A 57,671-nucleotide genomic window follows, 5' to 3' on the forward strand; every position below is an offset into this window, starting at 1 on the left:
GTTTTTTTGCCATCAGCTTCCGGTCGTTAAAGATGGGATTCGCGACGAAGATGATGCAACAGCCAAGATGATTAGTGAGTACATTTTTACGGTGTACAGAGATTTAAATTACGATCTAATAGAATTACCCCCGGTATCCATTGAGGAACGCCTGCAGATTATACTGACTCATGTTGAAGGTTACTAATTTAAACAAGGACTTACGAATCACTTCAAATTCGAGGCAAAAAACGTTTGCAATGGGAGAGTTTAGATTTACTCAATGGCCGAATTCAAACCATTTTTTAACGAAGAGATTGGCGTTTTACTGAAGTCCTTTGTACATTGAAATAGCCGCAGCAATAACTGCAGCCTTATGCTGAGGCAGTGATTTATTGGAGTACATTAACCACTCAGGATGTTCTTCAACGAAATTGGTTGTAAACAATCCCTGTTGAAATTCTTCTGATTTAATCATTTCTAGATAATACGGAATGGTAGTTTTAACCCCAAACATACGCATTTCCTCAAGTGCTCTACGTGCTCTATGTAAAACAGAGGGCCAATCAAGAGCCCAAACGGTTAATTTGGCGCATAAGGAATCGTAATCCGGTGGAATCTGATAACCAGTATAGATAGCACTGTCTGTGCGAACTCCTGGTCCTCCAGGAGCATAGTAACGAGTAACCCTACCAAAACTGGGTAAAAAATCATTTTGTGGATCTTCGGCATTGATGCGGAATTCTATGGCAAAACCTCGTTGAGTGATTTCCTCTTGCGTTCTACTGAGTGGCTCACCTGCAGCAATTCGGATTTGTTCTTGAACAATATCGATACCTGTGATTTGTTCAGTAACTGGGTGCTCAACTTGTAAACGAGTGTTCATCTCCATAAAATAAGCATTATCGTCCTTATCCAAAATAAATTCGACCGTGCCCGCATTGGTGTATCCTACTTCCCTAGCCGCTTTTACCGCATAATCTAATAGAAGCTGGCGCTTATTTGCATTGAGCAATGGAGAAGGGGCTATTTCAACTAATTTTTGGTGCCGCCTCTGAATAGAACAATCACGCTCAAAAAGATGGATGACCTCTCCATAATTGTCGGCTAAGATTTGCACCTCAATATGACGGGGATTTTCAATGTATTTTTCCATATAGACATGAGCATCCCCAAAGGATTTTTCAGCCTCAGATTGAACCCGAGCGTATTGTTGCCTTATTTGCTCTGCATGATGACAAAGCCTAATCCCGCGTCCACCCCCACCAAAAGTGGCTTTGAGCATCACGGGGTAACCTAATTGTTCGGCACATTGTACTGCTTCATCAACGCTTTCTAAGTTACCTATGCTTCCCGGAATAGTTGGAATCCTCGCATTTGCCATGGCTTGTCTTGCTGCAATTTTAGAGCCCATCATCTCAATAATTGGTGCCGAAGGGCCTATAAATACAATCCCTGCTTTCTTGCATTCCGCAGCAAACGCTGCATTTTCAGATAAAAATCCATAACCAGGATGAATGGCTTCACAGCCAGCAGCCTTGGCACATTCGATAATTTTAGAGGAATTTAAATAAGCATCTAGAGGCTTTTTACTCAAACAATGGGAATGGGAGGCTCGCTTAACATGCAAAGCAAAGCGATCCACTTCACTATGTATGGTAACAGGCGCAATGCCCATCTCTCGACATGCTCTTACTATTCGTAAAGCGATTTCACCTCGATTTGCGACTAATATCTTTGTAAACATGCAGGAGTAACCTCTGTCAACGTGATTTTTTAAACCCAGCTCTATTAAACCGTAAAAATTTCCTGCAGGAAGTTTGCCGTTGCTTGCCATGAGCGTTTTGCAGCGACCTCATTGTAAATTAATCCTAATTGCTCATCATGAGCGAGTGGGTTGGTAAAAGCGTGTTTAATGTTTCCATACATATGAACTTGCCAATCCACTTTGGCTTCCGTCATCTCCTGACAAAAGAGACGAACTTGCTCTGGTTGCACCATTGGATCTTCATAGCCATGAAGCACCAGAATTTTTGCTTTAATAGGTTCCGCTTTAAGTCCTTCTGGCTTGTTCAACACACCATGAAAACTAATCGCTCCTTGGATATTCACCCCACTTCTAGCCAAATCAAGTGCGCACAATCCCCCGAAGCAAAAACCCAATATTGCTATTCGATCACCGTCAACGTTTGGCATCCGTTTCACATGCTCATAAGCCGCTAATACTCTAGCTCTTAAAAATGCACGATCACTGACCAGTGGCTGCATCAAAGTTGATTTTTCTTCATTGTTAGATCCGATTCGACCTTGACCATACATATCCAAAGCAAAACCTACATAGCCCATCTCAGCAAGTATTTGCGCCTTTTGACAGGCAAATTCATTTCTACCTGTCCAATCATGAACTACGATGACAGCAGGTCTTTTACCTTGCACTTTATCATCATAAGCAACATACCCGTAAAGCTCTTGCTTGTCATGATGATAATTGTGATTCGATGAATGCATGAAGGCTCTCCATAACTGAGTAATATTAGAGGTGTATGTTAATCATGAATTAGTCTAGGACAATCTAAGGCCTTTTGGCAATTGCTTTGTCACCACATCACCATTGGAGAATGATCTAAAAATAGCCAAATCATCTAATTTAGACTATCATGAGCAGGCTGTAATCAATTCAAGGAATTCATGGACATGTGGAATTGGCTAAAAAATCGGTTTTCTAAGCAAGATCAACCTAAAGAGCAAGACATCGAGATGGCCGTAATTGCCGAACCGGTTAATAAAGACATCATCGTCCGAGACGAGCCTTCAGAAGAAGTTGATACCCCACCCGTAAACAGTGATAAACCTCCTGTAAAAGCCAGAAAACGCAAATCATCAACAAAAACGAAAAATGACTTACGGTTGCAGAAAAAACAAGAAGAAAAAAAACTCAGAGCAGTATTTGCCAATGACGCATCCATGACCAATGAATACACCACATTAGCTCAAACTTATGGTGGTCTTTTCTCACTGTCAACCACCACTCAATCCGTTAACAAAACGATTGGGAGTTTAAATTATGGTTGGGTTTTCTTTCTTGGAGGTCTAGTGAAGGGCTTTGGTGGCCTTGTTAATATTTTCAAAGGAGATAGATCCATCGCTAGCCCCATGGGTTTAGTTGAATCTCCTATCGAAATGACTTTAGGTGCGGCAATGGCTGCGGTAAGCGCCACCATGTTAACCATGGACCCCAGTGATTCCGCGTACATAAAACTGCAAATTACCAATGGGATATTGGCAGGAATGATGTCTGGTCTTTTAACCGTTGAACAAGGATACCATCGCATTCGTTCTTTAATGATTCAAAAATCCCTTGCACCTGCAGAGACTACTGATGAAGAACCCCAACGAACTATAGCCCGTCGTGCAACCTATGCCAGACAATCCCATCTCGTCAACGAGCTTACCAATTTTGCCCAAACTTCAGCTGGTTTGCTTTCCCTGTCTGTGGCGACCAGTACCGATAACCCAATAATGGGAAGTGAAAACTTTGGGTGGATTCTCTTTTTGGGCGGCTTAATTAAAGGCTTTGGTAGTGGAGTCAATATTCTCCGAGGAGATCGCTCTATCGCTGGGCCATTAGGTTTGCTTGAGTCTCCCATTGAAATGACTCTGGGACTAGCTCTACTTGCTATCAGTTCTGTCTTGTTAACCATCAATAATGATGACTCTGCTTATTCTGCTTTACAGATCACTAATGGTATTTTACTCGCCATTGCTTGTGGACTACTCGCTATGGAGCAAGGCTATCACAAAATAAGAAATAACGCTCCAGATCCACAACCAAATACTCCAGTATTAACAAGAGGATAAATAAATCACACCGTCAAAAAATAGTCTAAACTTAAAGTAAAATCCATAAGGACTCTTGCCATGATAAACAATTCACTGATCTACTTTAGGGATTTGTTGCATGCTCAATTCTGTTATCAAATGTTTATCACTCCGATCCATTTTCCTATCGATAAAAAATACAGAGAGTTTGCCAAAATGGCCTGTGATTATATTGAGAGTAGACGTGACGAGGTTATTCACCAAGAGTCTCCCCGACACTATGTGCTTCACCGTTTTATTCCTTCTCAGCAAGAAAATACAAAAAAAGTGCTCATCACTCATGGGTGGATGTCTCGCGCTGCCTACATGGTTCGTCTAATTCGCCATCTTCATCACCAGGGCTACGACGTCTATGCTCTCGATTTTCCTGCTCATGGTGAGGCAAGAGGTGTTCAATTACCGTGGGCTGATGCCATTACCATCATTAAAGACATCATTAATCAACATGGACCATTTCATGGCCTAATTGGCCATTCATTTGGTGGATCGATGATATTAAACACTTTGAATTTAGCTGGCCAGCTCCCTGAGTGGCAATTAAATAGCAAGCCTCATAAAGCTGTGCTAATCGCATCCCCAACTCAAATGCGAACTCCTGTGAGTAAAATTGCTAGAAAGTTTAAGTTAAGCGGACATGGTTATTTGCAACTTAGGCAATTGATAAAACAACAAGCACCACTAGATACTAACTTAATTCGCTTGCGACACTTTACGGAACAATCACCTGATACTCAATTTTTATGCGTTCATGGCGAATTGGATTGCACCATACCTCCAAAAGAATCCATTAATTTTTGCAACCATTACCAAAACTCAAATCTATTTCTTTTGCCCGATGCTGACCACGTGACTGTGCTCATGGATGAGCGAGTAGAAAATAAGGTCTATGATTTTTTAGAAAATTAACCGATCACGCTTCTATGTATTGACGAAGTTTCTTCATCGCATTTTTTTCAAGCTGCCTTATTCGCTCAGCAGAAACACCGTATTTTTCAGCAAGCTCATGTAAAGTTAGCTTGTTCTCGGCCAACCAGCGATGCTGTAAAATATCCTGACTGCGTTCGTCGAGTTGCTCGAAAGCCAACATGAGTTTTTCGCGTCCCTGATCACCAGAATCTTCTTTTTCCAGCATTACGGCAGGATCATCATTCGGATTAAATAAATAGCGCTCTGGTGCCTTGTGCACCTCATCATAGTCATCAACATCAGGGGCATCATAAGGCGTGTCATGGGCATTTAAACGAGCTTCCATAACCAACACCTCTTCGGGACTCACTCCTAAGTCTTCAGCAATCTTCTCCACTTCCTCACTACTGGACCAACCTAAACGGTTTTTCATTTGGCGTAAATTAAAAAATAATTTACGTTGTGCTTTTGTTGTTGCCACTTTAACAATACGCCAGTTGCGCAATACGAATTCGTGTATTTCTGCCTTAATCCAGTGTACTGCAAAAGATACAAGCCTTACGCCCATTTTAGGATCGAAGCGCTTAACTGCCTTCATCAATCCCACATTACCTTCTTGAATTAAATCGTTTAAAGGCAAGCCATATCCCATGTAGCCACGAGCCACTCTCACCACATAACGCAAATGAGCTAGAACTAAACGGCGCGCTGCCTCAATATCTCCTTCCGCATGAAAACGTTCAGCGCAAGCAATTTCCTCTTCCAAGGTCAACATTGGAATTTGATTTACTCGATGAATATAAGAATCAAGACTACCAACCGGTAGACTCATTGCAATAAGCTGCAATTGCTGATTCATACTTCTTCCTCCAAGTATTCACACGTGAGTTTGCAAGTCGATCCTAGTTCTATCGCCAGGATCTATTATACATTAATTGTAGGGTTCTATTAAAGTCAGCTGTCGTTTGACGGACAATAAGGCCCCAAGCCACCCAAGTATAGTAGCAAAAACAACAAGAATCAAGATTTGTCGTAATGACAAACATGTTAACGGATAGTGCATTTGATACACAACAGCCAGCTGATTTACAGCGACCCCTAGACTTAAGATAAAAATATTAACAAAGAAAACAGCCAAAACGGCTCCCGACAGCCCATACCAAACCCCTGAGTACAAAAACGGTCTTAAAATAAAAGGGTCTGTAGCGCCGATCAGTTTTAAAATTTGAATTTCCTCTTGTCTGCTATGAATGGATAAGCGCAGGGTGTTTCCTATGATAAATACGACAGCCAACGCCAATAAAAGCATCACCGCATTGGCTAATTTTCCTGAAACCCCCAAAATAGCATGTAAGCGATTTATCCACTCCACATCCAATTTGATCGTTTCTACTTGTTGAAAAGTCTGTAATTTTCGCGATAACAAATCAACTTTTGCTGGAGAATCCACACTTGTATCAGGAACAACTTCAATCACTGCAGGCAATGGATTTTCAGGCAAGTACCGCATAATATCCTGCATCCCTTCTTGTTGAGTGAGCTCCTTTAATCCATCAGCGGCCGATCGTAATTTTGCTTCCGCAACTCCTTCAGTATGCGTCACTTTTTCCAATAAGGTTTTTTGCTCTGACTCCGGTAAAGCCGTTTTTAAAAACAACGAAATGTGGCCTACTCGCTTCCAACCAGGCGTGATGTCACTTAAATTGTCAGTAAACACCCAAAATAAAGTGGGTAAAGCCAAAGCAATAGCAATGACCATAACAGTCATGGTAGTCGCTAACGGTTTTCTGCACAGTAAATTAAAGCTATTGCTTGCTGCCTGCAAATGATAAGCAAGGAGAGATTGTGAACGCTTTAACACAGCCTTCCTCCTTTGAGCATCATAATGCGGTGTCTCATTCCAGCAATCAAAGCCAGGTCATGCGTGGCGATCAAAATACTCACTCCAACTTGATTAAACTGTTCAAAAATTTTCATAATTTCCGTCGAAAGCTTAGGATCTAGGTTACCAGTAGGCTCATCTGCTAACAACAATGAAGGCTTGTGCACCACAGCACGAGCAATGCCTACACGTTGTTGCTCTCCAGCGGACAAGTGTGCAGGCAATACTTTTTCCTTTGTTAACAAACCAACCATATCTAATGCAGCATGTACTCGCTTTGCAATCATGGGATAAGGAACACCTTGAATCTGTAAGGGCAAAGCCACATTATCGAATACAGTTCTATCATTCAACAAACTTGGGGATTGGAACGTAATCCCTAAACGACTTCTGTGAGCAGCCACGTCTTTCTTTTTTAAATGATTCAGCTTTAAGCCATTTACACTAAGCTGTCCCGAGGTAGGCCATTCCAACAAGGCAATTAACTTCAGCAAAGTACTTTTCCCAGCTCCAGAATGGCCAGTCAAAAATGCCATTTCTCCCTTTTGCATGGAAAAATTAACTTGGCTTAATGCTTCAAAGCCTCCGGGATAACGCTTACTAACTTGGTCAAATATGATCATCATCGAATATTGCACTAACAAATTGCGCTGCTTCAAAGGGCCTTAAATCCTCTATGCCCTCACCCACACCTAAATAACGAAACGGTATTTTTAGTTCATTTGCTATTGCAAATAATATCCCGCCTTTGGCTGTTCCATCAAGCTTCGTCATGGTGATTCCTGACAATTGTACTGCTTCATTAAACTGTCTTGCTTGAGACAAAGCATTCTGACCAATACTGGCATCAAGCACAAGCATTGTTTCATGAGGTGCCTTGGGATCAAGTTTTTGAATAACTCGTTTAACCTTTTTCAACTCTTCCATTAAATTGTTTTGGGTATGCAATCGCCCAGCAGTGTCGGCTATCAATACATCGATTTTCCGTGCTTTTGCTGCTTGTAACGCATCAAAAATCACCGAAGCACTATCCGCGCCAGTATGCTGAGCCACTACTGGGATCTGGTTGCGCTCACCCCAAACTTGCAATTGTTCCACCGCAGCCGCCCGGAAAGTATCTCCAGCAGCCAACATCACTTTTTTTCCTTGCTGTTGAAACTGTTTAGCCAGTTTTCCAATGGTAGTGGTTTTTCCAGCACCATTGACCCCAACCATTAAAATGACAAAGGGAGAACCGTCTTCCGTTTCAATGGCTAACGGCTTTTCCGCGTTTTTTAAAACCTCAAATAAATTAGTCCTCAAGGCGTTATAGAGCGCCTCGCCATCCGCCAATTGCTTTCTTTCCAGCTCTTCGTTGAGTTGTTTTAACAGAGCCTGGCTAGTGTCTAACCCAACATCAGCGCTGATCAGCATTGTTTCAAGCTCATCAAGCAAAGCTGGGTTTATCTCCTTTTTACCTAAAAGCAAACGCCCAATTCCCTCACCCAACTGATGGCGGGTTTTACTTAATCCCTTTTTAAATCGAGCAAAAAGGCCTTCTTTGGTTTTAATCTCAGTACTCGGGATGTCTTCAACACTGAATGATGAGTGATCATTTGCTAGATCTGGGCTGGCATTTTTCGATGCATCTACGGAATTTTCATCGGAATTTTGATTTCGTTTAAACCATTTGATCATTTTCGTGTACAATATACGGGAAATATAAAATTTTAACAGGACTTGTGCAAAACCCCAAGGTCGAGGCAAAAATAGATTTCAAAAAGGACCTTAATTGACCTCAATGACCAAACAAAGAGCCATTTATTGTGTTAAAATCGGGACTTTGCGACTGAACAGGATATTTTTTAGCTAGAGGTTACTATATGGTGCGTAAATTAATCATGACTATGATGATGCTTTTGAGTCTAAAAGCATTCAGCCAAGTTCAAGAATACACTTTGAGCAATGGCTTAAAGGTCCTTGTAAAGGAAGATCACCGAGCTCCAATAGCTGTATCAATGATTTGGTACAATGTTGGATCCGCTGATGAACCGACAGGACTAACTGGTGTGTCGCATGCCATTGAGCACATGATGTTTAAAGGTACTCCTAAGTATCCTCTTGGTGTATTTTCAAAAACAATTGCGGGGCTTGGTGGTCAAGAAAATGCATTCACCAACAACGACTACACGGCTTATTTTGAAAAAATCGATGCAGCACACATAGCAACTAGTTTTGAATTAGAAGCTGATCGCATGAACAATTTACTCCTAGACAGCGAAGAATTCTCGAAGGAAATCAAAGTCATTCAAGAAGAACGACGCATGAGAACTGATAACAACCCTCAAGCATTGACCTTCGAACGGTATTTAGCTGCCGCACATTTATCGACACCCTACCAACACCCCGTGATTGGATGGATGACTGACTTACAACAAATGCAAGTGAGTGATCTAAAAAAATGGTACAAAAAATATTACGCCCCCAACAATGCTACCTTGGTTGTTGTTGGTGATGTTAACCCTGAAAAAATCCATCAGTTAGCAGAGCAGTATTTTGGATCGATTGCCAAACAAACCATCCAAGAAAGAAAACCTCAAAAGGAACCTAAAGGATTAGGAAAGAAAACAGTGACTATTCAAGCTCCAGCAAAATTACCCATGTTGATGCTAGGTTATACTGTACCTAGTGTAAAGACGGCTAAAAAAGCTTGGGAACCTTATGCCCTAGAACTCATTGCAGGGCTATTGGATGCTGGTGAAAGTGCTCGCTTTACAAAGAATTTAATTCGAAAAAACAATGTCGCAGCTGGTGCCGAGACTTACTACAATCTGTATGCGAGATATCAAACACAATTCATAGTGTATGGCACTCCTTCCCAAAAACATTCAATGCATGACCTTGAGAAAGCATTAATGGCAGAATTAAATGCATTAAAAGCCAAAAAGGTGAGTAACAAGGAACTTCAACGCATTAAAAACCAAATTATAGCCCAAAAAACGTTTGAGAAAGACTCCATTTTTGGGCAGGCGATGGAAATGGGCTTGTTAGAAACAACAGGATTAGGCTGGAAAAAATCAGACGATTATACAAACGCCATTAATGCTGTTACCCCAGAACAAATTCAACAAACGGCACAACACTATTTTCAAGAACAGAATAGTACTGTTGCAGAATTAAAACCAATCTCGCAAGAAGAGGTTCATCAATGAATAAGTTAAAACTAACGATAGCCTGTGTGGCTTTGTTTTTTTCACAAACTATTTTGGCCAACACATTTAAAACAGAAAAGTGGACGACCAAAAATGGAATGCCCGTGGTGTTTTATCAAGCCATGGAAGTGCCCATGCTAGATATCAGTTTGGCATTTGCTGCCGGCTCAGCCTATGATCAGAATCAATACGGACTCAGCGCCTTAACAACAAACCTTATAAACCAAGGAAATGCGGGGAAAGATGCAAATGCCATAGCCGAGTCATTGGCAGATGTTGGCTCTCAATTCAGCGCCGAAACCAACCGAGACATGGTGGTTCTGAACTTAAGGACTCTTACCAGTAAAGACGCATTAACACGCTCTATGAGTACTTTCGCTCAAATTATTAATCAACCTGATTTCCCCATGGGGTCATTTGTTACAGAAAAAAAGCAAATGCTTATGGGAGTGGAACAGCGAGATGAATCTCCAGACGATGTCGCCATTCTCAATTTTTTTAAAACATTGTATCAAGATCATCCCTATGCGCATCCAGTAACAGGTACCCAAAAAAGTCTTACCTCCATCAATAGAAATCAAGTTGTTCAATTTTACAAAAAGTACTTTGTTGCAAAAAATGGGGTATTGGTCATTGTTGGTGCGATTGATAGCTCACAGGCCCATCAGTTATCGGACCAATTAACAAAGGGTCTATCTAAAGGCAAGCCTGCAGCTGCCATTCCTAAAGCGCCTCCAATGAGTAACTCTGCTCAACTCGAAGTGCCTTTCCCGTCTTCTCAAACTACAGTCCGTATAGGGCAAATTGGAATCGATCATCAAAATCCAAACTATTTCCCTCTCATGGTAGGAAACTACATACTGGGCGGAGGCAATTTAGTTTCTCGATTATCCACTGAGGTTAGAGAAAAAAGAGGACTAACTTATGGAATAGACAGTCAGTTTGTTCCCATGTTTGGTGAAGGGCCGTTTATCATTAGTTTGTCTACCCGTAATGAGGAAGCCGAAACGGCACTCAATGTCACTCATGATACGTTAATACGCTTTATAGCGAATGGACCAGATCAACAAGAGCTAAACTCAGCAAAACAATACTTAACAGGAAGCTTTCCTTTGTCTTTAGGCAGCAATCGCAACATCGGAAGTTTACTGCTTCGTATGGCATTCTATCATCTACCTGATGACTATCTGGACAATTATATTGCGAACATTAATGCCGTTACCAATGATCAAATCAAGCAAGCCTTCCAGCAACAGGTAAACCCTGAAAAATTATTACTGGTGAAAGTGGGGCAATCTTGAAACAAACCGTTCGCATCATTGGTGGTCTATATCGAGGGAAAAAAATTCACTTCCCTGAACTCGAAGGATTAAGACCAACACCAGACAGAGTTAAAGAAACTCTATTTAACTGGTTAATGAACGATATAAAAAATGCTCGCTGCCTTGATGCTTTTGCTGGCAGCGGAGCTCTAGGAATAGAAGCTTTTTCAAGAGGAGCTGCCAAGGTAACCTTTATTGAACAATCACCACTTGCTTTCGCCAATTTAAAGAAATCACTGCAACAATTTAATCATCCTAGCCTTAACTTAATACAAACTAATGCCATTGAGTATCTAAAGAAGGGTTCAGAAACCTTCGATATCATTTTTTTAGATCCACCCTATTCACTCAATTACCTACCCTCTTGTTTAGACCTCATTGTTCAAAGTCAAATTTTAGCGTCAGGTGGTCTCGTATTTGCTGAGTCGTCATCCCCATTTGACATAAACCCTGAACATTGGAAACAACTAAAACTCAAACAGGCAGGGCAAGTTATTTTTGGATTATTTGAGAAAGTCTAAGCAAGTATCTTGACATTCAACCTCCCTCCTGTTTCAATCAGATTAATATTTCTAAATAGTTAAGAACATTCAATGAATAATAATAAGATTGTCTTAATATTTTTATGTTCACTGCTCCTATCCAGTTGCGTTACGACGTTTAAAAAGCCACCGGTTAACAATGCCAGTGATGATGCGACAATTAAACTAGCAGAAGCAGCCGTTTCAGTGAGTGATTCTATGCTTGAGATGGCAAAAGTTGAGAAGGTGATTACACCACCAAGCAAAGACAACACCTTAACAATACCCAATGCCTTCAATCTCCAAGCAAGAGCAAGTGTGGATTGGTCTGGCCCTATCGAAGAACTAACCGCGCGAGTAGCCAAAGCCGCACACTATAAAATAAGAGTACTTGGAAAAGCGCCGTCAATCCCTGTATTAATAAGCTTGAGCACAAAAGATGAAAGCTTAGCGGAAATATTAAGAGACATTGATTATCAAGCCGGTAAAAAGGCCGATATTCATGTATACCCTAACAGTCAAGTTGTAGAATTACGCTATGCAAAAATTTATTCTTAGTGCCATTATCACACTATCGGTTTTACTGGTAGATTGTACCTCTTCTCGCAAAAATTATGGCGACACGAGTACACTAGCGGGTCTCCAAGCTATGGCGGACTCTAAGTACATGAAAGCCAAGAAAAAGCAGAAAATGGGCAAAATTCGAGAAATGGCTCTTAAAGAAACTGCTCTAAGCTTAGGTGCACAAGCTGGATTGGCATGGCGAGCCAAAATTATAGACGAGCAGCTCACCAAACAAACGAGAAACCTTGATAAGGTATACGATTTCAACTCATTGGTGTTGGAGCATAATATACTACCTCCGGTACTCCTCGAGGGTAGAAACACACTAAATCTGGCAGATGCTCAAAGTATACGTATTTCTGATCGCACGTATAAAGTGGCTAAACAAGCCCACTTCGTCACTACTCCGCCTACTTGGAGGCAATATTTGTGGATGGACTATAACAAGCCAGAAGCCCCTGATGTAACCCTATTGCCTAAAACTAAAGCTGAAAAGGAGCTGTGGTGTATTTTTATTGAAAAAGGCTGGAGAAATGGTATCGATCAGGCAAACATCATTCTTGAAGAAAATATTGCCCGTGTTAAAGAGGATTTTGGCGGCATGATTCTTTATAGAAAATTATTAGCAATGAACATGGTTACAGCACCCTATGTATCGCATACTGATCTTGGGGTTACAGGCGATGGCAATGAAATTCGAATTGATGATCGAGTATTGCGAATAACAGCCCTACCAGAACTTAATATGAACAGCAATGAGTGGAGAGCAGCTATTGCTAAAGATGAAAATGCTTTGGAACGCTTCGAAACCATGGAAAAATTGGCGAACCAAACTAAAATTACTATTACAAATAAAGCCTGGCAGCCTATAATTGCCCCAGTAAGTTGACAGTGATTTATGACGACTAATCATTTGATGCCTGATGAGCCCACGCGATTTACTCCACTGTTCATGGATAGAATGCTGGAGCATGCTGAAAGCCTGAATGCTTCAGACATCACGATTCAAACAGGTGAGCCCATTTTTGCTGAAGTGTATGGAAAGCTGTTGAAAATCACAAACAGACGCTTATCCAATACAGAGCTGGGTGATCTCATAAACGCTGTCTATGGGCCTAATGCCACTACCCAATTATTATCCGGAAAAGACATTGATACGCATTATGAATTCCGCCCCAATCGCGGTGTTAGATACCGCTATAGGGTCAATGCTACCGCGTGTCTAGTCGAAGGTCATGATGGCATTCAAGTCACCCTAAGAACTATTCCTACGACACCGCCAAGGCTTAGCTCAATGCACTTGCCTGACAACGTTTTAGAGGCCATTGCACCCCAAGAAGGAATTGTCTTTATCACTGGAGCTACAGGATCAGGAAAATCGACATTATTGGCTTCGATTATTCGTGAACTCATAGAAAACGAAGACTCGCACCGTAAAGTATTGACCTATGAATCTCCAATCGAATTTGTGTACGATGAAATTGAAACCATTTCTGCCGTTGTCAGTCAATCTGAAATTCCAAGACATCTACCAAGTTTTGCTGATGGTGTAAGAAATGCTCTGCGTAGAAAGCCCCGATTAATCATGGTGGGAGAGTGTCGAGATGCTGAAACCATCAGTGCTGCTTTAGAAGCCGCACTTACAGGACACCCTGTCTACACGACACTGCATACCTCTGGTGTTGCAGAAACCATGCGCAGACTTGTTACTTCTTTCTCAGGCGAAGAGCGCCTGGGTAGGACTATTGATATCCTGGAAACGATTAGGTTGTGTATTTGGCAAAAATTAGTTCCTACTGTGGATGATAAACGGGTAGCATTAAGAGAATATCTAGTATTCGACGAAGAAGTTAGGGATATCTTGCTGGAAAGTGATCCGAATGACGTCACTGCTGCAACTCGTAAATTGGTCAGACAAAAGGGCCAGTTGATGACGTGGGATGCGAAAGCCAAATTTGAGCAAGGAATGATTAGCGAACGAGTTTACAAATTAATTATCGCTGGAAGTAAAGACTATCAGAAGTAACTCAATCTAACCACATCAAGGATGCGATGATGTTTTTTGCAATCAAAAGGTTTTTTCTTTTTTTTATTTTTTTTAGTACAACACCATTTCTAATACCTTCCCCCATTTCTTTTGCCAGTATCACTTCTCAAAACGGCGAAAAAGCAATCGTTCAAATCAAATTGCTTGGGATTAATGATTTTCATGGCCAAATCAGTGCAGGAAAATTTGTCAACAATGAGCCTGTTGGAGGTGCAGCTGTTCTAGCTGCTTATTTACATGAAGCACAATATGGAATGAATGAGAGCACGGTAATTACGTTAATGGGTGATGTGGTAGGCGCCTCTCCCCCTACCTCTGCTCTGCTAAATGATGAACCAAGTATCTTGTTTATCAACAGCTTAGGAAATCAACACTGTAAACCAGAGTCCCGCTTAGATCCGCTTTGCAATGTCGTTGCAACAGTAGGCAATCATGAGTTCGATAGAGGACAAAAGGCCATGTTTGAACTCATGTATGGTAGTCATAAACCTCCTAAAGATGAATGGGTGCCACTTCCATTCTATCCCGGAGCAGCTTATCCCTATATTTCGGCCAATATCGTAGATGCCAATACCCATAAACCTCTATTCCCGCCTTACGTCATTAAATCAGTCAATTCTATCCCTGTCGCTTTTATCGGTGCTGTATTAAAGAAAGCGGCTGACTCCATGTTTCCAGCGAACGCAGAAGGAGTTTCCTTTTTGGATGAAGCTAAATCCATTAATCACTACATTCCGGAAATCAAAGCCCAAGGGGTACAGATTATCGTTGTTTTATTGCATGAGGGAGGGAATCAAATACCGTATGAGGGAGAAACAAAAAAAGGCAGTCCTGTGAATGGAGATATCCAAAAGATAGTTTGGGAAATTGATGATGGGGTAGATGTGATTATGGGAGGTCATACGCATCAATTTCTAAATGCCTACTTACCGAATAAAAACGGTAAAGAAATCTTAGTCACTCAAGCGAATAGTTACAGCGCTGCCTTTGCTGAAGTCACCCTGCAAGTTAATCTAAAAACCAAATCAGTCGTTGAAAAATACGCCCGAATTATTACAACGTACGCTAAACAATGGCCAGGGACGAATCATGACGAAAAAGTGTTAAACTTAGTCCGCTTGGCTGAAGATAAAGTAGAGCCCGTTGTAAACAGTTACATTGGAACAACTCAAATCGACTTACTGAAAAAGCAAAATGAGGATGGAGAGTCAAACCTTGGGAATTTAGTGACCGATGCCTTTAAACACATGATGGGTGCAGAAATTGGTCTTACTAACCCAAGCGGGATGCGTGACGACATTCAAGCAGGAGAGATTAAATGGGGGCAGATTTTCTCCACACTCCCTTTTAATAATCATACCGTAACAGTAACACTAACTGGTCAGGACTTGTATGACCTGTTTGAGCAACAATGGATGGGTTCTTACATCAATATGCTTCAAATCTCAGGCATTAATTACGACTACGACCCCACTAAACCCCTGGGACATAAAATTATTTCAATCCATTCTCAGAATAAGCCTATCGATAAAAACAAAGTCTATACCATTGCCACGAATGATTTCTTAGCAAGCGGCAACGGAGTTTTTTCCGTTATGAAACGAGCCAAGATGGTTAAAGTTGGAGATATCGATCATGAAACGGTGATTGCTTACATTAAGCAATTACCTCAGCCGTTTAAAGTTGGGATTGAAGGGAGAATTAAAAAAGTGATGAACACTCCTTATCCGCTCCCTCACGGCTGAGGGAGCGACTCATTTTTTAAATGGGGTATTTATACCCAAAATCGGGTTCTTCGCCTAATGGTGCTGCCTCAAGCGGTTTCATTAGGTTCTTCTATACGCCCCGAATCGCTCCGCTTGCTGACGCGCGCGGCTCGGTTTCTTCTTTGCTGTCTGAATCAAATCCTAGTCACAGCAGGGAGTGAACCGAGCCGCGCGCGTCAGCAAGCGGATATGGAACTATCCGCTTTCACGAATAACGCTGCTTAAGGCAGCGCTATTGGGCGAAGCGCCGGACCTAAGCTTACTGACCATCAGAGAAGAGATTAGCCGAGGGACTATAAAATGAGTCGATACCTCAGCCCTCACGGTCGCGGCTCGGTTGCTAGCGATTAAAGCTGCGTACGAGTCTTTATCTTAGCTACCAACCAAAATCTGATTCAACTGATCCGCCTGCAACCGAAACATTGCCTGTAAATTTTCATGCGTAGAACTCCCCATGTGTGGGGATAGAACTACATTATCAAGTGACCGTAATGTTTCAGGAACCTCCGGCTCATTTTGATAGACATCCAAACCTGCACCAGCAATCTCATGATTTTTCAGAGCATGGATTAAGGCTTGTTGATCAACAACACTCCCCCGCGCCACGTTAATGAGAAATCCATTAGGCCCTAAACACTCTAATACCTGTTTATTGATTAAATGTTTCGTTTCCGGCCCCCCTGAACAACAAACCATTAAAAAGTCACTGTCTAAGGCAAGCCTGTCAATCGAAGGGTAATACTCATAGGCGTTATTTTTATTCGAGAGAGCTGTGTAAGCTATACGCATTCCAAGTGGTTCTGCAAATTTAGCCATCATGGAACCAATTTGCCCCAAACCAACTAATCCTAATCGCTTAGCAAACAAGTGATTTCCCAACATTTTTGGTCTTTTTTCTGCCCAAGCATTATTGCGAGTGAATCGGTCATTTAAAACGATTTTTCGAGCCAAGGATAACATCAAAGCCAAACCCAACTCCGCCGTGTCATGAACTCCAGCATGGGGCTGAGACATTAGAGTAATTCCTTTCTTTTCTAAATAGAGCTTATCAATATTGTCGGTACCAAGTCCTAAATGACAGATGTATTTTAACTTAGGAAATTGGCTCATAAACTCCTCATCGATGAGGTCCCATACCGTTGTACCAAGAGCAAGCACTTCAACTAAATCTCTGTTTTCTGTATTCTCCCAACCTTCAATCACATGCCAATCTGTACTAAGCATGGATGGGAGTGACTTTAAAAAGGGATTAGTAAGATAGACTAGTGGTTGCATTTGTTTTCCTTTAAATGAAGTTCAACCTATTTCAGTGATGTAACCTGGACGTCATTATTCACCATCAGCGTGCTTGGAGTATGCCGTGTCCGAGCTGGTATCTTAAATTGAATCCCTAACAAGGATCAAGCATGGTGAATTCAAGCCCCAAGAGAGATTGGACGTTTTTTGCAAGTCAGGGTAGAAGCATTATACTTATAGTAATAATGGAATGATTCTTTGAGGTACTTCATGACCCTGATTAAACTACTCGATGCCTCTTTGCGTGATGGCGGACATCGTACGAACTTTCATTTTAAAGACGAGGACCTCAAACAAATACTTCCACCCCTTGATGCTTCTGGGGTGGATTACATTGAAATTGGTTATCGTGGTGGATCCTTGCAACCTATCGATAATGTTGGAGTTGCAGGAGTTTGTCCTAAAGAATATCTTGAACTTTGCCAATCGTTGGTTAAACAAGCAAAAATGGCAGTGATGGTCATTCCTGGTAAGGTCAATGCCGATGATCTTGCTGAGCTTAAGGACTATAACACACAACTACTTCGAATTTGTGTGGCTAAAAATAATGTTGAAGGGGGTATAGACTTATTGGAAAAAGCAAAATCCATGGGTTTTGAAACTGCAATTAACTTAATACACATCACGAATTACACGATAGAAGAGCTGGATAAATCAGTGATGATGGTTAGTCGTCATAAACCCGACATGATTTACTTCGCTGACTCAAACGGCAGTATATTCCCTAATAAAATAACTGATTTGTATTCCAGATATACCCATCAATACGACATTCCTTTTGGGTTTCATGCCCATGATAATTTGGGATTAGCGCAAGCGAATGCAATAGCAGCTATCGAAGCTGGCGCACGCTTTATTGACGCGTCCTTAGCTGGAATGGGAAAAGGGACTGGGAATTTAAAAACCGAGTTTTTTATCGCTTATTTACAAGCCAATCAAGTGGATAAATACAACCTGAAGCATGTCCTTACCGCGGCGAATTATGTGCGAGAGGCACTAAAAATTGGTCATGAACCCGTCTCTATGGACGAGTTCATGAGAGGTATTTTTGATCGCAGCGTAGTAGATTGTAAACTGTACAAATAAGCTATTTGGGGGCTCCACCAGGAGGAGTTGCTTCAGCACCAGGAGGAGTTGCTTTAGCTGTACTTCCAAGTTGATCATCAGTCTTGCCTGACGATTTAGAAGAAGTAGCTTCAACTTCACCGGAACCAGTCTTATCAGCGCCAGCCATCTTCTTAGCCATCTCAACGGCACGTCCACCAATAGCCTTGGCAACCTGACCTTCGGAGTCTTTTGTGGCCTTAGCACCTTCTTGGACTTTACCTTTTGCTTCTTCACCCCATTGAGTGGTTTCTTGACCTAAACGCTCTTCAGTACCACCTATCCAACGTAAAACCCTATCCGGTAAAATAGCAATTAAGGTAAAGGCTTTCTGTACCATAACCAAATACATACTCGTGTAAATGATTATCGAGAAGAAAAAGGCATAAATACCCGCCCAGTCACTGTAATTAATGCTTGTTGAATCCGAATAATTAGATTGGTAGTTACTTGTACCAGTGACACTAAAGTTGTCCCATTGCGATGTATCCGTCTGCCAATCACCCCAGCCTCCGGTTTCGCCACCTGTAGCGCTTTGCATAAAGCTAATTGCGTGATCAAAACCAGCATTAAGCAGCCAAACACCCACGTAAGATAAAGCGATACCTGATATATAGCCAATGATCATCAACGATGGGCGTAAGAACACATTAATTAATATCATAATTGCCGCTTCACCCTTACCAAAGGCATCATGTCCTTCAGGATGAGTGACACCCAGTGCAACAATGGGGGCAGCCACCATCGCTTCAATGACGGCGATCATCCAAGCTAAGGCACCGAAGGTAAAGATCATGTACGGCAAGGTAGGAACGTAATAAGCCGTCACAAAACCTATACTGACCATAGTACCCACCCAAGCAAGCAGTAGCGGGAATGCAAAAGCCATCAGAGCAAAGATAAAGATACCGAATGGGAAGAGAATTGCACTAGCAATAGCCATTGTGAGCAAGCTTAACCATAGATTAGCGGAGAAGTTAATGTACATAGTTCCCATATTCGCTAATGCCACGATTGGGTTTACCCCAGGCTGCGAGAGTACTCCTATTCCTTGGGTAAAGATACCGGCCATTCCTTGCAATGGGACCATCAAGAAAGCCATAACCACTGCATTAATGATTTGTCCAAATATTGCCAAAAAGAGATTATAGACATACCTTAAAATGTAGTTGTAAACCACATCCCCCATCATTTTTCCAAGACAGAAACTGAAGAACACGATTTTTACTCGACCACAATCGAAGTTTTGGTATTGCAAATAATACAGTGACGTATCTATGGAGAAGTTAATCTTATTGGCAAAAGTTAACGGTTTAATATCATTTTGACCAACGGTTTTCAGTAATGTTGAATTATTAATAAAGGAATAGACTGACGAAGAAGTAGGCTTATTGGTATCCGCTGTTAAGGAGTCGCCAGGTGGGTAAGATGGAGAAGGCAGTGAAGCACTACCACCTCCCGTAATAAGATTTACAACATTAGTTAACTTTGTTTGGTCTTTGCCAAACCATGTACACAGATTTGCATAGGGTGCATCTGGATCACATTGCGAATTACTGCCCTGACCAGGAAAAGCACTGGTTAATGCAGTCGCAGTAAATGCGCTTCCACCTAGACCTGTGTTAGAATCTATTTTTGGACTACTGGTTAATGCATTACCGTTAAGTTTCACTAAATCAAAGAAATAAGCCCCTGCTGTAATCCATCCTTCGCTCTCTGAAGTAGCAATGAATTCTCGAGCTTTGCTGGAATTTGTTGCATCAGCAGCATCAGAAATCAGTTTTAGCGTTGGTGCCATAACCCCATTATAGGCCTGGAAAGCCAGTAAAAACTCGGTCCCAGTAAAAATCACTGAATTTGCATTAGAGCTATTACCCGTTACAGGCGCGGGTCCCCACGACGTACAACCATCTCCATACTTACTGCACAATTGCCCGCCTGGTTTGTAAGGAACCCCAAATTGTTCTACCGCATTGGCCGAGTAATTGTTGTCCGTGGAAGAGGATGTTCCTGCTGCACCAACGGTTGATGTTTGATTATTCAGAAGAGGGTCATTATTGACCATAACCTGAGCAACGGACGATAAATTAACGAACATTTGTTGAATAGCGATGGCTCTAGAGAGTTTCGCGGTATCCAGTTCCGAAGAATTGAGTGTCGTTATATTGCTGAATGAAGAAGAGTTACTAATGCTATTCCAAGTCACTGAACCACAAATCCCGTGTAGGAAGTGATACGCTGTTGCGGCCGTGTCAGTTGACTTGAAATACGGCATCTCCAATGTAAATGTATCCCCAGTAGAGTTGGATTGAAAGTCAACCGCATTGAATGTACTCATTAAATCAGGAACAGCGTTATTGCATAAGCCAGCCATTGGTTCCGGAACAGTTCCATTTTCTGCATAGCAGGGGGTCCCCTTAGTTCCTTTTGTATTTAAGTAAGATTGCCTTATGCTGTTTAGCTGATTCTGCAATCCCAACATGCAAACTTGACCGGATAATATCACTGAAGCCGCCTTAAGAATTGGTGCAGGGCCACTATTCATGTCAGGAATATTTAAACTTGTATTTATCGGCTGTGTTAATTGACTGATATCTATCTGGCCTTGAACAATCACACCGCCCCTATTCAGATAACTTAGCGCCGCCGTCCAAACTTTATCGGCAGCCCCAACCCCCTGAATAATGACCCACATGACAAAAATCTGCATCATGCAATAACCAGATGCCTTTGGAACTAATAAAGCCAATCCCATCGTAGAACGCACCGGAATCCAAATGGATGACCACTTCTGGCCTAGCATCTGTCCTTCATGAGCGGTATTCATTGTGGAAACCATCAAGGTATACATAATGATGATACCACCTAAGCCTAAGACAGCTGCGTTAAAGACCCCAAACATAGAGCCCATGATTTGGCTGCCGGTACCACTAAGAACCCCATCGACAATACCAAACAGGTTTCCTAAAAACACAACAGACTTGTCTGTAGTGGGTGGGGCGAAGCTTAGACTTCCGCTATTGTCGGCGAAAACAAGAGCCGGAAACAAACAAAAAAGGAGTGTAAATGCTAATTTTTTCATTCTTTTTCACCCAATAACCCTTGCCTATACCATTCTTGTATCGAGCATCCTAGTTTTCGATGCTTGATTTGGAAATACCAAAAGTGATAACGGAACGCTAAAACCAAGGCAATCAGCACTATCACAAAGCTGACTAAGGTGGCTTTAAAACTTCCGTAAATGAATTGGTAGCCCATGTATGCAAAAACAATAACTGCAATGACCAACATAAGAACACTCAAGCGATACAACGCTTTTTGTTTTACCAATAAGTCCATTTCATTTAATTTTAATTTTCCTACGGCCTCTTCAAACGACTCTGTTTGCTCCTGTGGCTGAGGAACAAAAAATTTCTTTATCCCGTTTACCAAGTAGGAGGTAAAGAATTTCATTCTATCCCAATCAAACCATCGACGAACATTAAAAATGCTCGCAAGTATCCTAACTATTCTCGATCCTTTCTTTTTTTTCATATTTTTTACTTTTTCGCCTAAATTAAATCATGGACTTTTAACCTTCATAATATACTATAGTAGTATGTAGTTGTTTTATATATCAACTTATCACAGTAAAAAAAGAGTAAATATGCCTGATCTTAGCTATGAAGCCTCAGCAAAATATTGGTTTGAATACATTGACCCTATGATCTATAGGGTGATTACTTTTATGGAAAGCGTCGAAAATTGGACTCTTGATGGCAATCCTGAGTTTGAGGAAGCGATGCAACAACTAGGGAAAGAACTTGATGATATTGAGAGTCTAGATTTAGGGATTATGGCTCAAGAGGATAAATTTATTCGTATTGTAGGGAATATTAAATCCGGCAGGGGGTTGCGATTACTTCAGGCCATTGACACAGTTCACCCTGGTAGTGCTTCACGTGTGTTAATTCACGCAGAGGAGACCAGCCTAGGAACAAATGACCCCGCTGGATTCTTTTTGAAAAGAAACATCGTTTTCGAAAGATTGCGATTATTATCTCGGGTTTTTTGTCAATACCGTTTAAAACTTGTATTACGTGCACTTGAAGGGGAAGAATGATGAAATTCGTGTCAAAACTTATTCTCGCTAATGTATTGTGTTTAAGCTCCTTACCAACTTCGGCAGCAGAGGGGACAACTAATCCTTGGGCAGCTACCACAGCTGATATAGCCAGATACTTGCTTAATCTAGGTCAATATTATGGCTTTAATCTTAATAATCCTGTTTTAACTCTAGCGAATCTCACAACACTTACCACCAACCAACTGACTACTGGGTATGCGTTTGATGCCTTATTCGGTTCAATTCCTGTAAACTTCACAGTCAGTGACTTATCTCGTTTTGTTCCTGATGGCAGTGCAAATGATGACCTCAATGATCTGGCCAATAATACGTTTAAAAGCTACCAGTCTGGGGGAACTTCAGACAACGGCAATGTTGGAGCTGTAGACGCGATTGATCAACCAACCTCAACGCCACCAGCATCGGGCGGTGGCACGTATATGCCAGGACTGATAAAAAACACACAATCAGCACAGTCTAATTATTTGAATGATCCTGTCAGTCAAGCCATATTCAATATTCTAGGTACTCCAGATTACTCTCAGTGCACAACTACAGACAGCAATAACAATGAAGTATGGAACAGTAGTTGCACCTATAAATACCAAAACCTGGTTACTCAGAACGTCATTGGAGACCCAACCAAGTATAATCAACCGGACTATTTCTCGTATTCGTTCAATGAGCCAATTATTCCTCAGTTGAATGGAAACACATTGATTTCTCCATTGATGTATTCCACTACTCAAGGTGACATTCCAACGCAATCCTCAGGGCTGACAGCAAAAAACCAAGCCCAGGAGGCCGCTAATTTTATTCGTTACGCGAGTGGGCAGGTCACCCCGGTGACTCTCCCAAATAGCTCTGATTTTTCGAGATTGTATTTTGACGCAATATCCACAGATACTTCAGCTGCTGGCGTTACAAAAAGCAAACAAGCGCTAGCAACTCTCAATAATTATTTTGCAAGCTTACGAGTGTATGCCGCTCAAACCTCTGTAGGACTGAGTAACTTATACTACATCATGTCCAGACGCATGCCACAAACCGTAAATTCCAAGAATACAAACATCACACCAAGTAAAAATAGCGAAGCACAAGTTGAATTTACGCTCGCCACTTGGAGACTGTATAACCCATCAGGAAGTAACCCATCCCCAGTAGGGTCCTCCTCAACGATGGGTGGAAGCCCCTCTCCTTCAGGTTCTTCAAGCCAACAAAACGATGATCCCTGTACTTCATCAACCAATTGGGTGAGTTGTATAAATACTTCGACAACACCGAGAGTCCAAAAGGAAATTGCTATCCTTTTAGCCGAAATCAACTATCAAATGTACCTGGATAGACAAATTCAAGAGCGAATTTTGATGACCAACAGCATCTTATTGCTGCAAAACATGAAGTCCAGTCAGCCTAGTGCACCTTCTTATGGAGATGCGAGCACCAACGGTTCAACAGGCAACTAATGCTGGTTATCCCCCTGCCCTATTCTAAAGCAGGGGGGATGAACGTCACTTACTCCTTACGCTGATACACTTGATAGACAAAATCAATCACTTTCGTTTTAGGACCGATGGAATTCGGGATTAAATAGCCTGACTGAAAAGTGCGTAGTAATTCATAATGATTGTAAAACCCATTTTCAAACAACAAATCCGTTAAATAATCCCCATGACCTTCCTCTGGATAATAGTTCACGATAAGCCAATTCGGTTTTTCCTGCGAAATGAGGTGCTTTGCGTATAAGGGCAAATTCTCTTTATAGGGTGAACGAGTGAGATTGGGATTATTGAGACATTGCGCATCAATAAAACGAATATCGCTTCTTGCATAATAGGGAATGATTCCACAATCACTTAAATAGACGCTGTCACCGTATTTAGCTTCTTTATTGATTAGATTAACAATGGCCATGCGGCTTTGATTTCTGTCTTTATAATCAGCCAGTTTGAGTGATAAATACTCGGTCTCACTTGCGGGAACAAACCACCAAGTAAGAAAAGAAATTGCCAATACAATGACCCAGTCAATCTCTTTTTCTTTGAAATACTCTCTAGAAAAATAGACGAGCCCTAGAACAGGAAGCAAACAGAATACAGCAAAAGAACCTAAAAACAAGCGCGAGAAATAAGCGATGACAGGATGAGCTTCGATGAGCATGATGCCATACAACAGAGAAGGCAACCAGAGCAAAACATGCCTACAATCTTTTCGATTGGACAACAAATACGGTATTGAGACCACCAATAACGGAAAAATAACCTGTAAATAATCAAAATCGACCACAAAAGCCTGTCCTTCAGTGATTGATTTACAGCTGAAACTATTTGGAATCCAATGCCCAAAATAATAAACTCGCCAAGCAAAATAGATGGCATAAGGGATTAGAAAGCAAAGGCAGCTCAGGCTTAACCATTGATAGGTTCTTTTTTGATTTACAGCCCATCGCAACTTACGGTTTTTCAGCCATTGACAATAAATAAAGCACATCAAAGGGCACGCCCATACCAACCCTTCAAATCGAGTTAAACTTAATAATAGCAAGGTCATATTGCAAATGACCCAAGCAGAAGTTGACTGAACTCCGAGAGCCTCTGAATTTGTGTTTTGCTCACACGTCTTATAACCAAATGCCAAACAACTCTGCCAAGTGAATAAAATAACGAGACAGGTGTAAAACATAGTTTCCATACCACTGACTGTCCACCAGGGCACGCCCACGTAGTAGCTAAAGATGAATACGGGTAGCGTTGCTAAGAGCCGATTTAAAAACAGTCTGCTCAAGCGATACAAGAAAAAAAGAGCCAAAACGAGGCTAAAACATGAAATCATTTTTATACTCGTTTCTAAGGGTAGTTCCAATTTAATGATTAATGCTGACAAGAGGACCCATAAAAAATTAGAGTAACCCTCTACAAGAGGCATCTGTGCATGCCAGAACAAGCCTTGGCCATTCACTAGCTGGCTTGCATAATGCCAGCTAATATAGGCATCGTCTGTGGTGAAATCCCATACTGTTTTTATAGAAAATACTAGGTTACTTAAACTCAATAGCAGTATTACTATTGCTAAGATCGTTTTCGTTTTTTGTGATGCATGATTCAATGTGTAATAACTCCTTTTATACTTCCCGTGTATGGGGAGATCAATGTCCGCTCCCTCACCGTCGCGGCTCGGTTTTGTTTCGTGCTAACCGAGCCGCGACGGTGAGGGGGCGGACTGACTTGATCTAACTTACTGGATAATATAGTGCTTTTTCGTTTATCCGGAAACAGCCTAAAAAGAAGCTGCAAAAAAAACAACTACTATGATATGCTTTGGAGCAACTTTGTAACTCTCAGGACGAGTCATGTAAACAGCGGTGAGTGATCATGCCAAAACCCTATGTGTTTGATATCAGCGGAATGACTTGTCCAAATTGCATTATTACCATCCATAACGTATTAAAGGACTCCTTAACTTCATTCAAATCCTTGGATGTGGATATAACCACTCCTGACCCTAAAAAAGCGTACATTACACTCACTGATGAATCTGAAGATCGAGAAAAAACGGAGAATGAGATTGAAGTCATAATTAATGACATAGGTTATGTCTGTAAAAAACAGTCAATGCCTTCCAGTAGCGAAAACCAGCGCCCCTTTCTTGGACAACAAACCAGCGACTCTCCAACCAATGCTACAGCGAATGGATTTTCTCAATGGGGATTAAGAGTAAAACAATTCATCGCATCGCATTGGTTTCTAGGGGGGCTTGGATGTATTGCAGGAGTGGGATTACTGATTTTAAGCATGGTTTCAGGAACCTTGCCATTTGCAGCACTACTTACTCTATCGATCTCCAGTATCCTATTAACCCTTGGGCTTGGGGCTCAATCTTATTTGGACTCATGGAAAAAACTTACAGCCTCCAAGACCCTAACAATGGATACCTTGTTTTCAATTAGCACACTCACAGTGTTGATCGTATCTACCGCATCATTATTTTTTCCTTGGTTACCGATGATGTTTGAGGCTGGTTTGCTCATTTATGGCTTTAGGCATTTAGGTATAGCCATTGAAGACTCTCTCAAAGAAAAAATAAATCCCATCAAATTTCAAGACAGAGCACCACAAAAGGTACGAGTCTTCCGCGATAATATTCTTCAAGAAAGCCCATTAAACCTCATTAAACCAGGTGATTTAATCTCTGTTTTACCAGGAGAAATCATTGCTGTGGATGGAGTTTGCGAAAACGAAGCCATCTTATACAACACCATCATTACCGGGAGCATTTTACCCAAATACTTCAAACGCGGTGATGCTGTATTAGCTGGAATGAAGCTCGCCAAGGACAGTCCAGAATTAAGGATATTAGTGCGTAAATCGTTTAAAGAATCCAATTTAGCTCAGCTGGACAACAATATTGAACAATCAATTATTGGAAAAGCCCCCATAGAACTACAAACGAGTAAAATCCTCCAATACTTTATTCCTGCAGTTTTAGCTTTCGCAGTCATGTCTGGACTAATTATCGGTGTATTTTTCTCACCAGCCACTGCAATCACCTGTGCGATATCCGTTTTGGTCTCCGCATGCCCCTGTACTCTGGGGCTCATCACCCCACTAGCAGTGAAAACAGGAATCCATAAGTCACTAGAACATGGTGCCTTGTTTAAAAATGCAGAAATGCTGCAATTGGCAGAGCAAATTAACACCGTCATTTTTGACTTAAATGGTACATTAACAACCGGCGTACCTGTTGTTAAAAACTACAACATTTTGGATCCGTCACTTAGCGACAGTGAATTTTATCAACTTTGCGCTTCTCTTGAAAATGGGACAGTTCACCCGATCGGCAAAGCCATCTTTGAATTTACTCATGGGCATGTCAATCAGAGGTTACAATTTGATTCGATTGATCCTCATTCAAATCATTCAGGGATTACCGCACTAAATAACTCGATGCAATATGCGATCGGTAACGGTACCTTAATGCATGAATTAGGTGTCTCAACAAAGGCAGTAGAAAGTCAATATCCGTTGGAAGCAGGTGATAGCTTAATTTATTTATCCAGAGGCAAGACAATTCTTGGGTATATCGTTGTCACAGATCCGCTAAGAAAAGATGCCCTTAAAACCATTAAGGCTCTACAAACCATGGGAAAAGAAATTCACTTATGCACTGGCGCTGATAAGCAAACTGCCCAACGATATGCCAAAGCCCTCGGGATTACTCATGTTTATGCAAACGCTATTGCTTCAAATGTAACCCCTGAATCCCGCTCAAAACCAGCATACATTAATTCGCTTAAACGATTAGGGCGCATCATAGCTATGATTGGAGATGCGGGTAATGATGCTCATGCTCTAGCCGCCGCTGAATTAGGAATTGCTATCCTTTCAGATAACAGCGATGAAATGACGCAAAAACAAGCTGGGGTTATTATTCAGCAAGGAAATCTATTGCCTATTGCGAATGGATTTGCTGTTTCTCAGCAAGCCGTTTCCAACATTCGAACTAATTTAAAAATTAGCTTGGCCTATAATCTCACTTCGGTTCTAATCTCTGGAGGGCTCTTGCTTGCTTTTGGTTTCACGATGAATCCTGCTGTAGGAGTAGCCCTAATGATACTGCAAGCTTGTTTTGTCTTGTACAATGTCTATCAATTTCAACAAAAACCACTTCCACATCTTGAAGACGAAGTTAATGACGATATTGATTCATCCACTACCTCTTATGAAATGATGAAACAATATAATCTTGCGCCCAATTCTCCTTCTCCTGCGATGAAAAAGGGACAGGATGAGCGAACAACTCATTCAAGTCTATTTTCTGGATTTAATGCTTTAATGGAATTCTTTAGTTTTGATAGTGAGTCACAGCAGACAATCATTGATACTAATAACAAAGGTGAATTATGCCATCCCTCTCAAGAGTGCCCTACCTACGGACCTTAGCCGCATCAGCGGTCAAAAAGACAAACCCAAGCCCATCCTCCAATATCACGATTGATTTGAATGAGCTTGAAAATGCACAGGTAAATCCTCGTTTATAAAATTGGAATCCCCTGTGGCCATTGAAGCCAATTCCCTTCTGGAAAAGGAAGGGATACATCAACCATATGCACCGCATAGGCATGCCTTGACTTGTCTGAACTATTTGCTTTGCTTTTGTGAGGAAGTCTGCCGTGTAAAATAATGAGCGTCCCTTTTCTAACAGGCAAGGGGATTGATTGATCTTCCGACCAAGATGCGTCATCGTACTCCTCAAAAAAAATCGTATCCTCTTTGCGGAGCATTCTTTTCTTTAAGGGAGTAGAAACAGGACTGGGGATAACTTCCAGACAACCATTTTCTAACGTGGCATCTTCTAATGCAAACCAAAAACCCAGTGCATCGCTGTTTTCACCATAAATATAGGTGCTGTCTTGATGACACACAACCTCAGCGCCAATGCCGGGCTGTTTAAAGATATACATGGATTGCAACAACCCTAATTTGTTCAAACCCAGTTGATGGCCAAGAGCTTTTATACGCGCATCTCTGGAATGCTCTCTAAAAACCGGATCTAGTTCATGCAAGGCATGGCCTATCTTATTAAGTGCCCCTTCAACGGGTCGATGTATTTTCCCATCAGAATCGATAGCCTCTGGCTCAAAAAAATAATGGATCTTGTCGCCTGAATCTAAAAAATAACGCTCTTTTGCATGTTCATTCGTATGGGTTGAGAACACGGTTTGCGGGATTGAATCCTGATTGTTTTCTATCAGCTCTGCAACCCTCTCCCGCAAAGTGTCGCACACGGATTCGGAAAAAAAATCCTCAATCACTAAATAACCATTTGAAGAAAAAAAATCACATTGTTGTGGTGACAGCTGCATCCTTTGCTCCTAACTCGTTAAAACACATCCTTTAATTTATCCATCACATCATCCACGGTGATTAATCTCATGGCCTCAGCATCATGCACTTGGGTACCCCAAATCGTTTTCTCAAAAGGGATGCCCAGCACTTTTTCAATCGCTTCTGGATAACGATTAACGGCTAAATGACGAAACGTATATGGGCCAGAAATACCTGGGTTCGTTACCGCATGCAGAGCCACAACCGGTGTATTTACAGCGGCCGCCATGTGTGATGGGCCTGTATCGGGACATAAAACAGCACTTGCTTTGCTGATTACCGCCAAAAGCTGCTTCGGTTTGGTTTTACCAACTAAATTAGTGACTGGTAAAGCACTAGCAATGGGATCCGCGAGCTCTTTATCATGTGCCCCTGGCCCCCCGGTTAGAACCACCTGCACTTGCCATTTTTTTTGGGCCTCATGAATCACCTGAATGTAACGATCAACCATCCAACTCCTTTCAGGCTTGCTAGCAGCAGGATTTACCACCAATATTGGTCCCTCTTTCGGCAAATGGCGGTCTGCCCACTCAAAATCCTCTGCCCGAATAGGCAAGTCCCAGCGTATGATTTTTTGCTCAGCACCTAAAGGGGCTGCAAATTTTAAAAATCCTTCTAATGTATGGTCAAAACCAGGAGAAATATGTTCTCGAACAAATAATCGATGCCCATCATTGGCCCTATGGGAATCATAACCTATTTTGCGTTTTGCCTTGATGAGAGGAATCAGTAAATTAGTTCGTAAGCTCGCTTGAGGGGCAAGCAATACATCAAACGGATGGTTTTTCATGAGCTTTTTGAACTGCCAGTAGCCGGCAAGTGATTTTGGTTTATCGATGAGCACAAACTCTACCCCATCCATTCCTGAAACCATTTCATAAGCGGGATTCGATATAACCCAGGTTAACTTGGCCTGCGGAAAATGACTTTGTAAAGTACGCACAAGAGGAACAAGCATCAAAACGTCCCCCAAGGCAGATAATCTGATGATACCGATAGACTTAATCATTCTGCAAAACGAAACGGGAGCCACAATAGGGACACACCTCAACACCCGTTTTTTCTATCGGTAAATAGACTTTTGGATGAGCATTCCACAATTCCATCTCATCGGTAGGGCAACTTAAAGGCAATTGATCTCGATGGACCACGTAATTTTTTTTAGTAATTGCCGATTCTTTTTTTCGGTTCTTCATAATGTTCCTTTGCGGCAGCTGTCATTAAGTATCCGTATTATCTAATATTTCCCTAATTTTCGCTAGAATATCGGCATTAAAAGTACTCGTTTGCGAATCGAAATACATCGCGCGTTCCCAATGCCTTAACCAAGTCAACTGCCGTTTGGCGAGTTGCCTCGTTGCAGCAATTCCTTTTTCCCGCATCGTAGCATAATCCCATTGACCTTGAAGATGTTCAAGGACTTGCCTATAGCCAACGCAACGCATTGAAGGAAAACTCATGGTTAAACCCCATTGCTTTTGGAGTTTAATCACTTCATCAATAAACCCTTCTTTAATCATCAAATCAAAGCGCTGGGCAATGCGTTCATGCAACCAGGATCTTTGTTCTGGAAACAGGACCAAACTAACAAAGTGATAGGGAGATTGATGGACTTGATCGGCAAGAAAAGAGGAGAGAGACTTCCCCGTTAAATGATACACCTCCAATGCCCGTTGAATTCGCTGGGTATCATTGGCATGAACTCTTGCAGCAGTTTGAGGGTCAACCTCCATTAATTGGCTGTGTAGAGCCTCCCATCCCCTTAAAGCAGCCTCGTCCTCCAAAGACCTACGAATTGCCTCATCGGCCTCAGGAAGCGACGATAGCCCATTTTGCAAGGCATTAAAATACATCATGGTCCCGCCGACTAACAACGGAATGTTCCCGCGTTTAATTATTTCGTCGCATAAACGCACTGCATCTGTACAAAATTCCGCTGCAGAATAAGATTGATTTGGCTCTTTGATATCGATTAGAAAATGTGGGGCTTTTGCTAATTCCTCTTTAGTGGGTTTTGCAGTCCCAATATCCATACCCCGATAGATCATTGCAGAGTCAACACTGATTATTTCAAAAGGAAAGTGCTGCACTAACTCGGACGCCAACCCTGTTTTTCCTGAGGCCGTTGGACCCATTAAACAAAAAACGGTCTTAGTCATGCATGAATGCCTTACAATCTTCAATAGACAATTCTCTTGATAAACATGGGCGCGAACTCTTCGTCGGTTCTATTTCAGCGAACCATTGTTGCAGTTCATAGTGTTCTTGAGGACTTAATAAAGTTGCATCAAAACGCTGACACGTTGATAGTAAATGTATCAAGCTTTCAATTTGATTTAAATCGCATTTAGGCAGTTCACTAAAAAATTGCTGTAGGTCTAAGTACGGGACATCTGTTGGAATCGTGCGAATATAAAATTGATTGGCATCAACCCTCTCTAATCGAACGCCTACTTCTGCTAAAAGATCTTCATTGAGGTTGATGGAGGAGTCTAGTGTTATGCGAATTGGCACTAATAATGGTCTACTTTTCAATGGTAATGGTAGTGAGTTTAACCTCTGTTGTAGCCAATGTTGATAAGCAGTGAGTAAATCAACCAATTTCACGCTTTGATTTTTACGCATCAATGCAAATTGAGCATTGATGGCAATCCAAGAAGAATTGGCGTCAATGAATGGTTTGCTGTTTATAAATTCTTCTTTTTTTGCCAACCCAGGCTCCAGTATTTCGAGTTCAGCGGGTGGAGTAATGACATAGTTATAAGAAGATACGTCTATCTTGGACAGCGACGATTGCAAAGCATTTCTAATCTCCATGCTTAAAAAATCATGGACTAAACGCGGCTGCTGAAACCTTACTTCATGTTTTGTTGGGTGAACATTCACATCAACTTCTTCAGTGGGTAGCTGGAAATACAATAAGCAAACCGGAAATCTCCCGGGGTGCAACAAGTCATCATAAGCTTTCTTTAATGCATGCTGCAGCAATTTGTCTTTCACCATACGTTGATTGAGGTAAATCCATTGCTTATCGCTTTGACTTCTTTGCAGGTTAGGTCCACTTATCCATCCCCTTAAAGACATAGATCCGCGCTGCGACTCAATAAAGAAACTCTCTTTCATAAATGCATTCCCAAGAATTCTAGCTCGGCGCAAATTTTGAGTTTTCTCATTTAAAGCAGGGGGAAGGACTAAAATGGATTTCTTATTGTGCTTTAATGAAATACCAACTTCCGGTGCACTGAGTGCAAAACGCTTAATCAGCATTTCGATAGCTTGAAACTCAATTTTTTCACTTTTTAAAAATCGTTTACGTACGGGTGCATTATAAAATAGGTCAAGGACCTCAACCGTAGTACCCGTTGTTCGTGGGCATGGATTCAAAGTAAAGTCGGAACCTGTCACTTTTAACATCATGCCATGTTCCTGCTCTTCAGGTTTGGAACTAATTATGAGCCTAGAGACTGACGCGATGCTTGCTAGGGCCTCTCCACGAAAGCCCATGCTCTCAATCGCATACAAATCGTTTAATGTAGTAATTTTGCTGGTGGCGTGTGCAGACACGGCCAAGGGCAAATCATCCGCAAGTATACCCGATCCATTATCGCTGACTTTGATTTGCAAAAGGCCACCGTAGCCAATCTCAATACTAATGTCCGAAGCTCCAGCGTCTAAAGCATTTTCCAACAGTTCCTTTACAACAGAAGAAGGCCTTTCGATGACTTCCCCCGCAGCTATCTGATTAGCGATAGCAGGTGATAATTGTCTAATTCTCATGACCATGAGGAAGGAATCACCAATTTTTGCCCAGGTTTTAGGGACGCTCTGTAGCTTAACCGATTACTTGATTGGATAGCGCTTACCGACACTTGATATCGAGCAGCAATCGTTGGAAGAGTTTCACCCGCTTTAACAACATGAACTTTAGATGAAATCATGGATTCAATTCGCGAACCATGGGGCGGGTTTTCCCAAAAATACCCTTTTATCCCTTGAAATATTGCCTGACTCAAGCGCGCTTGATAAGCAGGGCTCGTCAAATTTCTTTCCTCATAAGGATTAGAAATAAACCCTGTTTCAACTAAAATCGAAGGAATATCTGGTGACTTTAATACCACAAATCGAGCTTGGTCCACTCTGTTATTATGCAAAGTAGTAAAATTATCCAATTGCCTCAAGACCTTACTTCCCATCTGCAGGCCAGCATTAATAGTGGCTGTTTGGGATAAATCCAGTAAAACGGAGCGCACTACCCCATTGCTATCGTCCAACTCACCTAAATTTACACCACCTAATTCAGAATAGTTTTCTTTTTCAGCCAACCACCTGGCTGCTTCACTTGTCGCCCCACTTTGAGATAAAGCAAACACAGAGGCTCCATTGGAATGCGGGTTGTTAAATGCATCTGCATGAATAGAAACAAATATGTCCCCATTGTATTTTCTTGCAATATCTAAGCGCTGTCTTAATCCAACGTAATAATCTCCGGACCTAGTCAATACAGCACGCATTCCAGGTTGTCTATCAATTAATTGCTTTAATTTTAGAGTAATGGCTAAAACAACGTCCTTTTCTTTACTTTTTCTTGGACCTTTCGCTCCAGGATCTTTGCCACCATGTCCTGCATCTAAGACCACAATCACATCCCTTAATGGTTTATTGCTGGGATTATTCGTTACTCTAACAGGGGTTGTGTGTCGTGTGATTGCTGGCGCTTCATAGTGTGCCGTTGAATTTATATCTGGCTTATGAGGAGTTACTGATGGTCGCTTAGTTTGCACTTTTATTCTAGGGGGATTGTCATTGATTGTGTTTGTTGTCGCAGGATTTCCAATGAGGTCAATTCGAAGTCCCCTTAATTGACCATTCTCATTCCACGGTGCCGATTTTACTTGAACCCTTTGATTCACATCCATGACCAAACGTAATGTATTTTTATCAGGGAGCCCACTACGAATATGATTTATCATTGAGTTGCTTAACTGTGAAAGTGGAACCCTTAATTGTGCACCAGAGAAATCCAATACAACTCGATCTGGGTTTGATAAAGTAAACAATTTATGCGTAACAGAGCCATTAATTGCAATAAAAAGAGAAGTAGTACCCCCCTTCTGCGACAACTTAATATGAGTTAATTGCGCGGAAGGTACTGCAAAAGAAACGAAATACAACACCAAGCTCAATAGCCATGCTCGTTTGATCATGATTCACCTGATAGGTTTTGTACTATTCTTCTACCTGTGGCACTTAATGCGCTGATTCGTAATTCTCGCGCAGCCCCCTTTATTACTAAGTTAAACCGAATATCTGTTGATGGCAATGATTTTCCAGCATGTTCAGGCCACTCAATTAAACAAACGCTATGTTCCGTGAAATAATCTCTAAATCCCAAGTACTCAAGCTCTTCCTCCTGATCAATACGATATAAATCAAAATGATGAATTGCGAGATTATTCACATGATAGCTTTCCACCAGGGAAAATGTAGGGCTTTTTATGGCTGAGTGAATACCCAAAGAGTTGATTAAACTCCGAATAATGGTTGTCTTTCCAGCACCAATTTCACCACTAAATGTCAGCACTAAAGGGCTAACTATAAATAGAGCCAATCGCTTTGCAAATTGTTGACTGGCTTCCTCGCCGATTAAATCCATTGAGATTAGTTGTACATCACTATTACTCATCAATTAATAATACCTGGAATATAATCGAATAAATCAGTTGCTAATAACCCAATTTCGCCTTTCGCTTCAGCGGCCTTATCTCCAGCATAGGCATGAGCCCATACACCAGCTTTAGCGGCATCGGATAAGGACATACCTTGAGCACAAAAACCGGCGATGATGCCGCTTAACACATCACCCATTCCAGCGCTAGCCATTCCCGGATTGCCTTTTGGACATACGAACTTCTCTTTTGCTGCTGTTTGAATAATCGTGCCAACACCTTTCAAAACAACAACTCCACCATATTGCTGTTGAATTGACTCTGCAGAATGATACCGGTCATTTTGAACAGCATTCACGGAAGTCAATAATAAGCTGCTCGCTTCTCCGGCATGAGGTGTTAAAACCCAATTGTCGTCCATTTGCGGGTGGGCGGCTAATAATCTTAATGCAGAGGCATCCATTACCATGGGTAGTTGGGCGCTTATCGCTGCATTAAACAGTTCTGTTGCCCAGTCACTTTCTCCCAAACCTGGTCCAAGCACACACACAGTTGCTTTTGCAAGAAGAGGTTTTAGATCCTGAGCAGAATCAACCCCCATAATCATCGCCTCAGGTATCAAAGGCAAAGGCCCATGCACATGTTCTGGCCAAGTTGCCACTGTGACTAAACCAGCACCAGTACGCAAGGCAGCTTTGGCAACTAAACTGACAGCACCAGGCATTCCAACACCACTACCAATCACTAGCACGTGCCCATACTTCCCTTTATGAGAGTTCTTTTTTCGTAAAGGTAAGGGTAACGGCAATTGATCGTCAGCTAAAAGAAAAGCATGTGGTTGGCATTTTTCCAAACAAACCTCTAAATCAAGACTGCTTCTATAAATGTCGCCACAAACATCAGGGCCATCCATCGTGTACATGCCTGTTTTAAGCCCGATAAAAGTCATTGTGGAAGTGGCTTTCACACAGAAACCATCAACAACGCCTGAATCTGCATTTAATCCTGAAGGAACATCTAAGGACATTACTGGTAATTGACTGTCGTTGATCTGAGTTATCGCGTTGGCGATTAACCCATGTACAGGCCCTTTAAGTCCAACGCCAAGCAGTGCATCAATGATTAGGTCACTCTCATTATCAAGTGATTCTTCTGCTGATTGAAATTCAACACCAGAATCTAAAGCTTGTTGAGCAGCATGGTGCGCTACAGGAGGTAGATCTTCTATTGCTCGACATTGGTAAACGGTGACCTTGTAATGGTGCTCATGAGCGATTCTAGCTAACACATACCCATCCCCAGCATTATTGCCAACACCACAAAACACAGCAATATGCTTTGCTTTAGGATACAGCTTCTTCATTAGCGTGAAAGCATCAGTTCCAGCTTGCAACATTAATGAGTGCTCATCCCGTTGCAAGAGCTGCTTGGCAAGAAGTTCGCAGGCGCGTATTTGTTCACAACGATAAAGTGCCTTATCTTGTTGACTCACCTGCGGCTCCGTTTATTTATTTGACTAGTTTTAATGACGGCTTAGTTTTTGAACTGCTCTCTGCACCTGGGCCTGTTGCAGTTGGCGGTGGATCATCAGAATCCTCTTCAATTGGAAAAGCGATGCCCCTGCCATTTTCTTTCGCATAAATCTCAAGAACTGCGTTAGGCACAACAAATATTTGCTCAGTTTGCCCAGAAAATCGAGCTGTAAATACAATCCGATCATTTTCCAGCAAAAGTCCCCGAGTCGCTGAGGGAGATATATTCAAAACAATTCTATCATGCCGTATATGCTCACGTGGAACTTGTACATAAGGGTTTGAAGCATCAACTAAAATATAGGGTGTTAATTCATTATCAACAATCCAATCATAGAAAGCCCTGATTAGATAAGGTCTGTTTGAAGTCATACTCATATTATGCGGCTCTAATTTGTCTTTCAGCCTCGGTCAAACTAGTTTGGAAAGAGTCTCGTTTGAAAACACGTTGCATGTAAGAAGTTAATCCTTTAAATTCAGGGGCAATGTCTACTCCTAGTTTGGGCAAACGCCACAATAAAGGAGCAAGTGCACAATCTAATAATGAAAACTCATCGCTTAAAAAATAAGGTTTATCAGCAAATATAGGGTCTAAACCAGTTAAACTGTCTAATAACTGCTCTTTTGATTGCTCCACATCCACGTATTGTTGGATGTTCGTCATTAATGAATACCAATCTTGTTCAATGCGATGCATCATTTTGCGTGTTTCAGCTCGAGCTACAGGATATACGGGCAATAGAGGGGGATGCGGGAAACGCTCATCTAAATACTCCATTATTATTCTAGCTTCATACAGAACTAATTCTCTGTCTATCAATGTTGGAACGGTACCATAAGGGTTAATGGATATTAAGTCCTCACTAGGCTCATCTTGTTTTACCGCAAGAATTTCTACATTAACGCCTTTCTCTGCGAGTACAATGCGAACTTGATGACTATACACATCATCCACATCAGAAAATAAAGACATAATTGTACGCTTTGCAACAATTGCCATTTAGCAACACTCCTATTGATTCATGAAGACCTGTTAAAAGCAAGCTTCATGTATTCTACAATACAAAGGCTAATATTCTACCATATTTTTTAAAGATCTGGGTGAAATTAAAACGAAATCTCTACGCCTTGCTAAGACAGGACCTCTAAATAACTACCTTCAATTTCCCCTTCGCCCTAGGGATGGGGGAGAAGGGGCCAGCAGGGCGGATTAGGGTGATCAAAAAAGCACCAAAATGGAACCATAGTTGCCATAGTCAAAGTATTACCTTCATGATACTTATCAAAACAACGCTAGACCGCCTCATTTTACCTCTATTGCCTAGGCAAGCTTCACTGGACTAGAGCGAGTGGGTTGATCAAATACGATGTTCTCAGAGTGATAACTCAAAAACACAATGTTTGGTAACAGGTTGTGTTGCACCATACGTTGCGTGTTTTCCCTGTCCTTTATAAATCGCGGTGATTTTTAATACAAAGAGCAGGTGTCTTGCAGTGCTCGAGCAGTTCCGTTTTGGCCTTGGTTAAAATATCCATGGATATCCCCTGCACGGTAATTGCTTTTTTATTAAAATGATTTTGAAAGGCTATCGCATGAGCTAACTTTTCAGCACCAGCAGAACCGATATCGTTACCCCGAAGATCAAGTGTTAATCCTTGCGGCGCATTCCCTGATTGTAGGGCTTGAGCTAATTTTTCAGCACCATCAGAACCGATATGGTTATCCCAAAGCTTAAGTGTTAATCCTTGGGGGGCGTTGCCTGACTGCAAGGCTTGGGCCAATTTTTCCGCACCGGCAGCACCGATATAGTTACCCGCAAGGTCAAGTGTTAGTCCTTGGGGGGCGTTGCCTGACTGCAAGGCTTGGGCCAATTTTTCCGCACCGATAGCACCGATATCGTTATCCCAAAGCTTAAGGGTTAATCCTTGCGGAGCCTTACCGGATTGCAGGGCTTGGGCCAATTTTTCAGCACTGGCAGCATCGATATTATTGTCCGCAAGGCCAAGGTTTAATCCTTGCGGAGCCTTGCCTGATTGTAGTGCTTGGGCCAATTTTTCAGCACCATCAGCACCAATATGGTTAACCGTAAGTTCAAGTGTTAATCCTTGCGGCGCCTTACCGGATTGCAGCGCTTGGGCTAATTTTTCAGCACCGGCGTCACCGATATGGTTACCCGAAAGTACAAGTGTTAATCCTTGCGGCGCCTTACCGGATTGCAGCGCTTGGGCCAATTCTTCAGCGCCAGCAGCATAGATATCATTATCCCAAAGCTTAAGTGTTAATCCTTGTGGAGCCTTACCTGACTGCAGGGCTTGGGCTAATTTTTCAGCACCGACATCACCGATATGGTTATCCCAAAGCTTAAGTGTTAATCCTTGTGGAGCCTTACCTGACTGCAGGGCTTGGGCTAATTTTTCAGCACCGGCGTCACCGATATGGTTACCCCCAAGCACAAGTGTTAATCCTTGGGGAGCATCCCCAGATTGAGTTTCTTTTATAGCGTCTTCTAGATTCATTTGTTGCCTCTATTGTCTAAATAAGCTTCACTGGAGTGGAGTGAGTGGGTTGATTAAATTGGGTGTTACCTGAGTGATAACTAAAAAACACAATGCTTGGTAACAGGTTGTGCTAAACAATACATTTCTGTTCGGCTGATGCTGTAAATTAAGATAATCTTGATAGGATATAGCGCGAGCAGTTGTTCCAGCTTTAAAACTATTGGCTCGTCGGATTTTTATGATCATCAGCACATCTGCAAAACACCAACTTAATCAATTATTATTCATAATGCTCTTTTTTTCAACGGCTATAAGAAAAGTGGTTGTTTACGGTATTTTTTTATCTAATTGATTTATATGAAAAAAATTTATACTATTTTGTATGACGCAACGATTATTTCTCTATTTTCAATAATCCTTGGACCAAGTCCAGTGAAAGCACTGTTCGATGATGGGATACTAGAAGCTTTTTAAATGCGTGAGGTGATAGGTCTTAAGTAATACGTAATGATCTGTATCTTTCTTTTTTTTAGAGTCTAAGTTAATCTCGATCTGTTTAAACTGTATTCCGCCTCCCCAAAGGGCATATGAGGGGTTGATTGTTCGAAGTTATCTATTTTATGTGGAGCACTTGGTACTTGAAATGCTTACGCAAGCCCTGAGGTCGAGGCAAAAAATAGTTTGAATGAGGAAGTTTAGACACACTAAATGACCGAGTTTTAACCATTTTTCACGAAGAGATCCTGGTTTTGCGTAAGTATTGTAAGACTGAAATCAGTCTTACTGCCAGAACGATATCCCTGAAAGCGCCTTTAGCTTTTTTGGCTTTGCTTATTTTGATCAAATATAATACAATTAAAATGTATTCATTACAGGAGTAGCATGATGAGTAATCGCAAACAAACTAGCACAGGCCGTATCCCTCGTAAAGTCAAAGCAAACACCTTCGATACTCGATTTAACCCTCTTCATGATGATACCCTTGAGCATGAAAAAAAAGAACCTGTAAATTTTGCTCGAGTTAAGCCTATACAGGGACAAGGAACGATTGTTTAAACAAATCGATGCATTGCAAATTACCTTGATTCGGATCAAAACAGAATTTATTGACACACTAACATGGCCATAAAAGTATGTCAGTGTGTCAATAATGGATTCAATTGTTGATTAGTGCTGTACCATACAGGACGGGGGTGACTCCTCCATGCTAGAACTTAGTAAAGAAGTAGCCGTTGTAGAGGGTTCTATATGAACTTTGCTGTCAGAAAATGCAGCTATTAAGTTAAAAAGCAACTGATATTTTGTATTGATAGGTAGGTCTGATTTCAGAATCGCTTCTGAAACGCCTTGAGCTACTTTTGTCAAATCTTGATTGGGAGAAAGTCGCAATACTAGATCAGACGCAGCGTCTCTTCCTTGGACTTTATTTGATGCCATTCCCAGGCCATAAAGGAGCGCATTTAGACTTTTATTGGTAGTTGATGTCCCCTCTGCTGAACCAGCACCACTTTTCGTTGTTGGAAATAATCTAAACCTGTCAATGGAAGAATCTGCTCCTCCAGTTAACTCAGGAGCACTCTGTTTAAAAAAGCCTTGACTACTATTTTGTGGCTTAGTTTTTAAAGCCGCTGAATAGCTCATTTTAAAGCTAACTTCTAGCCAGTTGGCTGTGCGGGCTGGCGTCTCAAAATGAAGCGCATTTTTATCATGAGTACAGTTATCTTCTATACTTTGACCTTCAAAAACATAGGGGGCATGATTTTTGAGAACAAAGTAATCTCTTGTTGCATCAAAAGAAGGCAAACTCTCACCCGGATAGATTATAAAATTATACCCTAATGCTGCAGAGAGCCACATAACCGCTGGGCTTTCTTCTGTTAAGTAATCTCTAGAGCGATGCTCTAATAGAGCTGCTTCATCGCCTTTTTTTAGTGCTCGTTGAACGTACTGTTTTACGGACTTGTCAATTCCATTTTTAAGACCTGAGACCGAGTTATAAAGAGGTTGAATTTCTTTCAATTTCTCCGACTTATCCCTAGCCACCCAATCTTTCCAACGTACAATTTCGAAATTCTTTCCTAAGCGTAAAGCTAGATTATTAATGATTAAAATTTGCTCATCCATTGATGCATCAGCATGCTTCGCTCTAAATTCATCGACGGTTAGACCTAAAGGCTTCAAAAAATACCCAAGATTTTTTTCAAAATAGTCTTTACCAAGTTCCAAAGCTTTTTGTTTAAGTCGCTGCTCCTCTAACTCCGTACATTCCATTTCTTTTAGATTGTGCCAATAAATTTCATCAGCAATTAAAAAGGTAGTGAATCCTTTAGGCGCTGGAGTGTTTTCCTTTCTTTGATGGGTATCCACGGCTTGATCAACGATTGCACCCAGGTACTTTCCTGAACAAAATTCATTTCCTACAATACTCAATAGAACCAAATCTTTTGTGTCTCTCAACGATGAAAAATAGCTTTTGCTTTTCGTTTTACTGTTAAACAAAGCGGAAACTATATCACCGTCTCTTGGGCCAGTAATTTTTGTCATTTGTTTATGTACCTCTAGATTTTTCTGTAGCCCTTAATTTAAGGAGTAAATCCTTAAAAAGGTTTTAACTAAAAATTTGCTCTCATAAAACCATGCAAAATATCGGGTTTACGATGCATTTACTATGATATTTTACACACAGTATTACCAAATAAGACACATATTATAAAGCATTTTGAGACAAAAATAATCATTTTTTACAAAAAAATTGATATTTCGATTAGAAGGAAGTTGTTTTATTTAGTGTATAATAAAGATAACTGTATTGAAAAATAAGCGATTAGCCAACGATTCATAATTTAATCATATTATACAATTATTATACTAAAATTGATTGTGCACAGACATAATAAAAGGTGAATAATGCCCTTCAACAAATTGAATGAATTGAACAAAATAATTGACGAAAAGGATGAAGAAATTAAACGTCTTTCTCAGGCTCTAGAGGAAGAAAAAATTAAACTTCAGCAAGAGATTCAATCCATTCATGATTATTACGACAATATCATTGCTTTAATGCCGGGCCACGTCTATTGGTTGGATAAAAACAATGTCTTTTTAGGATGCAATGATTTGCAAGCTAAAGACGCTTGTTTAGGATCGAGAAAGGAGATTGTCGGAAAAACCAATTTCGATATGCCCTGGAAAGATCAGGCAGAAGAGTTGAACAGGATTAATAAATTAGTTATGGAAACGGGGACGCCCAACTCGGTTGAGGAATACGCTGTTATGGCAAATGGGATGTCTATTTATCTTTCCCAAAAGGTTCCTTTGTACAATAAACAAAATGAAATTATAGGAGTTCTGGGTTTATCGATGGATATAACAGAGCGCAAAAAAATGGAGGTTGCTTTACGAAAAGCAAAAGAAAATGCAGAAATTGCAAACCAAGCTAAAACTGAGTTTATCGCAAACATCAGTCATGATTTTCACACCCCACTCAGTGGTATTGTAGGCATGTCTAAGCTTCTCGAGGAGAAAGCATTAACCCCAGAAAATAAACAATATGCAAGATGGATCAATGAAAGTGGGGAGCAATTATTAGAGTTACTAAAAAGCGTTTTAGAAATTGTTTCTGCCGATAATATTAGAGAAAATGACACTCAATTTGAATTATTCGATCTACGGAAAAATATTCAAGACATTGCAAACCTCATGCAGCCCTCTTTGCAAATCAGAAATAATCAATTTGAAATACAAATCGATGAGTCAATGCCAGAGTTCGTTATTACTGATGGTGTAAAATTAAGAAAAGCTCTGTTAAACCTACTAGATAATGCTATCCAATACACAGAAAGAGGAATAATTACCTTAAAAATTGATGTGCTGGGCATAGAAAACAATTACGTGCAACTTAAATTTAATATCATCGATACGGGTACTGGCGTTCCCATTGAATTACAGCCTAAAATTTTCGATCATTACGCACGCCCCTCCACTGAAAAAGGAAAGCATGGTGGATATGGCGTTGGTCTTCATATCGCTCAAAAATACGTAGGCTTGCTTGGGGGTGAAATTGATCTCATTAGTGAGGTTGGAAAAGGATCTACCTTTTTTTTCACTCTTAATATGAAAATTAAAACCGAAGACGATTATGCAGTTGATCTGAGCAAATGGGAAAAGGGCGCTCTTTCAAAACAGCCACTTATTTTACTTGTTGAAGACAATATCATTGAGTTAAGGCTTATTGAATCGGTTATAGAAAAAGCAGGATATCCTTATTATTCAGCCATTGATGGAGAACATGCTTTAGAGTTAATTGAATCCAATGATTTTGATTTGATTATCACTGATACCAATTTACAGGGCATTATCAATAAAAACCTTGCTCTTTGTATTCGTGATTGGGAAAAACTAAAAGGTAAATCGCCAATTCCTATCATTGGATTAACACTGAATGATCCCTCTGAAGTTGAAAATGACTACATGCTTTGGGGTATTAATAGGGTCTTGCATAAACCAGTTGATCTAAAGACGATTCAATCAGCAGTAAATGAACTGTTAAAGCATGGCGATTAGAATCTAGGTTTACTTTATTTTTTTCCAGTATGTCTTTTTCAATAAGATAGCGATGATTAAAAATACGCAGAAAAACAAAATAACAAACGTTCCCAGTTTATACCTTACTAGTTTAGCAGGCTCACCGACATAAACCAGAAAAGTAACCAAATCTTTTAAGGCACTATCGAATTGAGCCTCTTGCATCTCTCCATGTTTAACCAGTAATAAGTTTTTGGTATGACTATGTTGATCTTCAACAGAGATTACTTGTCCGATCAATGGCTCCAAAACATTGGGCATTGCTACATCAGGAATCAATAAGTTGTTTGCACCGAATGGTCTTGTCTTATCGGCATAAAAACTTTTCAAGTAGGTATATACCCAGTTTGGACCTCTATTCCTTGTGCTCAAAGTCAAATCAGGAGGAACCATACCAAACCATTGCTTTGCATCCTCAGGTGCCATAGCAATTTCAATGGGATCATAAACACTTGCTTTCGTAAAAATTAAATTATTGGTTAATAAATCTTGATCCAATTGGCCATCAAAAGTGGTTAAACCCAAATCTTCTGCCATACGATTATAGCGCATGTATTTAAGAGAATGGCATCCAGAGCAATAGTTCATGTACAACCTTGCTCCTCTTTGCAAACTCTCTTTATCATGAATGTTCACTAACACGGATTGCAAATTAATGTCTTGTGCTAATGCAAATGGCGTGTTTAGAAACAAATACACAATGGCTATAATCAATCCCTTTACTTTCATCATATGCTACCTATTCTTGAAGGCACTTCTCGAGTAGTTTCTATGCGAGAATATATCGGCATAAAAATAAAAAAGGAAAAATAAAGAACGGTTCCTATTCGTGCCAAAATTAAATTGATAGGTGAAACGGGGGAGGTGCCTAAGTATCCGAGCAACAAAAAGCTGATAGCAAAGACCCCTAAAAATAGTTTGGAGAGAATCCCTTTGTATCGTATTGATTTAACTTTACTGCGATCCAACCAAGGTAAGAAAAACAACAAAATGATTGCTCCGCCCATACAGGCGATTCCCATCAGCTTATCGGGTATTGCTCTTAAAATGGCATAGAAGGGTGCCAGGTACCATACTGGGGCAATATGATCAGGCGTAACCATAGGGTTGGCTGGAGTGAAATTAGCATGCTCTAAAAAATACCCCCCCATCTCCGGAAGATAGAAAACCACCGCAAAAAAGAATATAAAAAAGACAATTACTGCGACTAAGTCTTTCACCGTATAATAAGGATGCAGCGGTATGCCATCCAGTGGGTGACCTTCTTTATTCAGCGCTTTTTTTATTTCAATTCCTTCTGGATTGTTCGATCCCACTTTGTGTAACGCAACAATATGTAGAAAAACTAAAACAATCATCAATAATGGAATACCAATAACATGCAAGGCAAAAAATCGCTGTAGAGTCGCATTCGCTACTGAAAAGTCCCCCCTTAACCAGACCACTAAGCTTTTACCCACATAAGGTATTGCGCCAAAAAGGGAAGTGATGACTTCAGCCCCCCAATATGACATTTGCCCCCAAGGCAATAGGTAACCAAAAAATGCCTCCGCCATGAGCATCAAATACAAGAACATTCCTAATAGCCAAACCAACTCTCTTGGCTTTTGGTAAGAGCCATAAAGCACTCCACGGAACATGTGCAAATAAATGACAATAAAAAACGCGGAAGCCCCCGTTGAATGCATGTAGCGAAACAGCCATCCAAAATTGATATCCCTCATAATAAATTCGACAGATGCAAATGCTTGTTCAGAGTTCGGGGTGTAAAACATGGTTAACCATAAGCCAGTTAGGACTTGGTTAAATAAGACAACCAATGCAAGAGAACCAAAAAAATAGAAAAAATTAAAATTCTTAGGTGCATAATAATTACTAAAATGGTCTTTCCATGTGCTAAGCAAAGGGAATCTTGCGTCCAACCAATTAACTAATCCACTCATAGTATTTAACCCTTATTCGCATCCTCACCGATTAGAATGGTATTTTCATCAATAAAATAATAAGGAGGGACTTCAAGGTTAATTGGGGCTGGAACCCCCTTAAATACCCTTCCTGATAAATCAAACGTTGAGCCGTGACAAGGGCAGAAAAAGCCACCCGGCCAATTTGGAGCTATTTCTCCTAAATTTGGCTTGTACTTGGGCGAACACCCTAAATGCGTGCAGATTCCGATTAGCACTAAATACTCAGGTTTAATTGAACGGAATTTGTTCTGAGCGTAAACAGGTTGTTGATCGACTAAAGATTCAGGATCACGAAGTTGTGTACCATCTTCTGTATTTAACTGATCAAGCATTTCTTTTGTACGTTTTATAATCCAGACTGGTTTTCCTCTCCATTCTACAATAGCCTGCTCTCCAGGCTGCATTCTGCTTAAATCAACTTTTATAGGCGCTCCAGCCGCTTGTGCTTTTGCACTTGGGAGCCATGAGGTTGTCAGCGGAACTAAAGCACATGCTGCCCCAATTCCACCGATGATTTTCGTTGTAGTAAGCAGAAACTGACGTCGCTCTTCATCGAGTTGTTCGTCTGTTTGATTAGATGAGTCCTTATTGATGTCAGTAATTTCACTCACTGTTTTATCGTCCTGATTAATGTTCAGTCTTATATACCCAAGATAACTGTTAGTTATAACAAAGAAAACAAATTTTTCAAACCGTTCTATCAGGAATATTTTTCTAAAATAAAAAAAGCCCGTATAATACGGGCTTTTTGAATAAAGAAATAATTAACGCTTCGAGTATTGGGTAGCACGGCGTGCTTTGTGCAAACCGACTTTCTTTCTTTCCACTCGACGTGAATCACGAGTTAATAACCCACGTGCTCTCAGTTTTCGACGGAAAGAATTTGGGTTTGGTTCTGCATCTTCTGCCAATCCTTCCTCATCGTAAGCAACTAATGCTCTAGCTATACCTAAACGGACAGCACCTGCTTGGCCAGATACTCCACCACCAACGACAGTTACGTACACGTCAAATTTATTCACGAGTTCAACGGTTTCAAAAGGCTGCATAACCACCATGCACGCAGTCTCACGGCAAAAATATTCTTGCAATGATCGGTCATTCACTTTAATTTCGCCTTTTCCTGGACGCAGGAAAACACGAGCTATCGAACTTTTTCTACGGCCGGTGCCATAATATTGCTTGATTTCAGCCATTGTACTTATTCCTCAATCTCAAGTTGCTGGGGTTGCTGTGCAGTATGTGGATGCTCACTACCTGCATATACCTTCAATTTACGGTACATTTCTCGACCCAATGGGTTTTTTGGCAGCATGCCCTTTACAGCAAGCTCAATGATTTTAACAGGGTTTTTACTCTGTAGTTTCTCAAATGACATGGATTTGATACCACCAGGGAAACCAGTGTGATGATGGTACATTTTATTCTTGAACTTACGACCAGTCACAATCACTTTTTCTGCATTTGTCACAACAATATAATCACCAGTATCAACATGAGGTGTATATTCTGCTTTATGCTTTCCTCTTAAACGACGGGCAATTTCAGTTGCTAAACGACCCAATACTTTTTCGCTTGCATCGACAACATACCAGTCACGCTTGACTTCATTGCCTTTTGCGCTAAATGTTTTCATTAAATAAACTCCGAACCGCACCTATTGGTTTTCTTTCTATCATGGACGGGCGATTTTAACCAAAACAGAAACAACCTACAAGTATAATGGATAAATATTTTTGAGTCACGGGTTTAAATGAACATAAATGTTAGGTGTTTTTTGTTTTGTTGATGATGAATATCCACTCCCTTACGCTCTCGGCCCGGTTGGATCAGAATAAATCAGAGCGAAAAGCATAATACTGTCAAACGAAGGTGTGGGAATGAACCCCAGTGCAGTCTTTCCCCAGTTTACATCCAAGGTCGTAACTCGGATTACACTCGCCTCAAGTCGAAGTGCTCGTAATAAATTCGCGTCATCCATATTAAATGATTGACACATTCGTATTCATACCTTAATATCTCAAACCCCTATCAAAAAGGTTTGAGCAATCATGAAAACAACGTCTTAAGTGCGCCCAGCTTCAAGGGCAAAGTAAACAGCCATAAATGGCTTGTGTATTTTTTTATGTCCTGAAAGACAAACTTAAGAGTACTTTTTATGAATACTAAAATCATTCCCAAACATCTAAGCTCATTCATTTGGCATTTTTTAAAGCCCTATAAATACGCTGTATTTACCTATGTCTCACTAGCAATACTTGCAGGATTTTGGGGGCCTTTTAACAGTATAATTGTTAAATCAATAATTAATACCTTGGCGTTAAATCCGACCGAGAATACCTCTCAGTTGGGTTGGCTAGCTTGTTTATTGGTATTTAACTTTATTGTTTTTGATAATGTTACTTGGCGTACTTTGATGTATTTTGATTATAAGTATGAACCAGTGATTAAAAATCAGGTCATTGCTCAAACTTTTGAGTATGTATTAGGCTCATCGTATCAATACTTTCAGGATAATTTGTCGGGAAGAATCTCTGATCAAATTACCACTCTTGCTAATAATCTTGAGATCATTTTGCATCGAGTGTCCGTCGATTTTATACGTGGTGGTTCATTACTCATTATTTCGTTCATTACTGCGTATTTTGTTAATATTATGTTTTTTAATATATTGCTGCTTTGGTTTATTGCATTCGCCTCTTTCAGTATTTTACTGTCTTTACGCTTGGTCGATCTATCAGATACTCATGCAAGTAGTGAATCACTCCTTTCTGGACAGTTGGTTGATTGCATAAGCAATCAAAGTAATATTCGACTCTTTTCAAAGAAGAGCCATGAAAGAAATCGTCTTAATTATTTCTTTGATCAAGTGCAAAAAGCGTTTCAAAAAAAGGAAATGTTCATTCTTCTTCTGTGTTGTGGACAAGGTGCGATGATTGCCATAATGATGGGGTTTTCTGTTTATTGGTTAATTCATTTATATGGTCAGGGAGCAATCAGTATAGGAGATTTTGCACTCATCCTGGGACTATCAATGGAGCTAGGACACATGATGTGGTACACCATGTTCCAATTCGATCAATTTAACCAAGCTCTTGGTAAATGTAAGCAAAGCCTTAGTGCTTTGATAATCCCACATGAGATTATTGACTCGAGCTCTGCGGTACCTTTGGAGATAAAAAAGGGAAAAATTGAATTTTCAAAAGTAAAATTTCATTATCGTGGCACTGATACCCTATTTAAAGATAAATCAGTAACTATTCCTGCGGGACAAAAAGTTGGTTTAGTGGGCTATTCAGGCGGAGGTAAATCGACGTTTGTAAATCTCATTTTAAGGTTTTTTGATGTGGCAGATGGTCAAATCTTGATTGATGGCCAAGACATAAAATCGGTTACTCAAGATAGTTTAAGACAGGCAATCGCCATGATTCCACAAGATCCTACTCTATTTCACCGAAGCCTCAGGGATAATATTCGCTATGGACGAACTGAGGCAAATGATGAAGAGGTGATCTCAGCTGCTAAAAAGGCACATGCTCATGAGTTCATCATTGCTTTGCCCGAAGGATATGACTCATTGGTAGGTGAGCGAGGAATCAAACTGTCCGGCGGACAAAGACAGAGGATTGCCATTGCCAGAGCAATTTTGAAAAATGCACCTATTTTAATTCTTGACGAAGCAACCTCACAATTGGACTCAATTACTGAAGCAGATATTCAAGACACTTTATGGGAGCTGATGCAAGATAAAACGACTCTTGTCATTGCTCATCGCTTGTCTACTCTTTTGCATATGGACCGAATATTGGTATTTGATAAAGGCCATATTGTAGAAGATGGCTCACACAAGGAATTGCTCAAACAAGGTGGTTTGTACAAAACCTTATGGGAAGCCCAAGTCGGTGGTTTTTTACAGGATGAAGAATAATGCTTGGTGTCTTCTTGTGAAGGTCACACGGGGACGGACCCCAGTGGTGGCGATTTGGGGACGGACCCCACTGGGGTCCGTCCCCATGAGATCGTCCCCATCGACAAACTAAACTCTAAAATGCAGGATTTTCAATCACTAATTTATCAACCACCTTACCATTAATAAGATGGCTTTGAATAATCTCTTCAATATCTTCTGTGGATGAATAGGTATACCAAATGCCTTCTGGATAGATGACTATGCATGGGCCAGAGCTGCATCGTCCTAAACAACCTGACTTGCTGATTCTGAACTTACCAGGGCCATGTTCATCCAATTCCAATAGCCTAGATTTTAAGTACTCTAAATAGTGTTCACCACCAGAGTTTGCGCAGCATTGCTTTCCTGCTGCTTTCTGATTAGTGCATAAAAAAATGTGCTTGGTGTAATATGACAATGAACTACTTTCCTATTTGTTCTATTTTTGTTTTCAATTTCAAACCTGGTTTAAAGGTAACAACTCTTCTTGCTTCAACTGGTATTTCTTCTCCTGTTTTAGGATTTCTACCAGGTCTTCTTGGCTTATCTCTTAAGGTAAAATTACCAAATCCTGATAATTTTACATGCTGCCCACTCTCAAGAGCATGACGCAACTCTTCGAAAAAATTTTCCACCATTTCTTTAGCTGCGGGCTTAGACAAATTTAACTCATCACAAAGGGTGTCTGCCATTATTGCTTTGCTTAGTGCATTCACGATTATTCCCTCAATATGATTGAAAATTCATTTTCCAGTGTATTGATTATAGCACTAATTACTGAATTAATCTCTGAGTCCACTAAGGTTTTACCTTCATCTTGAAGCGTCATTGCCACAGCAATGCTCTTCTTTCCTTCAGGAATCCCCTTCCCGGTATAAACATCAAACACATCAAAAGACTTTAACCAGTTTTCTTTTACAGAGTGTCTAACAGCTTGCTCAATTTGATAAGCATTAATAGTTTGATCAACCAAAAATGATAAATCTCTTCTAATTTGTGGGTATTTTGAAATGGATTTATACAAGGGTGGAATTGATTGAGCTAATGCATCAAGATTGAGCTCCATTAAAATCACGTCCTGATTAATATCCAAAGCATCTGCTAACCTCGGATGCAAAACGCCAATCCATCCTTCAGGTTTGCCATCAATATAAATTTGTGCAGATTGGCCTGGATGGAGTGCATGATGACCCGCTTGTTTAAATTCAATTTTCTCAACATTGAAAGAAGCTAGCATCGATTGCAAATCGCCTTTAAGATCATAGAAATCGAATGCACGTGTGGGTTCGTTCCAACTTAAACCACCTTGCTCACCAGTAAGTAAGCAGGCAAGGCAAGTACGCTCTTCAAGAGTCTCATTGACCTCATCAAAAACAACACCGATTTCGTAAAATTTAATGAACGTTTGTTGCCTATGGATATTATACAACATAGACGCTAATAGACCTGGCCACATACCTGAGCGCATTTGAGACAATTCAGAGGAAATTGGGTTGAGCAATTGCATGAATTGTTTTCCAGGATACAACGCTTCTTGTAGTTCAGGATCGACAAAACTATAACTAATCGTTTCATGATAACCCTTCGCTTTAAACCAAGCAGCAACATCTGTAGCAACTTGCTCCTTCTTACTGGTTATGCCTGGTTGCACCTCTACATGCATAGGCTCTGCTTGTAGATTATCATACCCATATAGTCGGATAATCTCTTCAACCAAATCTGCATCTTGTTGCAAGTCAACTCGATGAGATGGAATAGTGACCTCAAATAATCCACTAGTTTCCTTGCCCACAAGGATTCCTAGTCCTTTTAAAAACTCTTTCATTTCTGATAAGCCAATTGATAATCCAGTTAATTTTTTAACCTTTGACGTATCAAAAACAAATGAAACGGTTCCTGGTAAATAGTTGGTATCTTTAGCTTCAATGACTGGACCAGCTTCTCCACCGACAATGTCAAGAATTAATGCCGTTGCTCTTTCTAGTGCTTTAACTTGTAAGCATGGATCTATGCCTCGTTCATAACGTTGTGAAGAATCACTGAACAAGCCATATTTTCTAGCAACACCTGCAATGATAATTGGGTTAAAATAGGCGCTCTCTAAAAACACATTTCTTGTATTGGCTTGGACCGCACTATGAGCGCCTCCCATAATTCCAGCCATTGCCAATGGTTTTTCTTCATCTGCAATCAGCAGCACTTTTTCTTTTAAATGAACATCTTGACCATCAAGCAATTCTATTCGTTCAGATTCCTTGCTATAACGTACAATAATTTGTCCTTTAATCTGTTGCAAATCAAAGGCATGCATAGGTTGACCGAGCTCTATCATGACATAGTTCATCACATCGACTACCGGGTGTAGAGCTCGAATTCCTGAACGCCGTAAACGCTCCGCCATCCAAACAGGGGTCACTGCAGTGGTATTAATATTTCGAATAACGCGGCCACAATATCTTGGACAAGCTTCTGGATTGACAAGTTCCACTGTTAACTCATCATCAATGGCAGGCGCAATCGTAGGAATGGGTTTGTCTATCAAAGGCGATTGATTAAGGACAGAAACTTCTCTAGCAACACCCAGCACGCTAAAACAATCGGCTCGGTTAGGCGTTAAATCAATATCCAAAACTTCATCATCAAGAGCCAAATACTCACGCAAATCCATTCCTACTGGAGCATTGTCCTCTAACTCTAAAATTCCATCAGACTGTTCAGAGAGTCCTAATTCAACGGTTGAGCATAACATTCCTTGCGATAGCTCACCTCTTAATTTTGATTCCTTTATTTTTAAGCCATCAGGCAATTGAGCACCTATCATTGCCAATGCGACTTTCAATCCTGGCCTCACATTAGATGCACCACAAACAACTTTTAAAGGCGCACCTTTATTCGCATTCACCTCACATAGAGTTAATTTATCAGCATCGGGGTGAGGTTTAGTGCTTAATACTTCAGCGACGACTACATGCGTGAATGCTCCTGCTACAGGGCTAACTGCATCTACCTCTAAACCAGCCATAGTCAATTGATCTGCCAACTCTTGTGCACTTAAAGAAACATTGACCCATTCACGTAACCATAACCTGCTTACTTTCATTTAAATTCCTCATCGATCTCAGATAGGTTTTACCTACTCCTAAGCCACACTATTTAGGACGCAGTTTATAAGACCTGTCAGCAATCTATAATCAAAATTGACGTAAAAATGTCAAATCATTTTCAAACATCATTCGTAAATCGTCTATGCCGTAGTACAGCATAGCCAACCTGTCTATTCCCATTCCAAAAGCCCATCCGTGATAGTCATCAGGTGAAATATTCACGGCTTTTAACACATTAGGATGAACCATTCCACAACCTAGAACCTCGAGCCATCCAGTAAATTTACAGGAACGACAACCTTTACCACTACATTGCGTACACTCAATATCCACTTCAGCGGATGGTTCAGTGAACGGGAAGTAGGACGGTCTAAAACGCAACGCTAATTCTCGACCAAAGAAATGTGCAAAAAAATCTTGTAATAATCCTTTTAGACCACTCAAAGTGGCTTGCTTATCAATGAGCAAGCCCTCCACCTGATGAAACATTGGAGTGTGAGTTACATCGGAATCGCAACGATACACTCGACCTGGTGCAATTAAACGAAAGGGTGGTTTTCTTTGTTCCATGGTCCGAATCTGGACTGGTGATGTATGAGTTCTTAATAAGCGACCATCTCCAAAATAAAAGGTATCGTGCATCGCACGGGCAGGATGGTGTCCTGGAATATTCAATGCTTCGAAATTATAAAATTCTGTTTCTATTTCAGGGCCATCGACTATATCAAAGCCTAAGCGGCTAAAAAATTCATTAATTCGATGTTTTACTTGGGTTACTGGATGCAAGGAACCTGTGCGGTGATTACGTCCGGAGAGTGTTACATCAATTTGCTCAGCTGCTAACTTTTCTTGCAGTTGCTTTTCCTTAAGTTCAAGCATCTTTTCCTCAATCTTGATGCTTACTTCTCGTTTGGCTAAGTTGACGAGCTGACCAACCTTTGGCTTCTCTTCTGCCGATAAATGAGCTAATCCTTTAAGTAATTCAGTGAGTTGCCCCTTTTTTCCTAGAAAATCCACTCGGATTTGCTCAAGTGACGTGATATCTTGTGCTTTTTTGATGGCTTCTAAAGCTTGATCTTGAATGGTGTTTATATCCTGCATAACTAGTACCCACAAGTAAAAAGGAGGCCTTAGCCTCCTCTGAATTGTATTAAGCTTCTCTGACTTGTTTTGGGATTTTGTCTGTATTATTTTTCAACATTAAACCTAGAAAAAGTAATAAAAACGCATCTTACTCCAATTAAACAGCCAAAGCGGCTTTAGCTTGTTCTGCTACTGCTGCAAAAGCTGCTTTATCATGAACTGCCATATCAGCAAGGATTTTTCTATCCAGTTCAATTGACGCTTTCTTCAAACCATCAATCAAACGGCTATAAGACAATCCACACTCACGAGCTTGAGCATTGATACGAGTAATCCACAACGCACGAAACTGACGTTTTTTCTGTCTTCTGTCACGATAAGCATATTGGCCAGCTTTAATAACGGCCTGCTTTGCCATGCGATAGGTACGACTACGGGCACCGTAATAGCCTTTCGCTTGATCTAATATTTTCTTGTGACGTGCTTTCGCAGTCACACCACGTTTAACTCTTGGCATCTGTCATCCCCCTTAACTACCGTGCAACATGCGCTCGGCTAAACGAGCATCACATGGCTTCAATGTACTTGCTCCAACGCGTAAATGGCGTTTTTGCTTAGTCGATTTTTTAGTGAGGATGTGATTTCTATAAGCGCCACGACGCTTAATAGCACCACTTGCTGTCTTTCGGAAGCGTTTAGAAGCTCCACGATGTGACTTTAACTTCGGCATAACAATATACTCCGCATTCGTTACTTAGTTTTCTTGGGTGATAATACCATCAGCAATTGCTTTCCTTCTCGCTTTGCATGTTGCTCCACCACAGCAAATTCTGCAGTATCAACTTGCAATCGTTCCAGAATTTTCATGCCAAGTTCTTGATGAGCCATTTCACGACCACGAAAACGTAGCGTAATTTTGACTTTATCACCATGATTGAGGAAACGTATCAGGTTGCGTAGCTTGACCTGATAATCTCCATCTTCCGTCGTTGGACGGAATTTTAATTCTTTGACCTGAATTTGCTTTTGCTTTTTCTTTTGCTCAGCTTGCTTTTTACTCAGTTCAAAGAGAAATTTACCATAATCCATAATGCGACAAACAGGTGGTTTCGCTGTTGGTGATATTTCCACCAAATCCAAGCCACTTTCCTCTGCTGCGCGTAATGCCTCTCTAGTTGAGACTATTCCTGCCTGGTTACCATCTACATCAATTAAGCGTACCTCAGGTACAGTGATCTGTTCATTAATTCGTGCGCGATCATTTTCACGCTTAGTTGTTGCATTAATGGTTTAACCCTCCAATTCGTTTCTATTTTTGGGCTATTGACAATTCTGCTGTCTTGGCCAAAATGGCGTTTTCGAGCTAATTGTCAACAGGCCCTAATCCTTTTCGGACAATTTCGTGCGTTAACATATCACAAATTGCCTCTATTGTCATCACGCCAAGGTCAACTCCTTCACGTGAACGTACTGCCACTTGGTTATTTTCTACTTCTTTGTCACCAATGACTAATAAATACGGTATTTTTTGTAAAGTATGCTCACGAATTTTAAAGCCTATTTTCTCATTTCTCAAGTCAATATTTGCTCTAATCCCATTTTTTTGTAAAGTTTTAACAACTTTCTCCGCATATTGGTTTTGTTTTTCGCTGATGGTAAGGATCATCGCTTGTATCGGAGAAATCCATAAGGGTAATTTACCAGCATAGTGCTCAATCAAAATACCCATGAATCGCTCAAAAGATCCTAGAATGGCTCTGTGCAACATCACAGGGGTTTGTTTACTCCCATCTTCAGCAATATAACTAGCCTCTAGACGATTAGGCATGGAAAAATCAACCTGAATAGTTCCACATTGCCAGATTCTACCAAGACAATCAGACAAGGAGCACTCTATTTTAGGACCATAAAACGCACCTTCTCCTGGAGCATCTACCCATTCAATGGCTCGTCCTTTCATTGCTAATTGAAGTGCATTTTCAGCCTTATCCCAAACTTCATCGGAACCAACTCGTTTTTCGGGTCGAAGTGCTAAACGGTATTTTATTTCATGGAAACCAAAATCTTTATAAACGGACTGAACAAGCTCCAGCATCATTGCAACTTCTGATTGAATTTGATCTTCAGTACAGAAGATGTGAGCATCGTCTTGCACCATATTGCGAACACGCATAAGGCCATGCAGGGAACCTGAAGGTTCACAACGATGGCAATTACCGAACTCCGACAATCTCAAAGGCAGATCACGATAGCTTTTTAGTCCTTGGTTATAGACCTGAATATGGCAAGGACAATTCATTGGTTTAACTGCATACTGCCGGTTTTCAGTTTCTGTCACAAACATTTCATCGCGGAAATTCGCCCAGTGCCCTGACTTCTCCCACAACACTTTATCGACAAGTTGCGGTGTTTTAATCTCTTGGTAGCCAAAATCAGCTAAACGACTACGCATATATCGTTCTAGTTCTTGATAAATCGCCCATCCCTTTGGATGCCAAAAAACCATGCCGGGGGCAATATCTTGGAAGTGAAAAAGCCCCAGCGCTTTGCCTAATTTACGATGATCGCGTTTTTCAGCTTCCTCAATACGAAATAAATAGTCTTCCAATGATTTTTTATCCGCCCAAGCAGTGCCATAAATGCGTTGCAGCATTTCATTATTGGAATCACCACGCCAATAAGCACCAGCTACTTTTGTAAGCTTGAATGCCTTAATAAATCCTGTGGAGGGAACATGAGGACCTCTACATAAGTCTTCAAAATCACCTTGTTTATACAAGGACAATGTTTCATGCTCAGGTATGTCAGCAATTATTTTGGCTTTGTATTCTTCACCCAAGCTTTTAAAATAAGCAATGGCATCATTCCTAGACAGTGTTCGGCGTGTCACGGGAATATTCGCCTTGGCCAGCTCTTGCATCTTTGCTTCAATTAAAGTCAGATCTTCTGGGGTAAATGGACGACCAAATGCAAAATCATAATAAAAGCCATCTTCAATGACTGGACCTATAGTCACTTGTGCGCTAGGAAATATTGCTTTAACCGCTTGAGCAAGTAAGTGTGCAGTGGAATGACGAATTACGTCCAAACTCTCTTTATCTTTTTCAGTAACAATGACCAAGGAGCAATCATTATCAATACGAAAAGAGGTGTCTACCAAAATACCATCTATACGACCAGCTAATGCAGCTTTTGCTAGTCCTGGACTTATCGAATGTGCTACGTCATAGACGGACAAAGGTGCTTCAAAATGTTTTATATTTCCATCTGGCAATTTTACATTAGGCATAATGGTATCCGCTTTTCCTACGCTTCTTTAAAAAAAAACCCTGCAAGGCAGGGTTGAAACCATAACATTCAGTGTCCTCTATTATCTAAAATACTACAAGTCTTCTCGATAACATGGTAGGCACGAGTGGGATCGAACCACCGACCACCACCATGTCAAGGTGGTGCTCTACCACTGAGCTACGTGCCTATATTTAAAACTGAATTTAAATAGGATTGAATTATATAATAAGCTAATAATATAAAGCAATGAAAAAAGGCGATTAAATAGTATGTGGTACAAATTGACCGATAAGCACCTTGAGATATTCGTTTATGCCAAACCCAATGCTAAACAAACTAAAGTGGTACAAGCAACTGACACGTCATTACACATCGCTATTCATGCAAAACCCGATGAAGGTAAAGCGAACTTGGAATTGATTAAATTCGTCGCTAAATTGTTCGGGGTACCTAAAACAGACGTCAAATTACTAAAGGGGAAAAGTAGCCGGAATAAGGTTTTGCTATTGCCTTTATTGGAGCCGGTAATACAGCTTATTAAACAATCTCA

53 protein-coding genes and 1 tRNA gene (2 of these 54 running past the window's edge) are annotated in these 57,671 nt (G+C 40.8%); 18 read left to right on the plus strand and 36 right to left on the minus strand.

The window, feature by feature from the left end; all coding sequences use genetic code 11:
* Positions 1-187, plus strand: partial view of an AAA family ATPase gene (locus Lwal_RS06650; RefSeq protein ID WP_058480047.1) — the 3' end only. Its footprint begins 350 nt before the window's first position; only the last 187 of its 537 coding nucleotides appear in the window; its start codon lies off the left edge, out of view; the stop codon is at positions 185-187.
* A 117-nt stretch (positions 188-304) separates the two neighbouring features.
* Here the strand turns inward: Lwal_RS06650 and Lwal_RS06655 are convergent, their stop codons facing one another.
* Both Lwal_RS06655 and Lwal_RS06660 read right to left on the minus strand, forming a co-directional pair.
* Positions 305-1,726 (minus strand): acetyl-CoA carboxylase biotin carboxylase subunit, encoded by a 1,422-nt coding sequence (locus Lwal_RS06655; protein WP_058480211.1) that lies wholly within the window; start codon positions 1,724-1,726, stop codon positions 305-307.
* A gap of 44 nt (positions 1,727-1,770) precedes the next feature.
* Complete coding sequence (locus Lwal_RS06660; RefSeq protein WP_058480048.1) at positions 1,771-2,487, minus strand: dienelactone hydrolase family protein; 717 nt, start codon at positions 2,485-2,487, stop codon at positions 1,771-1,773.
* A 180-nt stretch (positions 2,488-2,667) separates the two neighbouring features.
* Between Lwal_RS06660 and Lwal_RS06665 the strand changes: the two genes are divergently transcribed.
* Together Lwal_RS06665 and Lwal_RS06670 are read left to right on the plus strand one after the other, a co-directional pair.
* Positions 2,668-3,837 carry a hypothetical protein gene (locus tag Lwal_RS06665; protein ID WP_133141230.1) on the plus strand — a complete coding sequence of 390 codons (1,170 nt, stop codon included), beginning with the start codon at positions 2,668-2,670 and terminating at the stop codon, positions 3,835-3,837.
* Positions 3,838-3,897: 60 nt separating this feature from the next.
* Entirely contained in the window at positions 3,898-4,764 is an 867-nt protein-coding gene (locus tag Lwal_RS06670) for an alpha/beta hydrolase (RefSeq protein ID WP_058480050.1), read from the plus strand.
* A 4-nt stretch (positions 4,765-4,768) separates the two neighbouring features.
* Here the strand turns inward: Lwal_RS06670 and rpoH are convergent, their stop codons facing one another.
* The 4 genes from rpoH to ftsY form a co-directional block, all read right to left on the minus strand.
* Complete coding sequence (gene rpoH / locus Lwal_RS06675; protein WP_058480051.1) at positions 4,769-5,623, minus strand: RNA polymerase sigma factor RpoH; 855 nt, start codon at positions 5,621-5,623, stop codon at positions 4,769-4,771.
* A gap of 72 nt (positions 5,624-5,695) precedes the next feature.
* A complete protein-coding gene (gene ftsX, locus Lwal_RS06680; protein ID WP_058480052.1) occupies positions 5,696-6,625 on the minus strand; it encodes a permease-like cell division protein FtsX in 930 nt (309 codons plus the stop codon).
* On the minus strand, positions 6,619-7,269 hold the full coding sequence (gene ftsE / locus Lwal_RS06685; RefSeq protein ID WP_058480212.1) for a cell division ATP-binding protein FtsE: 651 nt from the start codon (positions 7,267-7,269) through the stop codon (positions 6,619-6,621). Before ftsE ends, ftsX begins: the two co-directional genes overlap by 7 nt.
* Complete coding sequence (gene ftsY / locus Lwal_RS06690) at positions 7,256-8,323, minus strand: signal recognition particle-docking protein FtsY (RefSeq protein ID WP_058480053.1); 1,068 nt, start codon at positions 8,321-8,323, stop codon at positions 7,256-7,258. Before ftsY ends, ftsE begins: the two co-directional genes overlap by 14 nt.
* A 185-nt stretch (positions 8,324-8,508) precedes the next feature.
* Here ftsY and Lwal_RS06695 point away from each other — a divergent pair, with 185 nt between their 5' ends.
* The 7 genes from Lwal_RS06695 to Lwal_RS06725 all read left to right on the plus strand — a co-directional run bounded on the left by Lwal_RS06695 (position 8,509) and on the right by Lwal_RS06725 (position 16,036).
* The gene (locus Lwal_RS06695; protein WP_408607295.1) at positions 8,509-9,837 is read left to right on the plus strand and encodes a M16 family metallopeptidase; all 1,329 of its coding nucleotides are present in this window, start codon (positions 8,509-8,511) and stop codon (positions 9,835-9,837) included.
* On the plus strand, positions 9,834-11,138 hold the full coding sequence (locus tag Lwal_RS06700) for a M16 family metallopeptidase (RefSeq protein WP_058480054.1): 1,305 nt from the start codon (positions 9,834-9,836) through the stop codon (positions 11,136-11,138). The genes Lwal_RS06695 and Lwal_RS06700 overlap by 4 nt, the downstream gene beginning before the upstream one ends.
* Entirely contained in the window at positions 11,135-11,680 is a 546-nt protein-coding gene (rsmD, locus tag Lwal_RS06705; RefSeq protein WP_058480055.1) for a 16S rRNA (guanine(966)-N(2))-methyltransferase RsmD, read from the plus strand. Before Lwal_RS06700 ends, rsmD begins: the two co-directional genes overlap by 4 nt.
* A gap of 72 nt (positions 11,681-11,752) precedes the next feature.
* Positions 11,753-12,238 (plus strand): type IVB secretion system lipoprotein DotD, encoded by a 486-nt coding sequence (gene dotD / locus Lwal_RS06710; protein WP_058480056.1) that lies wholly within the window; start codon positions 11,753-11,755, stop codon positions 12,236-12,238.
* Positions 12,219-13,133, plus strand: a complete 915-nt coding sequence (locus Lwal_RS06715; protein WP_058480057.1) for a type IV secretion system DotC family protein — start codon at positions 12,219-12,221, stop codon at positions 13,131-13,133. The genes dotD and Lwal_RS06715 overlap by 20 nt, the downstream gene beginning before the upstream one ends.
* A gap of 27 nt (positions 13,134-13,160) precedes the next feature.
* A complete protein-coding gene (gene dotB / locus Lwal_RS06720) occupies positions 13,161-14,270 on the plus strand; it encodes a Dot/Icm type IV secretion system ATPase DotB (RefSeq protein WP_193787218.1) in 1,110 nt (369 codons plus the stop codon).
* A 29-nt stretch (positions 14,271-14,299) separates the two neighbouring features.
* Positions 14,300-16,036 carry a bifunctional metallophosphatase/5'-nucleotidase gene (locus Lwal_RS06725; protein ID WP_058480059.1) on the plus strand — a complete coding sequence of 579 codons (1,737 nt, stop codon included), beginning with the start codon at positions 14,300-14,302 and terminating at the stop codon, positions 16,034-16,036.
* 393 nt (positions 16,037-16,429) lie between these two features.
* On the opposite strand, the gene Lwal_RS06730 is transcribed toward Lwal_RS06725, so the two are convergent.
* Positions 16,430-17,332 carry an NAD(P)-dependent oxidoreductase gene (locus tag Lwal_RS06730; protein WP_058480060.1) on the minus strand — a complete coding sequence of 301 codons (903 nt, stop codon included), beginning with the start codon at positions 17,330-17,332 and terminating at the stop codon, positions 16,430-16,432.
* A 231-nt stretch (positions 17,333-17,563) separates the two neighbouring features.
* On the opposite strand from Lwal_RS06730, the gene Lwal_RS06735 reads away from it, so the two are divergent.
* On the plus strand, positions 17,564-18,439 hold the full coding sequence (locus tag Lwal_RS06735; protein ID WP_058480061.1) for an aldolase catalytic domain-containing protein: 876 nt from the start codon (positions 17,564-17,566) through the stop codon (positions 18,437-18,439).
* Between the two features lies 1 nt (position 18,440).
* Here Lwal_RS06735 and dotA read toward each other — a convergent pair whose 3' ends face one another.
* Positions 18,441-21,539 (minus strand): type IVB secretion system protein DotA, encoded by a 3,099-nt coding sequence (gene dotA, locus Lwal_RS06740; protein WP_058480062.1) that lies wholly within the window; start codon positions 21,537-21,539, stop codon positions 18,441-18,443.
* Positions 21,536-21,991, minus strand: a complete 456-nt coding sequence (gene icmV / locus Lwal_RS06745) for a type IVB secretion system protein IcmV (RefSeq protein WP_058480063.1) — start codon at positions 21,989-21,991, stop codon at positions 21,536-21,538. Before icmV ends, dotA begins: the two co-directional genes overlap by 4 nt.
* A 112-nt stretch (positions 21,992-22,103) precedes the next feature.
* On the opposite strand from icmV, the gene icmW reads away from it, so the two are divergent.
* Complete coding sequence (gene icmW / locus Lwal_RS06750) at positions 22,104-22,559, plus strand: type IVB secretion system protein IcmW (RefSeq protein WP_058480064.1); 456 nt, start codon at positions 22,104-22,106, stop codon at positions 22,557-22,559.
* Complete coding sequence (gene icmX, locus Lwal_RS06755) at positions 22,556-24,028, plus strand: type IVB secretion system protein IcmX (protein WP_231950980.1); 1,473 nt, start codon at positions 22,556-22,558, stop codon at positions 24,026-24,028. Before icmW ends, icmX begins: the two co-directional genes overlap by 4 nt.
* 49 nt (positions 24,029-24,077) lie before the next feature.
* On the opposite strand, the gene Lwal_RS06760 is transcribed toward icmX, so the two are convergent.
* Complete coding sequence (locus Lwal_RS06760; protein ID WP_058480066.1) at positions 24,078-25,667, minus strand: hypothetical protein; 1,590 nt, start codon at positions 25,665-25,667, stop codon at positions 24,078-24,080.
* A gap of 266 nt (positions 25,668-25,933) precedes the next feature.
* Here Lwal_RS06760 and Lwal_RS06765 point away from each other — a divergent pair, with 266 nt between their 5' ends.
* The gene (locus Lwal_RS06765; RefSeq protein WP_058480067.1) at positions 25,934-28,501 is read left to right on the plus strand and encodes a heavy metal translocating P-type ATPase; all 2,568 of its coding nucleotides are present in this window, start codon (positions 25,934-25,936) and stop codon (positions 28,499-28,501) included.
* A 92-nt stretch (positions 28,502-28,593) separates the two neighbouring features.
* Here the strand turns inward: Lwal_RS06765 and Lwal_RS06770 are convergent, their stop codons facing one another.
* From Lwal_RS06770 to Lwal_RS06820, 11 genes are all read right to left on the minus strand, one after another.
* Positions 28,594-29,424, minus strand: a complete 831-nt coding sequence (locus tag Lwal_RS06770) for a phytanoyl-CoA dioxygenase family protein (RefSeq protein WP_058480068.1) — start codon at positions 29,422-29,424, stop codon at positions 28,594-28,596.
* Between the two features lie 17 nt (positions 29,425-29,441).
* Positions 29,442-30,404: a glycosyltransferase family 9 protein gene (locus Lwal_RS06775; protein ID WP_193787216.1), complete on the minus strand. Its 963-nt coding sequence runs from the start codon at positions 30,402-30,404 to the stop codon at positions 29,442-29,444.
* Positions 30,405-30,447: 43 nt separating this feature from the next.
* On the minus strand, positions 30,448-30,642 hold the full coding sequence (locus Lwal_RS06780; RefSeq protein WP_058480070.1) for a zinc-finger domain-containing protein: 195 nt from the start codon (positions 30,640-30,642) through the stop codon (positions 30,448-30,450).
* A 24-nt stretch (positions 30,643-30,666) separates the two neighbouring features.
* Positions 30,667-31,605 carry a tRNA (adenosine(37)-N6)-dimethylallyltransferase MiaA gene (miaA, locus tag Lwal_RS06785; RefSeq protein WP_058480071.1) on the minus strand — a complete coding sequence of 313 codons (939 nt, stop codon included), beginning with the start codon at positions 31,603-31,605 and terminating at the stop codon, positions 30,667-30,669.
* Positions 31,598-33,229 (minus strand): DNA mismatch repair endonuclease MutL, encoded by a 1,632-nt coding sequence (mutL, locus tag Lwal_RS06790; RefSeq protein WP_058480072.1) that lies wholly within the window; start codon positions 33,227-33,229, stop codon positions 31,598-31,600. Before mutL ends, miaA begins: the two co-directional genes overlap by 8 nt.
* The gene (locus tag Lwal_RS06795) at positions 33,220-34,650 is read right to left on the minus strand and encodes an N-acetylmuramoyl-L-alanine amidase family protein (protein WP_058480073.1); all 1,431 of its coding nucleotides are present in this window, start codon (positions 34,648-34,650) and stop codon (positions 33,220-33,222) included. The genes mutL and Lwal_RS06795 overlap by 10 nt, the downstream gene beginning before the upstream one ends.
* A complete protein-coding gene (gene tsaE, locus Lwal_RS06800; protein ID WP_095197610.1) occupies positions 34,647-35,129 on the minus strand; it encodes a tRNA (adenosine(37)-N6)-threonylcarbamoyltransferase complex ATPase subunit type 1 TsaE in 483 nt (160 codons plus the stop codon). The genes Lwal_RS06795 and tsaE overlap by 4 nt, the downstream gene beginning before the upstream one ends.
* Complete coding sequence (locus Lwal_RS06805) at positions 35,129-36,604, minus strand: bifunctional ADP-dependent NAD(P)H-hydrate dehydratase/NAD(P)H-hydrate epimerase (RefSeq protein WP_058480075.1); 1,476 nt, start codon at positions 36,602-36,604, stop codon at positions 35,129-35,131. Before Lwal_RS06805 ends, tsaE begins: the two co-directional genes overlap by 1 nt.
* A 16-nt stretch (positions 36,605-36,620) precedes the next feature.
* Positions 36,621-37,022, minus strand: a complete 402-nt coding sequence (locus Lwal_RS06810; RefSeq protein ID WP_058480076.1) for a ClpXP protease specificity-enhancing factor — start codon at positions 37,020-37,022, stop codon at positions 36,621-36,623.
* A gap of 1 nt (position 37,023) precedes the next feature.
* Entirely contained in the window at positions 37,024-37,644 is a 621-nt protein-coding gene (gene sspA, locus Lwal_RS06815; RefSeq protein ID WP_058480077.1) for a stringent starvation protein SspA, read from the minus strand.
* A gap of 449 nt (positions 37,645-38,093) precedes the next feature.
* Positions 38,094-39,161, minus strand: coding sequence for a leucine-rich repeat domain-containing protein (locus tag Lwal_RS06820; protein WP_058480078.1), 1,068 nt, complete (start codon positions 39,159-39,161; stop codon positions 38,094-38,096).
* An 864-nt stretch (positions 39,162-40,025) separates the two neighbouring features.
* Between Lwal_RS06820 and Lwal_RS17315 the strand changes: the two genes are divergently transcribed.
* Positions 40,026-40,199, plus strand: coding sequence for a hypothetical protein (locus Lwal_RS17315; RefSeq protein WP_157066270.1), 174 nt, complete (start codon positions 40,026-40,028; stop codon positions 40,197-40,199).
* Positions 40,200-40,310: 111 nt separating this feature from the next.
* On the opposite strand, the gene Lwal_RS06825 is transcribed toward Lwal_RS17315, so the two are convergent.
* A complete protein-coding gene (locus tag Lwal_RS06825; protein WP_058480079.1) occupies positions 40,311-41,687 on the minus strand; it encodes a hypothetical protein in 1,377 nt (458 codons plus the stop codon).
* A 363-nt stretch (positions 41,688-42,050) separates the two neighbouring features.
* On the opposite strand from Lwal_RS06825, the gene Lwal_RS06830 reads away from it, so the two are divergent.
* Positions 42,051-43,706, plus strand: coding sequence for an ATP-binding protein (locus Lwal_RS06830; RefSeq protein ID WP_058480080.1), 1,656 nt, complete (start codon positions 42,051-42,053; stop codon positions 43,704-43,706).
* A gap of 9 nt (positions 43,707-43,715) precedes the next feature.
* On the opposite strand, the gene Lwal_RS06835 is transcribed toward Lwal_RS06830, so the two are convergent.
* The 5 genes from Lwal_RS06835 to rplM all read right to left on the minus strand — a co-directional run bounded on the left by Lwal_RS06835 (position 43,716) and on the right by rplM (position 47,330).
* The gene (locus tag Lwal_RS06835) at positions 43,716-44,456 is read right to left on the minus strand and encodes a cytochrome c1 (RefSeq protein WP_408607323.1); all 741 of its coding nucleotides are present in this window, start codon (positions 44,454-44,456) and stop codon (positions 43,716-43,718) included.
* Positions 44,456-45,670 carry a cytochrome b gene (locus tag Lwal_RS06840; RefSeq protein WP_058480082.1) on the minus strand — a complete coding sequence of 405 codons (1,215 nt, stop codon included), beginning with the start codon at positions 45,668-45,670 and terminating at the stop codon, positions 44,456-44,458. Before Lwal_RS06840 ends, Lwal_RS06835 begins: the two co-directional genes overlap by 1 nt.
* Before the next feature lie 5 nt (positions 45,671-45,675).
* Positions 45,676-46,305 (minus strand): ubiquinol-cytochrome c reductase iron-sulfur subunit, encoded by a 630-nt coding sequence (gene petA / locus Lwal_RS06845; RefSeq protein WP_095197611.1) that lies wholly within the window; start codon positions 46,303-46,305, stop codon positions 45,676-45,678.
* A 153-nt stretch (positions 46,306-46,458) separates the two neighbouring features.
* Complete coding sequence (rpsI, locus tag Lwal_RS06850; RefSeq protein WP_058480083.1) at positions 46,459-46,890, minus strand: 30S ribosomal protein S9; 432 nt, start codon at positions 46,888-46,890, stop codon at positions 46,459-46,461.
* Positions 46,891-46,895: 5 nt separating this feature from the next.
* On the minus strand, positions 46,896-47,330 hold the full coding sequence (gene rplM / locus Lwal_RS06855; protein WP_058480084.1) for a 50S ribosomal protein L13: 435 nt from the start codon (positions 47,328-47,330) through the stop codon (positions 46,896-46,898).
* 522 nt (positions 47,331-47,852) lie between these two features.
* On the opposite strand from rplM, the gene Lwal_RS06865 reads away from it, so the two are divergent.
* Positions 47,853-49,622, plus strand: a complete 1,770-nt coding sequence (locus Lwal_RS06865; protein WP_058480086.1) for an ABC transporter ATP-binding protein — start codon at positions 47,853-47,855, stop codon at positions 49,620-49,622.
* 115 nt (positions 49,623-49,737) lie between these two features.
* On the opposite strand, the gene Lwal_RS06870 is transcribed toward Lwal_RS06865, so the two are convergent.
* From Lwal_RS06870 to Lwal_RS06905, 9 genes are all read right to left on the minus strand, one after another.
* Entirely contained in the window at positions 49,738-50,061 is a 324-nt protein-coding gene (locus tag Lwal_RS06870; protein ID WP_058480087.1) for a (2Fe-2S) ferredoxin domain-containing protein, read from the minus strand.
* A gap of 4 nt (positions 50,062-50,065) precedes the next feature.
* On the minus strand, positions 50,066-50,359 hold the full coding sequence (locus tag Lwal_RS06875) for an integration host factor subunit alpha (RefSeq protein WP_058480088.1): 294 nt from the start codon (positions 50,357-50,359) through the stop codon (positions 50,066-50,068).
* A 2-nt stretch (positions 50,360-50,361) separates the two neighbouring features.
* A complete protein-coding gene (gene pheT, locus Lwal_RS06880) occupies positions 50,362-52,743 on the minus strand; it encodes a phenylalanine--tRNA ligase subunit beta (RefSeq protein ID WP_058480089.1) in 2,382 nt (793 codons plus the stop codon).
* Positions 52,744-52,834: 91 nt separating this feature from the next.
* Entirely contained in the window at positions 52,835-53,848 is a 1,014-nt protein-coding gene (pheS, locus tag Lwal_RS06885; RefSeq protein WP_058480090.1) for a phenylalanine--tRNA ligase subunit alpha, read from the minus strand.
* Between the two features lie 139 nt (positions 53,849-53,987).
* The gene (gene rplT, locus Lwal_RS06890; RefSeq protein WP_058480091.1) at positions 53,988-54,347 is read right to left on the minus strand and encodes a 50S ribosomal protein L20; all 360 of its coding nucleotides are present in this window, start codon (positions 54,345-54,347) and stop codon (positions 53,988-53,990) included.
* Between the two features lie 12 nt (positions 54,348-54,359).
* Positions 54,360-54,560, minus strand: a complete 201-nt coding sequence (gene rpmI, locus Lwal_RS17015) for a 50S ribosomal protein L35 (protein WP_083500053.1) — start codon at positions 54,558-54,560, stop codon at positions 54,360-54,362.
* Between the two features lie 20 nt (positions 54,561-54,580).
* Positions 54,581-55,117: a translation initiation factor IF-3 gene (gene infC / locus Lwal_RS06895; protein WP_058480092.1), complete on the minus strand. Its 537-nt coding sequence runs from the start codon at positions 55,115-55,117 to the stop codon at positions 54,581-54,583.
* 76 nt (positions 55,118-55,193) lie between these two features.
* Positions 55,194-57,119, minus strand: a complete 1,926-nt coding sequence (gene thrS, locus Lwal_RS06900) for a threonine--tRNA ligase (protein WP_058480093.1) — start codon at positions 57,117-57,119, stop codon at positions 55,194-55,196.
* 114 nt (positions 57,120-57,233) lie between these two features.
* Positions 57,234-57,308, minus strand: a tRNA-Val gene (locus Lwal_RS06905).
* Positions 57,309-57,390: 82 nt separating this feature from the next.
* Here Lwal_RS06905 and Lwal_RS06910 point away from each other — a divergent pair.
* Positions 57,391-57,671, plus strand: partial view of a DUF167 domain-containing protein gene (locus Lwal_RS06910; RefSeq protein WP_058480094.1) — the 5' portion only. 7 nt of this gene lie beyond the right edge of the window; the window shows 281 of its 288 coding nt (coding positions 1-281); it begins with the start codon at positions 57,391-57,393; its stop codon lies beyond the right edge, outside the window.

The sequence above is a fragment of the Legionella waltersii genome, from assembly GCF_001468085.1.
GTDB classification, from domain to species: Bacteria; Pseudomonadota; Gammaproteobacteria; order Legionellales; family Legionellaceae; genus Legionella; species Legionella waltersii.

What these genes read in the sequence shown, in the direction of transcription:
- Lwal_RS06655 (WP_058480211.1), bottom strand. Translation starts at nt 1,726, where the DNA reads ATGTTTACAAAGATATTAGTCGCAAATCGAGGTGAAATCGCTTTACGA.
- Lwal_RS06660 (WP_058480048.1), bottom strand. Translation starts at nt 2,487, where the DNA reads ATGCATTCATCGAATCACAATTATCATCATGACAAGCAAGAGCTTTAC.
- Lwal_RS06665 (WP_133141230.1), top strand. Translation starts at nt 2,668, where the DNA reads ATGGACATGTGGAATTGGCTAAAAAATCGGTTTTCTAAGCAAGATCAA.
- Lwal_RS06670 (WP_058480050.1), top strand. Translation starts at nt 3,898, where the DNA reads ATGATAAACAATTCACTGATCTACTTTAGGGATTTGTTGCATGCTCAA.
- rpoH (WP_058480051.1), bottom strand. Translation starts at nt 5,623, where the DNA reads ATGAATCAGCAATTGCAGCTTATTGCAATGAGTCTACCGGTTGGTAGT.
- ftsE (WP_058480212.1), bottom strand. Translation starts at nt 7,269, where the DNA reads ATGATCATATTTGACCAAGTTAGTAAGCGTTATCCCGGAGGCTTTGAA.
- ftsY (WP_058480053.1), bottom strand. Translation starts at nt 8,323, where the DNA reads ATGATCAAATGGTTTAAACGAAATCAAAATTCCGATGAAAATTCCGTA.
- Lwal_RS06695 (WP_408607295.1), top strand. Translation starts at nt 8,509, where the DNA reads ATGGTGCGTAAATTAATCATGACTATGATGATGCTTTTGAGTCTAAAA.
- Lwal_RS06700 (WP_058480054.1), top strand. Translation starts at nt 9,834, where the DNA reads ATGAATAAGTTAAAACTAACGATAGCCTGTGTGGCTTTGTTTTTTTCA.
- dotD (WP_058480056.1), top strand. Translation starts at nt 11,753, where the DNA reads ATGAATAATAATAAGATTGTCTTAATATTTTTATGTTCACTGCTCCTA.
- Lwal_RS06715 (WP_058480057.1), top strand. Translation starts at nt 12,219, where the DNA reads ATGCAAAAATTTATTCTTAGTGCCATTATCACACTATCGGTTTTACTG.
- dotB (WP_193787218.1), top strand. Translation starts at nt 13,161, where the DNA reads ATGCCTGATGAGCCCACGCGATTTACTCCACTGTTCATGGATAGAATG.
- Lwal_RS06725 (WP_058480059.1), top strand. Translation starts at nt 14,300, where the DNA reads ATGTTTTTTGCAATCAAAAGGTTTTTTCTTTTTTTTATTTTTTTTAGT.
- Lwal_RS06730 (WP_058480060.1), bottom strand. Translation starts at nt 17,332, where the DNA reads ATGCAACCACTAGTCTATCTTACTAATCCCTTTTTAAAGTCACTCCCA.
- Lwal_RS06735 (WP_058480061.1), top strand. Translation starts at nt 17,564, where the DNA reads ATGACCCTGATTAAACTACTCGATGCCTCTTTGCGTGATGGCGGACAT.
- dotA (WP_058480062.1), bottom strand. Translation starts at nt 21,539, where the DNA reads ATGAAAAAATTAGCATTTACACTCCTTTTTTGTTTGTTTCCGGCTCTT.
- icmV (WP_058480063.1), bottom strand. Translation starts at nt 21,991, where the DNA reads ATGAAAAAAAAGAAAGGATCGAGAATAGTTAGGATACTTGCGAGCATT.
- icmW (WP_058480064.1), top strand. Translation starts at nt 22,104, where the DNA reads ATGCCTGATCTTAGCTATGAAGCCTCAGCAAAATATTGGTTTGAATAC.
- icmX (WP_231950980.1), top strand. Translation starts at nt 22,556, where the DNA reads ATGATGAAATTCGTGTCAAAACTTATTCTCGCTAATGTATTGTGTTTA.
- Lwal_RS06765 (WP_058480067.1), top strand. Translation starts at nt 25,934, where the DNA reads ATGCCAAAACCCTATGTGTTTGATATCAGCGGAATGACTTGTCCAAAT.
- Lwal_RS06770 (WP_058480068.1), bottom strand. Translation starts at nt 29,424, where the DNA reads ATGCAGCTGTCACCACAACAATGTGATTTTTTTTCTTCAAATGGTTAT.
- Lwal_RS06775 (WP_193787216.1), bottom strand. Translation starts at nt 30,404, where the DNA reads ATGCTTGTTCCTCTTGTGCGTACTTTACAAAGTCATTTTCCGCAGGCC.
- Lwal_RS06780 (WP_058480070.1), bottom strand. Translation starts at nt 30,642, where the DNA reads ATGAAGAACCGAAAAAAAGAATCGGCAATTACTAAAAAAAATTACGTG.
- miaA (WP_058480071.1), bottom strand. Translation starts at nt 31,605, where the DNA reads ATGACTAAGACCGTTTTTTGTTTAATGGGTCCAACGGCCTCAGGAAAA.
- mutL (WP_058480072.1), bottom strand. Translation starts at nt 33,229, where the DNA reads ATGGTCATGAGAATTAGACAATTATCACCTGCTATCGCTAATCAGATA.
- Lwal_RS06795 (WP_058480073.1), bottom strand. Translation starts at nt 34,650, where the DNA reads ATGATCAAACGAGCATGGCTATTGAGCTTGGTGTTGTATTTCGTTTCT.
- tsaE (WP_095197610.1), bottom strand. Translation starts at nt 35,129, where the DNA reads ATGAGTAATAGTGATGTACAACTAATCTCAATGGATTTAATCGGCGAG.
- Lwal_RS06810 (WP_058480076.1), bottom strand. Translation starts at nt 37,022, where the DNA reads ATGAGTATGACTTCAAACAGACCTTATCTAATCAGGGCTTTCTATGAT.
- sspA (WP_058480077.1), bottom strand. Translation starts at nt 37,644, where the DNA reads ATGGCAATTGTTGCAAAGCGTACAATTATGTCTTTATTTTCTGATGTG.
- Lwal_RS06820 (WP_058480078.1), bottom strand. Translation starts at nt 39,161, where the DNA reads ATGAATCTAGAAGACGCTATAAAAGAAACTCAATCTGGGGATGCTCCC.
- Lwal_RS17315 (WP_157066270.1), top strand. Translation starts at nt 40,026, where the DNA reads ATGATGAGTAATCGCAAACAAACTAGCACAGGCCGTATCCCTCGTAAA.
- Lwal_RS06825 (WP_058480079.1), bottom strand. Translation starts at nt 41,687, where the DNA reads ATGACAAAAATTACTGGCCCAAGAGACGGTGATATAGTTTCCGCTTTG.
- Lwal_RS06830 (WP_058480080.1), top strand. Translation starts at nt 42,051, where the DNA reads ATGCCCTTCAACAAATTGAATGAATTGAACAAAATAATTGACGAAAAG.
- Lwal_RS06835 (WP_408607323.1), bottom strand. Translation starts at nt 44,456, where the DNA reads ATGAAAGTAAAGGGATTGATTATAGCCATTGTGTATTTGTTTCTAAAC.
- Lwal_RS06840 (WP_058480082.1), bottom strand. Translation starts at nt 45,670, where the DNA reads ATGAGTGGATTAGTTAATTGGTTGGACGCAAGATTCCCTTTGCTTAGC.
- rpsI (WP_058480083.1), bottom strand. Translation starts at nt 46,890, where the DNA reads ATGGCTGAAATCAAGCAATATTATGGCACCGGCCGTAGAAAAAGTTCG.
- rplM (WP_058480084.1), bottom strand. Translation starts at nt 47,330, where the DNA reads ATGAAAACATTTAGCGCAAAAGGCAATGAAGTCAAGCGTGACTGGTAT.
- Lwal_RS06865 (WP_058480086.1), top strand. Translation starts at nt 47,853, where the DNA reads ATGAATACTAAAATCATTCCCAAACATCTAAGCTCATTCATTTGGCAT.
- pheT (WP_058480089.1), bottom strand. Translation starts at nt 52,743, where the DNA reads ATGAAAGTAAGCAGGTTATGGTTACGTGAATGGGTCAATGTTTCTTTA.
- pheS (WP_058480090.1), bottom strand. Translation starts at nt 53,848, where the DNA reads ATGCAGGATATAAACACCATTCAAGATCAAGCTTTAGAAGCCATCAAA.
- rplT (WP_058480091.1), bottom strand. Translation starts at nt 54,347, where the DNA reads ATGCCAAGAGTTAAACGTGGTGTGACTGCGAAAGCACGTCACAAGAAA.
- rpmI (WP_083500053.1), bottom strand. Translation starts at nt 54,560, where the DNA reads ATGCCGAAGTTAAAGTCACATCGTGGAGCTTCTAAACGCTTCCGAAAG.
- thrS (WP_058480093.1), bottom strand. Translation starts at nt 57,119, where the DNA reads ATGCCTAATGTAAAATTGCCAGATGGAAATATAAAACATTTTGAAGCA.